At 71.3% G+C, this 57,302-nt stretch carries 46 protein-coding genes; 28 read left to right on the forward strand and 18 right to left on the reverse strand.

Features of this window, described 5'->3' with window-relative positions:
- Positions 1–82 precede the first annotated feature (82 nt).
- The 9 genes from ACZ7L7_RS35220 to ACZ7L7_RS35260 form a co-directional block, all read right to left on the reverse strand.
- Positions 83–1,051, reverse strand: coding sequence for an arabinan endo-1,5-alpha-L-arabinosidase (locus tag ACZ7L7_RS35220; protein ID WP_471592068.1), 969 nt, complete (start codon positions 1,049–1,051; stop codon positions 83–85).
- A gap of 712 nt (positions 1,052–1,763) precedes the next feature.
- A complete protein-coding gene (locus ACZ7L7_RS35225; RefSeq protein WP_285511280.1) occupies positions 1,764–2,414 on the reverse strand; it encodes a DUF4360 domain-containing protein in 651 nt (216 codons plus the stop codon).
- A 169-nt stretch (positions 2,415–2,583) separates the two neighbouring features.
- Positions 2,584–3,495 (reverse strand): sulfite exporter TauE/SafE family protein, encoded by a 912-nt coding sequence (locus ACZ7L7_RS35230; protein WP_472077897.1) that lies wholly within the window; start codon positions 3,493–3,495, stop codon positions 2,584–2,586.
- A gap of 83 nt (positions 3,496–3,578) precedes the next feature.
- Entirely contained in the window at positions 3,579–4,037 is a 459-nt protein-coding gene (locus tag ACZ7L7_RS35235; RefSeq protein WP_285511278.1) for an RrF2 family transcriptional regulator, read from the reverse strand.
- A 43-nt stretch (positions 4,038–4,080) separates the two neighbouring features.
- Positions 4,081–5,595, reverse strand: a complete 1,515-nt coding sequence (arfA, locus tag ACZ7L7_RS35240) for an arabinosylfuranosidase ArfA (protein ID WP_472077898.1) — start codon at positions 5,593–5,595, stop codon at positions 4,081–4,083.
- A gap of 61 nt (positions 5,596–5,656) precedes the next feature.
- Positions 5,657–6,628, reverse strand: a complete 972-nt coding sequence (locus tag ACZ7L7_RS35245; RefSeq protein ID WP_472077899.1) for an arabinan endo-1,5-alpha-L-arabinosidase — start codon at positions 6,626–6,628, stop codon at positions 5,657–5,659.
- Entirely contained in the window at positions 6,625–7,485 is an 861-nt protein-coding gene (locus ACZ7L7_RS35250) for a carbohydrate ABC transporter permease (protein ID WP_472077900.1), read from the reverse strand. The genes ACZ7L7_RS35245 and ACZ7L7_RS35250 overlap by 4 nt, the downstream gene beginning before the upstream one ends.
- Positions 7,482–8,420, reverse strand: a complete 939-nt coding sequence (locus tag ACZ7L7_RS35255; RefSeq protein WP_472077901.1) for a carbohydrate ABC transporter permease — start codon at positions 8,418–8,420, stop codon at positions 7,482–7,484. The genes ACZ7L7_RS35250 and ACZ7L7_RS35255 overlap by 4 nt, the downstream gene beginning before the upstream one ends.
- Positions 8,417–9,766 (reverse strand): extracellular solute-binding protein, encoded by a 1,350-nt coding sequence (locus ACZ7L7_RS35260; protein WP_471592064.1) that lies wholly within the window; start codon positions 9,764–9,766, stop codon positions 8,417–8,419. The genes ACZ7L7_RS35255 and ACZ7L7_RS35260 overlap by 4 nt, the downstream gene beginning before the upstream one ends.
- Before the next feature lie 249 nt (positions 9,767–10,015).
- Between ACZ7L7_RS35260 and ACZ7L7_RS35265 the strand changes: the two genes are divergently transcribed.
- The 3 genes from ACZ7L7_RS35265 to ACZ7L7_RS35275 all read left to right on the forward strand — a co-directional run bounded on the left by ACZ7L7_RS35265 (position 10,016) and on the right by ACZ7L7_RS35275 (position 13,398).
- Positions 10,016–10,627, forward strand: a complete 612-nt coding sequence (locus ACZ7L7_RS35265; protein WP_471592063.1) for a toxin-antitoxin system, toxin component family protein — start codon at positions 10,016–10,018, stop codon at positions 10,625–10,627.
- A gap of 77 nt (positions 10,628–10,704) precedes the next feature.
- Positions 10,705–11,916, forward strand: coding sequence for an MAB_1171c family putative transporter (locus ACZ7L7_RS35270; RefSeq protein WP_472077914.1), 1,212 nt, complete (start codon positions 10,705–10,707; stop codon positions 11,914–11,916).
- Between the two features lie 90 nt (positions 11,917–12,006).
- Positions 12,007–13,398: an FAD-dependent oxidoreductase gene (locus ACZ7L7_RS35275; protein WP_453602117.1), complete on the forward strand. Its 1,392-nt coding sequence runs from the start codon at positions 12,007–12,009 to the stop codon at positions 13,396–13,398.
- Between the two features lie 13 nt (positions 13,399–13,411).
- Here the strand turns inward: ACZ7L7_RS35275 and ACZ7L7_RS35280 are convergent, their stop codons facing one another.
- Positions 13,412–14,257 (reverse strand): SMP-30/gluconolactonase/LRE family protein, encoded by an 846-nt coding sequence (locus ACZ7L7_RS35280; RefSeq protein WP_471592062.1) that lies wholly within the window; start codon positions 14,255–14,257, stop codon positions 13,412–13,414.
- Positions 14,257–15,030, reverse strand: a complete 774-nt coding sequence (locus tag ACZ7L7_RS35285) for an IclR family transcriptional regulator (protein WP_285511269.1) — start codon at positions 15,028–15,030, stop codon at positions 14,257–14,259. Before ACZ7L7_RS35285 ends, ACZ7L7_RS35280 begins: the two co-directional genes overlap by 1 nt.
- A gap of 300 nt (positions 15,031–15,330) precedes the next feature.
- Between ACZ7L7_RS35285 and ACZ7L7_RS35290 the strand changes: the two genes are divergently transcribed.
- Positions 15,331–16,707, forward strand: coding sequence for an esterase/lipase family protein (locus ACZ7L7_RS35290; protein WP_471429232.1), 1,377 nt, complete (start codon positions 15,331–15,333; stop codon positions 16,705–16,707).
- 36 nt (positions 16,708–16,743) lie between these two features.
- On the opposite strand, the gene ACZ7L7_RS35295 is transcribed toward ACZ7L7_RS35290, so the two are convergent.
- Both ACZ7L7_RS35295 and ACZ7L7_RS35300 read right to left on the reverse strand, forming a co-directional pair.
- Complete coding sequence (locus tag ACZ7L7_RS35295; protein ID WP_471592061.1) at positions 16,744–18,006, reverse strand: PucR family transcriptional regulator; 1,263 nt, start codon at positions 18,004–18,006, stop codon at positions 16,744–16,746.
- A 3-nt stretch (positions 18,007–18,009) separates the two neighbouring features.
- A complete protein-coding gene (locus ACZ7L7_RS35300) occupies positions 18,010–18,162 on the reverse strand; it encodes a hypothetical protein (protein WP_176711603.1) in 153 nt (50 codons plus the stop codon).
- 263 nt (positions 18,163–18,425) lie between these two features.
- Between ACZ7L7_RS35300 and pgfA the strand changes: the two genes are divergently transcribed.
- The 11 genes from pgfA to ACZ7L7_RS35355 all read left to right on the forward strand — a co-directional run bounded on the left by pgfA (position 18,426) and on the right by ACZ7L7_RS35355 (position 31,376).
- A complete protein-coding gene (gene pgfA, locus ACZ7L7_RS35305; RefSeq protein WP_285511266.1) occupies positions 18,426–19,403 on the forward strand; it encodes a cell envelope lipid trafficking protein PgfA in 978 nt (325 codons plus the stop codon).
- Positions 19,404–19,627: 224 nt separating this feature from the next.
- Positions 19,628–20,782, forward strand: coding sequence for a glycosyltransferase family 4 protein (locus ACZ7L7_RS35310; RefSeq protein ID WP_471592060.1), 1,155 nt, complete (start codon positions 19,628–19,630; stop codon positions 20,780–20,782).
- On the forward strand, positions 20,779–21,513 hold the full coding sequence (locus tag ACZ7L7_RS35315) for a class I SAM-dependent methyltransferase (RefSeq protein WP_471592059.1): 735 nt from the start codon (positions 20,779–20,781) through the stop codon (positions 21,511–21,513). The genes ACZ7L7_RS35310 and ACZ7L7_RS35315 overlap by 4 nt, the downstream gene beginning before the upstream one ends.
- The gene (locus tag ACZ7L7_RS35320; protein ID WP_472077902.1) at positions 21,510–25,655 is read left to right on the forward strand and encodes an alpha-(1->3)-arabinofuranosyltransferase domain-containing protein; all 4,146 of its coding nucleotides are present in this window, start codon (positions 21,510–21,512) and stop codon (positions 25,653–25,655) included. Before ACZ7L7_RS35315 ends, ACZ7L7_RS35320 begins: the two co-directional genes overlap by 4 nt.
- Positions 25,627–27,054: a condensation protein gene (locus tag ACZ7L7_RS35325; protein WP_285511262.1), complete on the forward strand. Its 1,428-nt coding sequence runs from the start codon at positions 25,627–25,629 to the stop codon at positions 27,052–27,054. The genes ACZ7L7_RS35320 and ACZ7L7_RS35325 overlap by 29 nt, the downstream gene beginning before the upstream one ends.
- Positions 27,051–27,815 (forward strand): class I SAM-dependent methyltransferase, encoded by a 765-nt coding sequence (locus ACZ7L7_RS35330; RefSeq protein ID WP_453602135.1) that lies wholly within the window; start codon positions 27,051–27,053, stop codon positions 27,813–27,815. The genes ACZ7L7_RS35325 and ACZ7L7_RS35330 overlap by 4 nt, the downstream gene beginning before the upstream one ends.
- A gap of 28 nt (positions 27,816–27,843) precedes the next feature.
- Positions 27,844–28,758, forward strand: a complete 915-nt coding sequence (locus ACZ7L7_RS35335; RefSeq protein WP_285511308.1) for a hypothetical protein — start codon at positions 27,844–27,846, stop codon at positions 28,756–28,758.
- Positions 28,755–28,982, forward strand: a complete 228-nt coding sequence (locus ACZ7L7_RS35340) for a Trm112 family protein (protein ID WP_285511260.1) — start codon at positions 28,755–28,757, stop codon at positions 28,980–28,982. Before ACZ7L7_RS35335 ends, ACZ7L7_RS35340 begins: the two co-directional genes overlap by 4 nt.
- Positions 28,979–29,875 (forward strand): FkbM family methyltransferase, encoded by an 897-nt coding sequence (locus ACZ7L7_RS35345; protein ID WP_285511259.1) that lies wholly within the window; start codon positions 28,979–28,981, stop codon positions 29,873–29,875. Before ACZ7L7_RS35340 ends, ACZ7L7_RS35345 begins: the two co-directional genes overlap by 4 nt.
- Entirely contained in the window at positions 29,763–30,353 is a 591-nt protein-coding gene (locus tag ACZ7L7_RS35350; protein ID WP_285511258.1) for a hypothetical protein, read from the forward strand. Before ACZ7L7_RS35345 ends, ACZ7L7_RS35350 begins: the two co-directional genes overlap by 113 nt.
- 180 nt (positions 30,354–30,533) lie before the next feature.
- Positions 30,534–31,376 (forward strand): MEDS domain-containing protein, encoded by an 843-nt coding sequence (locus ACZ7L7_RS35355; protein ID WP_472077903.1) that lies wholly within the window; start codon positions 30,534–30,536, stop codon positions 31,374–31,376.
- 3 nt (positions 31,377–31,379) lie between these two features.
- Here the strand turns inward: ACZ7L7_RS35355 and ACZ7L7_RS35360 are convergent, their stop codons facing one another.
- Positions 31,380–32,429 carry a MerR family transcriptional regulator gene (locus ACZ7L7_RS35360; RefSeq protein WP_453602141.1) on the reverse strand — a complete coding sequence of 350 codons (1,050 nt, stop codon included), beginning with the start codon at positions 32,427–32,429 and terminating at the stop codon, positions 31,380–31,382.
- Positions 32,430–32,634: 205 nt separating this feature from the next.
- Between ACZ7L7_RS35360 and ACZ7L7_RS35365 the strand changes: the two genes are divergently transcribed.
- From ACZ7L7_RS35365 to ACZ7L7_RS35405, 9 genes are all read left to right on the forward strand, one after another.
- Positions 32,635–33,516, forward strand: a complete 882-nt coding sequence (locus ACZ7L7_RS35365; RefSeq protein WP_285511255.1) for an ATP-grasp domain-containing protein — start codon at positions 32,635–32,637, stop codon at positions 33,514–33,516.
- A gap of 59 nt (positions 33,517–33,575) precedes the next feature.
- On the forward strand, positions 33,576–35,843 hold the full coding sequence (locus ACZ7L7_RS35370; protein WP_472077904.1) for an ATP-binding protein: 2,268 nt from the start codon (positions 33,576–33,578) through the stop codon (positions 35,841–35,843).
- Positions 35,844–36,240: 397 nt separating this feature from the next.
- Entirely contained in the window at positions 36,241–37,692 is a 1,452-nt protein-coding gene (locus ACZ7L7_RS35375) for an acyl-CoA synthetase (RefSeq protein WP_472077905.1), read from the forward strand.
- Positions 37,685–39,016: a carboxyl transferase domain-containing protein gene (locus ACZ7L7_RS35380; protein WP_472077906.1), complete on the forward strand. Its 1,332-nt coding sequence runs from the start codon at positions 37,685–37,687 to the stop codon at positions 39,014–39,016. Before ACZ7L7_RS35375 ends, ACZ7L7_RS35380 begins: the two co-directional genes overlap by 8 nt.
- Positions 39,017–39,138: 122 nt before the next feature.
- Complete coding sequence (locus tag ACZ7L7_RS35385) at positions 39,139–39,750, forward strand: CU044_2847 family protein (protein ID WP_453602153.1); 612 nt, start codon at positions 39,139–39,141, stop codon at positions 39,748–39,750.
- Entirely contained in the window at positions 39,750–41,408 is a 1,659-nt protein-coding gene (locus tag ACZ7L7_RS35390; RefSeq protein ID WP_472077915.1) for a VMAP-C domain-containing protein, read from the forward strand. Before ACZ7L7_RS35385 ends, ACZ7L7_RS35390 begins: the two co-directional genes overlap by 1 nt.
- 17 nt (positions 41,409–41,425) lie before the next feature.
- Complete coding sequence (locus ACZ7L7_RS35395) at positions 41,426–42,484, forward strand: AAA family ATPase (RefSeq protein ID WP_472077907.1); 1,059 nt, start codon at positions 41,426–41,428, stop codon at positions 42,482–42,484.
- The gene (locus tag ACZ7L7_RS35400) at positions 42,474–47,177 is read left to right on the forward strand and encodes an SAV_2336 N-terminal domain-related protein (RefSeq protein WP_472077908.1); all 4,704 of its coding nucleotides are present in this window, start codon (positions 42,474–42,476) and stop codon (positions 47,175–47,177) included. The genes ACZ7L7_RS35395 and ACZ7L7_RS35400 overlap by 11 nt, the downstream gene beginning before the upstream one ends.
- A 143-nt stretch (positions 47,178–47,320) precedes the next feature.
- Positions 47,321–48,358 (forward strand): rod shape-determining protein, encoded by a 1,038-nt coding sequence (locus ACZ7L7_RS35405; RefSeq protein WP_093718229.1) that lies wholly within the window; start codon positions 47,321–47,323, stop codon positions 48,356–48,358.
- A gap of 57 nt (positions 48,359–48,415) precedes the next feature.
- Here ACZ7L7_RS35405 and ACZ7L7_RS35410 read toward each other — a convergent pair whose 3' ends face one another.
- Both ACZ7L7_RS35410 and ACZ7L7_RS35415 read right to left on the reverse strand, forming a co-directional pair.
- Positions 48,416–48,568 carry a hypothetical protein gene (locus ACZ7L7_RS35410; protein WP_285511249.1) on the reverse strand — a complete coding sequence of 51 codons (153 nt, stop codon included), beginning with the start codon at positions 48,566–48,568 and terminating at the stop codon, positions 48,416–48,418.
- Positions 48,565–48,792, reverse strand: a complete 228-nt coding sequence (locus ACZ7L7_RS35415; protein WP_285511248.1) for a hypothetical protein — start codon at positions 48,790–48,792, stop codon at positions 48,565–48,567. Before ACZ7L7_RS35415 ends, ACZ7L7_RS35410 begins: the two co-directional genes overlap by 4 nt.
- 1,205 nt (positions 48,793–49,997) lie before the next feature.
- Between ACZ7L7_RS35415 and ACZ7L7_RS35420 the strand changes: the two genes are divergently transcribed.
- From ACZ7L7_RS35420 to ACZ7L7_RS35435, 4 genes are all read left to right on the forward strand, one after another.
- Positions 49,998–50,195, forward strand: coding sequence for a hypothetical protein (locus tag ACZ7L7_RS35420; protein WP_472077909.1), 198 nt, complete (start codon positions 49,998–50,000; stop codon positions 50,193–50,195).
- 174 nt (positions 50,196–50,369) lie between these two features.
- The gene (locus ACZ7L7_RS35425; protein WP_191883966.1) at positions 50,370–51,137 is read left to right on the forward strand and encodes a GIY-YIG nuclease family protein; all 768 of its coding nucleotides are present in this window, start codon (positions 50,370–50,372) and stop codon (positions 51,135–51,137) included.
- A 113-nt stretch (positions 51,138–51,250) separates the two neighbouring features.
- Entirely contained in the window at positions 51,251–53,131 is a 1,881-nt protein-coding gene (locus tag ACZ7L7_RS35430) for a ParB N-terminal domain-containing protein (protein WP_472077910.1), read from the forward strand.
- A gap of 247 nt (positions 53,132–53,378) precedes the next feature.
- On the forward strand, positions 53,379–54,866 hold the full coding sequence (locus ACZ7L7_RS35435) for a hypothetical protein (RefSeq protein WP_472077911.1): 1,488 nt from the start codon (positions 53,379–53,381) through the stop codon (positions 54,864–54,866).
- Between the two features lie 167 nt (positions 54,867–55,033).
- On the opposite strand, the gene ACZ7L7_RS35440 is transcribed toward ACZ7L7_RS35435, so the two are convergent.
- Positions 55,034–56,680, reverse strand: a complete 1,647-nt coding sequence (locus ACZ7L7_RS35440) for a DUF4192 family protein (protein WP_472077912.1) — start codon at positions 56,678–56,680, stop codon at positions 55,034–55,036.
- Positions 56,677–57,204 carry a hypothetical protein gene (locus ACZ7L7_RS35445; RefSeq protein ID WP_472077913.1) on the reverse strand — a complete coding sequence of 176 codons (528 nt, stop codon included), beginning with the start codon at positions 57,202–57,204 and terminating at the stop codon, positions 56,677–56,679. Before ACZ7L7_RS35445 ends, ACZ7L7_RS35440 begins: the two co-directional genes overlap by 4 nt.
- Positions 57,205–57,302 lie beyond the last annotated feature (98 nt).

Here is a 57,302-nt window from a genome sequence, read left to right on the forward strand (position 1 = left end):
TCAACGTCATCTGGGCTCTGATTCGTGACCGGCGGTGCTACGAAGTGACACCGCCGGTGACTGCGGCAGCTTGACAACAGCATTAGGAAGCGACGGGCCATCCGCTGCTCCAGTCCAGGAGGTTGATACCGAGCTTGGGCGTGCCGTTGTCCTGGCCGTCGTAGTAGTGGTAGACGATCAGGTCGCCGTCGACGTCGTTCATGATCGACTGTCCGCCGGGGCCGATGTAGCGGCCGTGTGATTCGAGGACCGGTGTCCCGCCGTTGTTCATCATCGACACACCGTTCCGGTCGTAGTACGGCCCGGTGACGCTGGTGGCACGACCCACCTTCACCTTGTACGTCGAGCTGGTGCCGGCGCAGCAGGTGTCGTACGAGGCGAACAGGTAGTAGTAGCCGTTGCGCTTGACGATGAACGGCGCCTCCACCGCCTTGGTGCCGGTCGGGCGGGAGGCGAGGGAGTAGCGGGTGGTGTTGGAGGAGAGCTGCTTCCCAGTCGACGGGTTGATCTGGATCATTTTGATCCCGGTCCACCAACTGCCGAAGGAGAGCCACCACTTGCCGTCGCTGTCGACGAAGAGGTTGGGGTCGATGGCGTTGTAGTCGCTGGCCGAGTTGGACCTGTAGACGATGCCGTAGTCCGTCCAGCTGCCGGGTTGGCCGGTGGTGGAGCCGGCGAGGCCGATGGCGGAGGTGTTGGAGCCGAACTTGGAGACGGAGTAGTACATCAGGTACTTGCCACCGTGGTAGGAGATGTCCGGCGCCCAGGCCTCCGGCACGGATGAGTACGACGACCACCAGCCCGGCCGGGTGCCAAAGGCGTCGGCGCCCGCGCTGAACGCGATGCGGTTGCCGGAGCTCTTGCTGGAGATGCCCCCGCCGGTGGCGTAGAGCAGGTACTGGCCCGAGGAGGTGCGGATCATCGTCGGGTCGTGCACGACGGTGGACCCGGTGACCGTACCGGGGTTGGGGTAGGCCGACGCGCTGGACGGCACGAGCGCCAGCAGGAGGGCTGCGGGCAGCGCGAGGAGGGTGGTTCTGATGCGGCTCATGTGAACGCTCCTGTTCCATATCTCGAACAACGATCGTCACTTCGGACGGGAACGTAGAATCGAAGCGCTTCCGCGTCAATGACCCGCGCACCAACTCCCGGATCACGAGCGGGGGTTGGCTCGGAAGAAGGGGTTATGTCGAGGGGACGGTCTCCACCGGGTCGCCGGGCTGCCACTGGCCCGAACTCCACTCCGGGGTGGGGCTGGGACGGGGTGGGGCGGGGGGTGGCGTGGAGCCGCGGTTGGGGTTCTGCGGGATGGAGCCGCCGGAACCGCCGGAGCCGCCAGATCCGCCGCCGGCGGGCGGGGGTGTTGTCGCCGCCTGACGGACCGTCCGCGTCCGCGAAGGCGTCGGCTTGGCCGTCGGCTTCGGTGCCGCCGATGTCTTCTCGGCCGGACTGGGAGAGGCAGTGGCCGTGTCACTCGCCTCGGCCATCACCTCGGACGGGGATGCGGTCGGAGAGACGGCGCCCTTCCGAGGCCCCTCCGCGTCCGGGCCCCCGCCGCCCGAGCAGCCGGTCGCGACCACGACCACCAGAACCGTCGCCACGCACAGCGTCACCGCTCGCGCGCCCGGTGCCCACAAATTAGCCATCACCCGTCCCCCGTCGAAAAAATGCCCCCGGAGCATAACCGGGGAACAGACCTCGCCGGTCACGAGGGGTGCCCGTGACCGGCGAGGTTGAGGGGGAGAGACGAAAGGGTGGGGCGGTTACTTGCCGGGGCACTCCTTCCAGGCCAGGTGATACACGGTGCTGATGTCGCCGTCGGTCGAGTCCATGGTCATGAAGCTGACCTTGCGCGGGTCGGAGCTGCCGAGGTTGACCCGGAGTTCGGTGTTGATGTTGAAGTTGCGCTGGACTCCGCAGGGCGCCCAGACGAGTTGGGCCCAGTCCGTCTCGTCCGTGGCCTGCCAGTTGTCGTTGAGCGGCCCGTTGAAGGGATGGTTGCGGTACGCCGTCTGCGGCGAGCCCTGGAAGTAGTACGAGGCTCTCTGCGTGGCGGTCGCGCCGTGCTGGAGCGAGGCGAAGCCTCGGTAGTCGGCGCTCGCGATGGCGTACGTGAAGCCCGACGGAACGTGCACCACCAGGTTGAGCTGGCAGTTCTTGCGGAAGGCCGTCGGGTCGGAGCTGCCGCCGACCTGGGCGAGGTAGTCGCTGTAGGTCACCGTGAAGGCGGTGTTGTCCTCCGAGACGGCGATGGCGGTGGTGCCGGCGGGACAGCCGGAGCCGTTCACCGTGGCGACCTTGATGATGATCTTGTCCGGCGGCGGGTCGTCGAACGGGTCCGCCGCCTCGGCGGGCAGTGCGGCGGCGACGAGCGCGGTGAGCGCGGCAGCGCTCAGCAGAAGTCCACGCGCCATGGCTTCTCCTTGAATTGGGGGGTGGCTGTCGCCCTCGGCCCTCACTTCCCACTTGGTTGACCTTTGAAGAAACCGTGAGGTTTCTGTGAAGGCCGGAGGCGTACGCATCGTAGGGAGCCTGGCTTGGCATGGACAGGTCGAACTCCAGCCATTCACCGCAGGCGGCCGTTCACAGCACGGCGCCGACCCGGACCCCCTCGTCGGCCTCCGCCGCGGCCCGCTCGGCCCGCTCCGCCCGATGCGCCCGGATCGAGTACGCCACCGCCGCCGCCCACATCGCGCACAGGACGACGTAGACGGGCGTGGTGGGCACGGATGCCCCGCCCGCGCGCAGCAGCGTGCGGACATTGGTGAGGACGATGACACCGCCGACCGCCGAGCCGAGTACGCGCGGCGGGAGCAGCCGGACCAGCCACGCGGCGACCGGTGCCGCGACCAGCCCGCCGAGCAGGAAGGCGAGCACCCACACCGCGTCCACCCCCTGCGAGCCCAGCGACACCAGGAACCCCAGGCTGGCGGCCACCGCCACCAGGAACTCACTGGTGTCGATGGAGCCGATCACCTTGCGCGGCTCCATCCGCCCGCTCGCCAGCAGGGCCGGCGTGCCCACCGGGCCCCAGCCGCCTCCGCCCGTCGCGTCCAGGAACCCGGCGACCAGGCCGAGGGGTGAGAGGAATCGCTTGCGCAGGGGCTTGCCGAGTTGGCCCTTGGGCAGTCCGCGGAATGTGAAGCGGGACATGACATATACCCCTAGCCCCAGCAGGATCGCGGACATCAGCGGCTCGGCGAGATCGGTGGACAGGTGGGACAGGGCCGTCGCGCCCAGGAAGGCGCCCACCGCCCCCGGCACCCCGATCCGGGCGACGACCTTCCAGTCCACGTTCCCGAACCGCGAGTGCGCGGCGCCGGACATCAGCGTGGTGCCGATCTCGGCGAGGTGGACGGTGGCCGAGGCGGCGGCCGGATTGGTGCCCATGGCCAGCAGCAGCGTGGTCGAGGTGACGCCGTAGGCCATGCCGAGGCTGCCGTCCACGAGCTGGGCGCCCAGGCCCGCGAGGGCGAGCAGTATCAGCGTGCGCATGGGCCGGGACGCTAGGGGACCGAACTGAGCGTGAGCTGAGAGAGGTTCTCAGGGGTTTCCCAGCTTGAAGGGGCTGGGAGGGATTACGGGTTTTCCCAGGCCGCCGGTTCCGCCGCCAGCGACTGCACGGTCTCCGGCAGCTTGTCCGCCGCGATGTCCGCGAGGGTGACGCCCTCCAGGATCCGCCGCACGTTCGCGCGCAGCGCGACCCAGAGGGGCAGCAGGGGCTCGGCGGAACCCGCGTAGGACAGGCCCGTCGGGCGGACCCCGCGCACGGAGACGATGGGGCCGTCGACGGCCCGGATCACGTCGGCGACCGTGATCTCGGAGGCGTCCCGGGCCAGCCGGTATCCGCCGTTGCCGCCGCGCCGGCTGTCGACCAGTCCGGCGCGGCGGAGGTCCCCGAGGATGCTCTCCAGGAACTTGTGCGGAATGTCCTGCACCGTGGCGATGGCCTCCGCCTTCACCGGGCCGTCCTCCTGGCGTACCGCGAGTTCCAGTGCAGCCCGTACCGCGTAGTCCGCCCGTGCCGAGATCCTCATGCGTCCATTGTCGCCGCTGTGAGGCCGCGGCGGGCGGCGGGTGTCACCCGAGCCGGATCATGTTCCAGGACAGCGGCTCCAGTACGGCGGTCAGCCGGCCGTCCGCCAGCCGCGCCCCCTCCCCCGGGTGCGGGGCGACCCGCTCGGGCTCGTCGAGGGTGTTGCGGGCGTCGGGGTCGGCGTCGGCGAGCACGCTGTGCTCGACGATCCGCGTCAGGTCCAGGCCGTTCAGCGCGACGTCGAGCGGGAGTGGCCGCGTGCGGTCGCGGTTCACCGCGAACACCGTGACCGTGCCGTCCTCGGCGCGTACGGCGGTGGCGTGCAGCAGGTCCGTCTCGCCGTACTTGCGCGTCTCGTACGTGGGCGAGTCCACCCGTACGTCGAGGACCCGGCCGCGCCCGTACCGCGCGGCCTGGGCGAACGGGAAGAACGTGGTCTGCCGCCAGGCCGGGCCGCCGGGCTCGGTCATGATCGGCGCGATCACGTTGACGAGCTGGGCGAGACAGGCCACGGTGACGCGGTCGGCGTGGCGCAGCAGGGCGATCAGCAGGGAGCCGAAGACGACGGCGTCGGTGACGGAGTAGTTGTCCTCCAGCAGGCGCGGTGCCTCGGGCCAGTCGTCCTGCTCGAAGGTGGTCGCCTGCTCCTGCCAGCGGGTCATGTACCAGACGTTCCACTCGTCGAAGGAGAGGTTGATCCGCTTCTTCGACTTCAGCCGGGCGCCGATGTGGTCGCAGGTGGCGACCACGTTCTCGATGAAGGACTCCATGTCGACGGCGGAGGCGAGGAAGGAGTCGATGTCGCCGTCGACGGGCTCGTAGTAGGCGTGCAGGGAGATGTAGTCGACGAGGTCGTACGTCTCCTTCAGGACCGTCGCCTCCCACTCGGCGAAGGTCTCCATCGACTGGCCGGAACTGCCGCACGCCACGAGTTCGACGGAAGGGTCCTGCTGGCGCATGGCACGTGCCGTCTCGGCGGCGATCCGGCCGTACTCCTCGGCCGTCTTGTGGCCGGTCTGCCACGGGCCATCCATCTCGTTGCCCAGGCACCACAGGCGGATGTTGTAGGGGTCCTTGTCGCCGTGGGCGCGGCGGCGGTCGGAGAGTTCGGTGCCGGAGGGGTGGTTGGCGTACTCCTGGAGTTCCAGTGCCTCGGCGACGCCGCGTGTGCCCAGGTTCACCGCCATCATCGGTTCTGCCTGGGGGCCGATCTTCCTCAGGAAGGCGATGTACTCGGAGAGGCCGAAGCGGTTGGTCTCGGTGGAGTGCCAGGCGAGGTCCAGGCGGCGGGGGCGGTCCTCCGCGGGGCCGACGGAGTCCTCCCACTTGTAGCCGGAGACGAAGTTGCCGCCGGGGTAGCGGATGGCGGTGACGCCGAGTTCGCGGACGAGGTCGAGGACGTCCTGGCGGATGCCGTCGGCGTCCGCCGTGGGGTGGCCGGGTTCGAAGATGCCGGTGTAGACGCAGCGGCCGAGGTGTTCCACGAAGCTGCCGAACAGGCGGGGGTTGACTTCGCCGATGGTGAAGGCGGGGTCGAGGGTGAAACGGGCGGTGCGCATGGTCGCCTTTCGAAGGGGGTGGGTCGGGTGTGTGGGGGTCGGGCGCGCGGTGCCCCGCGCCCTAACGGACTTCGGGCCAGCCGTCCTTGGACCAGTGCAGCTTGTTGATCCGCAGCTTCGGCGTGCCCCCGTCCTCCGCGTCGTAGTAGTGGTACGCCAGCCAGTCCTCGCCCTTGTCCTGGAAGACGGACTGGCCGCCGGTGCCGATGAAGCGGCCGTGGCCCTCCAGGAGGAGGTCGCCGCCGCCCTCCAGCATCGGCTTGCCGGTGCTGTCGAGGTACGGGCCCTTGATGTCCTTGGCGCGGCCCACCTTGATCTTGTAGGTGGAGTTCACTCCGGCGCAGCAGGCGTCGTAGGAGGCGAAGAGGTAGTAGTGGCGGCCGTGGCGGACGAGGTACGGGCCCTCCACGGCGTACGGGAGGTCGGGGCGGGTGGCCAGGTGGTGGACCGGGGTCTCGGTGAGCGCCTTGCCGGTGCTCGGGTCGAGCTCGACCATGCGGATGCCTGTCCAGTACGAGCCGAAGGACATCCACAGCCTGCCGTCCGCCCTGATCAGGGCGGGGTCGATGGCGTTCCAGTGGTCCGTGGTCTCCGAGCTGAAGACCTTGCCGTGATCCGTCCAGGTGCCGGGCAGGCCCGAGCGGGAGGTGGCCACGCCGATCGCGGAGTGGTTGCTGCCCCAGCTGGAGACCGCGTAGTAGAGCCAGTAGCGGCCCGCCCGGTAGGAGATGTCCGGGGCCCAGGGGTCGCCGGTGTCGTTGTACTCGTACCACCAGCCCGGCGGCTCGGCGAAGGCGTTGCCCGCGTCCGTCCAGTGCCTGCCGTCCTTCGAGAGGCGTGCTCCGATCACCCCACCGGTCGAATAGGCCACGTACTGGCCGGACTTGAGGCGGATGACGGTGGGGTCGTGGATGATCTGCTGGCCGGTGATGGGGCGTGGGTCGGGGTAAGTCGGCGCCGCCTGCGCGGTGTTGGGCAGGAGGACCAGCAGGGCCGCGGTCGCCGTGGCGGTGAGGGTGGTGCGCAGGGTCACTGTCCCGCCAATCCCGTGTGGGCGACGCCCGCCACGATCTGCCGCTGGAAGAAGACGAAGACGACGATGAGGGGCAGGCCCGCCATCAGGCCGCCGGCCATGAGCTGGGCCCACTGGATGCCGTAGGAGTTCATGACGGTTGCGATGCCGTTCGGCATGGTCATCAGGTCGGGGTTGTTGGTCACCATGTACGGCCACAGGAAGTTGTTCCAGCTGGCGATGAAGGTGAAGATGCCGACCGCGGCGAGCGAGGGCCGGGCGAGCGGGACCACGATGGTGAAGAAGACCCGCCAGCGGCCCGCGCCGTCGATGAACGCGGCCTCCTCCAGTTCGCGCGGGATGCCCTGGAAGAACTTGTAGAGGATGTAGACCATCGCGGCGGGCGCGCACTGCGGCAGGATCATGCCCCAGTAGGTGTCGACCATCCCGAGTTGCTGCACCGTGGTGAACAGCGGCACGCCGAGCACGGCCGGGGAGATCATCAGGCCCGCCATGACGACCCCGAGCAGGACGTGCTTGCCGCGGAACTCGGTGCGGGCGAAGCCGTATCCGGCGAGCGCGCTGACGACCAGCACGATCGTGGTGACGCAGACGGAGACCACCAGGGAGTTCACGAACCAGTTGGTGATGTTGCCGGTGTCGAACAGGGCCTTCCACGCCTGGCCCGTCCAGGCTTCCGGCAGCCAGTGCGGCGGAATCTCGGCGGCCTCCGCCTCGGACTTGAACGAGGTGAACAGCGCGGCGCCGATGGGCGCCACGAAGAGGGCGGAGACCGCGGTGCCGATCAGGGTGAGGACGATCTGGCTCGGGGTCCAGCGGGACCTCGGGCGGGTCGGGGTGGAGCTGATGCCGCTCATCGGGTGCCCTCCTCACGGGTGCGCAGCAGCCACATCCGCGCCAGCGCGACGACGGCGATGAGCACGAAGAAGATGATGGACATCGCGGAGGCGTAGCCCACGCGGTAGCTGGTGAAGCCCTGTTCGAGGGTGTATTGGACGAACGAGCGGGTGCTGAGTTCCGGTCCGGGGCCGAAGTCCATCATCACCACGGCCTGGTCGAAGAGTTGCAGCGAGGCGAGGATCTGCAGCGCGATCACCAGCCCGGTGATGTTGCGCAGCAGCGGCAGGGTGATGTGGACCATGCGGTGCCAGGCGTTGGCGCCGTCCAGCTTGGCCGCCTCGTACAGGTGGGCGGGGATGCCCTGGAGGGCGGCGAGGTAGAGCAGGAAGCTGAAGCCGACGGTCCACCACAGGGTCTGGATGACGATGGCGAGCATGGCGTACGACTTGTCCGTCAGCCACGGGGTGTCGATGCCGAGGGTGTGGTTGAACAGGCCGATGCCCTGGGTGAACAGCCACTGCCACATGTTGGCGGCGACCGTGGAGGGCAGCAGGAAGGGCGCGAAGAAGCACAGCCGCCACAGCCATTTGCCGTGCTCGATGTGGTGGGCGAGCATCGCCAGCAGGAAGGCGAGGATGGTGATGCAGGGGACGACCAGGAGCGTGAAGTAGGCGCTGTGGCCGAGCGCGTCCCGCATCATCTCGTCCTGGAACGCCTCGCGGTAGTTGTCGAGGCCGATGAAGCTCGCGCCGTCGCCGGAGATGTTGGCGTCGGTGAAGCTGAGGTAGACGCCGCGCAGCAGGGGCCAGATCACGAACAGCGCGAACAGCGCGAGGAACGGGGCGACGAACCAGCCGCCGTGCTGGAAGCCCTGTTTGCGGCGGACGGTCGCGATGGCCGTGGCGGTCCTGGCGCGGGCCGGTACGGCGACGGTCTGGGCGCTGGTGGTCATACGGCCGCACCTCCCTGCGCGGCGGTCCTGCCGTCCATCGGGTTCTTCGAGGCGAGGAGTGCGCCGAGCCGGGACTTCATGCGCCGGGCGACGGCGTCCGGCTTGGCGGAGCCCATCGTGGAGGAGACGACGACAGGCCCGAGGTCCTGGGCGAGCACACCGGTGGAGCCCGCGAACCACACCTTGGGCTCGGTGGCCTGGTGGTCCATGGCGGAGACGTACTCGCTCTGCGGCTGAAGCTTCCGGTAGTCGGGGCTGGACAGGGTCGGGGTGTACGCGGGGATGTGACCTCCCGCGGCCCAGGCCTGGGCGTTGCGGACGATGTACGCGGCGAGCCGGTGGGCGCCGTCGTTGGCGGCGCCGCCGCGGCCTGCCTGGTGGGGCAGGACGAAGGCGTGCGACTCGGCGTGGGTGGCAGGCTGCCCGAAGACGGGCGGCAGCGGGGTGGCGCCGTAGTCGAGCTGCGCGCCGGAGAAGACCGGCACCGACCAGTTGCCCTCCCAGGTGAAGGGGGCGCCGTTGACGAACTGTTCGCCGGTCGGGGCGCCGGGGATGGTGTAGCCGTCGGTGACGTGCTGCCGCAGGAACTGAAGGACCTGGGTGGCCTTGTCGGTGTCGAAGGTGACCTCGGTGTTGCTGTCGTCGAACCAGGTGCCGCCGAGCTGGGTGTAGAAGGCGACGAAGAACCACCACTGGAAGTTCTGGTCGTTGGTCCACAGGCCGATGGTCTGAAGACCCTTCTTGGCGGCCTTCCTGGCCTCCTTCAGTACGTCGAACCAGTCGGCGGTGGAGGTGACGGGCCCGAGCCTTCCGTCGGCGCCGATCAGGCCCGTCGGCTTGAGCACGTCCCTGCGGTAGAAGCAGAGCTGGACGTGGATGTCGAGCGGCAGGGCGTACAGCTCGCCGTCGATGACGCCGCGCCGCCACAGCGCGGGGTTGAAGTCGGCCTCCTTCACGCCGTACTCGGCGAGCAGGTCGACGTTCCAGGGGTCGAGGAGGCGGCCGGGTGAGAAGCCGGTGACCCGGCCCATGTGCATCACGCCGAGGTCGGGGGCGCGGTTGCCCGCGGCGGCCATGGCGAGCTTGGTGTAGAAGGGGTTGCCCCACTGGAGGGTGGAGTCCTTCACGTCCGTGCCGGGGTTCTCCGCGCGGAAGGCGTCGAGCATGGCGATCATGTTGTAGCCGTCGCCGCCGCTGAAGAGGTTCCAGTAGCGCACCCGGGTGTCCGCTCCGGAGGCGAGTGCGTCGGCCCCTGTCCCGAGGGCCGCGAACCCGAAACTGCCGGCGACCGTCAACCCGCCGATGGTGGCGAGAAGTTGCCTGCGATTCAGGCCAGGTTGTCCCATACCCTGCCCTTACTGTTCGATATTCCGAATGTCGCTCGTAACTTCGAACGGGACCGTAGGATGGAAGCGCTTTCCCGTCAATGGGTCGCGCGGGATTTCACCGACGCTTTTCCGGCCTGCGAGACCCGCCCGGAGTCGTCCCCGGTTGAACGACGGCCGACGGAGCGCATGACGCGGGCAGCACGGTCCGCGTAGTCTCGAACGGCCTGCCGTACGGCACCCGGACGGCGGTGACACCAAGGGGGTTGGATGGATATCGCGGGCGCGCGCAGCAGGGCGGCCCGGATCGCGGCGGCGCTGCGACGGCGCCCGCGCGGCGTCCCCACGATGCGCTCACTGACGGCCGAACTCGACTCCGCGCTGCGGGCGAGCGGCCGGCGCCCGGCCGATGTGCGCGAGCTGTGCGCCGAGTTGTGCGTCCAGATGAGTGTCCGCCGTGGCGGACGTCCCGTGGAGCTGCGCTTCGAGCGGTTCCCCGACGAGATCGAAGTGACCGGGCTGTGCGTGGAGTTCCAGGACTTCGACCTGGTCATCGTGGAGGAGCGGGCCGAGGCCATGCAGCAACTGGTCATCCTGGGCCATGAGTTGTGGCATCTGCACGCCGGGCACCGGCACCCCCACCTGGCCGGAGCGGCGGCCGTGGACGCCCTCGCCGAACGCCCCGACTGGCAGGACATCGCCCTCGGTGTCGCCGCCCGCAACGGCTCCCGGGAGCGCGACGAGGCCGACGCCGACGACTTCGGGCACCGCCTCGCCGCGACCTTCCGGCACTACCTGACCGACCCCGCGGAACCGCCCGCCCCGCTCGACCCCCTCCAGCGGTCCCTCGGCTACCGCGGGCGAGGAGGACAGCGGCGATGACGTATGGGACAGACCTCTCCGCGCTCACGTACGCGATGGGCCCCTCCGCGAATGCCCCCGCCACGCTCACGTACGCGATGGACCCCTCCGCGCTGCTCAGCGAGTTCTACATCTCCTTCTGGATCCCCACCGCGGTGCTCGCCGCCGCGCTCGCGATCAAGCTGCCCACCATCATCCGGCTCTGGCGCGACCCCCTGCTGCGCGCCGTCGGCGGACTGCTGCTGCTCGCCTGCGCGGTGTTCGTCTTCGTCACGCCCTCGACCATCGCCCGGGTCAACCGCCTCACCGGCGTGCCCAACATCTCGGCGCCCTGGTGCTATTCACTGCTCACCGCGTTCTGCGGCTCCTGTCTGCTGCTGATCATCGCCTGGCGCAACGGCCTGTCCGACCGCAGCGCCGCCACCCGGCGCGCGATGCGCTGGCTGATCTCCTGCTACTCCGGGGTGATCGTCGCCCTGTGGCTGCTGTTCCTCCTCGCCGACGCGCCTGTGGAACGCGTGCGGGACCTGGACACCTACTACGCCACCACCCCGTTCATGCGCGAGGAGATCGTCCTCTACCTCCTCGCGCACACCGTCGCGGCGCTGATCACGTCCCGGCTGATCTGGAACTGGGTGCGCACCGACGGCCTCGACGCCTGGCTGCGCTGGGGGCTGAAGCTGCTGGGCGCGGGCTATGTGGTGAACCTCGGCTTCGACTGCGCCAAGATCACCGCCGTGGTGGCCCGTTGGACCGGCCACAACCTGGACTGGCTCTCCACCGACCTGGCGCCGCCGGTCGCCGCGGTCTCCGCCATCCTGATCGCGGTCGGCTTCATCCTCCCGCATGCCGGACAGTTCCTGCACGACCGGCTGCGGGTCCGGCTCGCCCACCGCGAACTGCGGCCCCTGTACCTGCTGATGCGCACCGTCAGCGGCAACCGGCTCCCCTTCGTGCTGCGCGCCACGCCCGAACTGCGCCTGATCCGGCGGGAGACGTTCATCCGCGACGTCCTGCTGCCGCTCGCCCGCCACATCGACGAGAACACCCGGCGCGACGCCTACGACCGGGCGGTCGCCCTCGGCTTCAACCCCGACCGGGCGCGGGCGCTGGCCGCAGCGGTGGCCATCCAGGACGCCGTGGAGGCCAAGCGGCGGGCCCCGGACAGCGAGGGCACGGGCGAGGCGGACACCACCGAACTGCTCCGTGAGATCGGCGCGGTGTCCCGCGCGCTGCGCCGCCCGGAACTGCTGGCCGCGGTGCGCGGCGGGGTGCCGGAGCCGCGGTCGGTGGCATCGACGTCACCGTAGTTCCGTGCTGTAGTTCGTGCAGGGGATGCGTGATTCACGCCGATTGGCGCGAACAGGCCGTCCATGGTGACCTTCAGGAGCAAGCCGTACATGACTGATCGCAGTGCCACCGCCGTCGTGCTCGGCGGGTCCGTCGCCGGGATGCTCGCCGCCCGCGCCCTGGCCTTGCTCGGTGTCCGGGTCACGCTCGTCGAGCGCGACGTGCTGCCCGCGGGCCCCGAGCCGCGCAAGTGCCTGCCGCAGGCCCGCCATGTGCACCAGCTGTGGTCCGGCGGCGCGCAGGCCATGGAGGAACTGCTGCCGGGGGTCACCGCCCGGCTGCGGGAGGCGGGCGCGCACCGGCTGCCGATCACCACGGACATGGTGGGCCTCTCCCCGCGCGGCTGGTACCGGCGCTGGCCGGAGTCCCACTTCATGCTGCTGTGCAGCCGGGACCTGCTGGACGCGACGGTACGGGAGCTGGTCCTCGCCGACGAGCGGATCGAACTGGCCGAGCGCACCGAGGTGCTCGGCCTCGAAGGCACCGGCACCCAGGTCACCGGCGTCCGGTTGCGCGGCCCCGACGGCACCCGGCGCACCCTGGAGGCCGGCCTCGTCGTGGACGCCACCGGCCGCGCCTCGCGCACCCCGCAGTGGCTGACCGAACTCGGCCTGCCGGAGCCGAAGACGCGCGAGGTCGACTCGGGCGTGGCGTACGCCAGCCGGGTCTACCGGGCGCCCGAGGCGGCCCGGGACGGCTTCCCGGTGGTCAACATCCAGCCCGAGCCGCGCACCGGCGGCCCCGGCGTGGGCGGGGTGCTCCTGCCGATCGAGGACGGCCGCTGGCTGGTCACCCTGTTCGGCACCCGCGGCGCCGAACCGTCCGCCGACACGGCCGACTTCGACGCGTACGCCCGCGGGCTGCGCCACCCGGTCCTGGCCGATCTGATCGACCGTGCCGAGCCGCTGACCGACGTGGCCTTCACCCGTACGACGGCCAACCGGCGCCATTTCTACGAGCAGTTGCCGGCCTGGCCGGAGAACTTCGTGGTGCTCGGCGACGCGCTCGCCGCGTTCAACCCGATCTACGGCCACGGCATGTCGGTGGCCGCGCGGGCCGCGGTGGCCCTGCGCGACACGGTCGAGGCGCACGGCTGGGGCACGGCCGGTCTGTCCCGGCGCCTGCAGAAGGCGGTGGCCCGTCCGGCGCGGGCGGCCTGGGACCTGGCGGTCGGCGTGGACGTCTTCTATCCGGGGGCGACCGAGAACGGGCCCACCCGGGCGGAACGGCTGGTGGCCGCGTACGTCGACCGGCTGACGTACACCGCGACGGGCAACGGCCGGGTGGCGCGGGCGCTGACCGATGTGATGTCCCTGGAGAAGGGCGCGCAGGTCCTGCTGACGCCGAGCGTGCTGCTCGCGGCGGCGGTCGGTCCGCTCAAACCGGCGCTGAGCGGACCGCCGTTGACCGGAGACGAGATGAAACGGGCGGGGCTTCAGTAGCCCTCTCCCGCTCTCACCCCGCGAAGGCGGGCTGGGCGAGCCCCTTGCCCGCGCCGGGGACCACCAGGAGCGACCCGGCCACCGGGTGCGGGGCGTCCAGGCCGACCCGGGCCGTGGTGATGTACAGGTCGGTCAGGTCGGCGCCGCCGAAGGCGCAGGCCGTGATCCGCGGGGTGGGCAGCACGATCTCCCGGTCGAGCCCGCCGTCCGGGGTGTACCGGCGTACGGCACCGCCGTCCCACAGCGCCACCCACACACAACCGTCGGCGTCGACGGTGAGCCCGTCCGGGAACCCGGCCCCGTCCTCGATCTCGGCGAGCGGCCGCCGGTTGGTGATCCACCCGTCCGCGTAGTCGAAGACGTCGACGCGACGGGTCGGCGAGTCGATGTAGTACATGAGAGTGCCGTCCGGGCTCCACCCGGTGCCGTTGCTCACCGCCACGTCGTCGAGGACGACCTCCACGGACCCGTCGCCGCCGATCCGGGACAGCGTGCCGCCGCCGGGGGCCTCGTCGTAGCGCATGGTCCCCGCCCACAGGGCACCGTCGGGCGCCACGGCGGCGTCATTGGCCCGCCGCCCCGGCACGACCTCCCGGTGCAGCCAGCGGAAGGAGCCGTCGGCATCGAGCAGCCCCACCCCGTCCCGCAGGTTGAGCACGAGCCCACCGCCGGCGCGCGGCTTCACGGCACCGACGTGCTGCTCGGTGGTACGGACCGTGCGCCGCCCCGAGGCCGGGTCATAGGTGTGGATCCGGCTCCCGAGGATGTCGATCCACAGCAACCGCCCGCCGACCGCGTCCCAGGTCGGCCCCTCCCCGAGGGTCGCCTCGGCCCGTACCGCCACTTCGTACGTCGCCATCAGACCGCGCTCCGGTGACCGAGCCGCTCGGAGAGTTCGGCGGCGCCCTTGGCGGCGAGCTGCTCCAGCTCGGCCTGGCGCTCCTCGCTCCAGCGGATCATGGGGACGGAGATGGAGAGCGCGGCGACGACCCGGCCGGTGCGGTCGCGCACCGGGGCGGCCACGCAGGAGACGTCCGGGTTGGACTCCCGGCTCTCCACGGCGATCTGGCGCTCCCGGATCTCGGACAGGGCCTCGCGCAGGACGGCCGGGTCGGTGATGCTGTTGGGGGTCATGGCGACCAGCTCGGTCCCGTCCGGGATCCGGGAGGCCAGCTCCTGCTCCGGCAGGGAGGCCAGCAGCATCTTGCCGACGGAGGTGCAGTGCGCGGGCAGCCGGCGTCCGGCCGCGGAGACCATGCGGACGGCGTGCGTGGAGTCGACCTTGGCGATGTAGATGACGTCGGTGCCCTCCAGGATCGCCACGTGCACGGTCTCGTCGCAGGTCTCGGCGACCGACCGGGCCACCTGCTGGCCCTCGGCGGCGAGGTCGAGCTGCTCGGCGTACCGGCTGCCGAGCTGGTAGGGCCGCACCCCCAGCCGGTAGCGGCCCGGCTGTCCCTGCACCGGCACGATGTAGTTCCGGGCGGCCAGCGTGGTGACCAGTTCGTGGACGGTGGTGCGCGGGAGCTGCAGCTTGCGCACGATGTCGGGGGCGGAGAGTGTGCCGTCCCCGTCGAGGAAGAGCTCAAGGATGTCGAGAGCCCGGGTCACGGCAGGTACGAGGCGTCCCACGTCCGGCCCCCTCCCTTTGGGTCTGTAAGGCTGCGGGTCTGTGTCTGTCGGGCGATGGGTCCGCTGGGCTGCGGCTCCGTCGGCCCGTGTATCCGTCGGGCTGTGTACCCGTCGGCCTGTGTATCCGTCGGGCTGTGTTCGAAATTTCAACAGCCGATCGGGATGACGAACACAGGCTACTCAAGTTCCGTTTGCCCCGGCAATGGGCCCGCGCGTCTGAAACACTGTCGCCGAGGCGGCCCACGGCGGACGAACCGGCCACTCCGATCACGCACATCCGCACCTGGAGGCACCCCCGGGATGACCAATGACCTCGTAGTCGTCCTCCCCGGTATCACCGGCAGCACCCTCCGCACCAAGGACGGGACCCTGGTCTGGGCCCCCACCGCCGGGGCCGTCCTCGACGCCATCAAGTCGTTCGGTCGGAGTGTGAACGCCCTGCGCCTCCCGGAGGGGATCGGTGACGAGCACCCGGGTGACGGGGTCGAACCCGTCGCGCTCATGGACGACCTCCACCTGATCCCCGGCATCTGGACCCCGGTCAAGGGCTACAACAAGCTCCTCGACCGGCTCCGTACCCTCGGCCACACCGAGGAGAAGGGCAACCTCCTCCCCGTCCCCTACGACTGGCGCCTCTCCAACCGCTACAACGCCGACCGCCTGCGCACCATCGTCCAGCCCGCACTGGAGCGCTGGCAGGCCGCCCATCCCCGCAACGCCGACGCCCAACTCACCTTCGTCTGCCACTCCATGGGTGGTCTCATCGCCCGCTGGTACATCGAGAAGTGCGGCGGCACCGACCACACCCGCAAGCTCGTCACCCTCGGCACCCCCTACCGCGGCGCGGCCAAGGCGCTGGACCAGCTCGTCAACGGGGCCCATCAGCGGCTCGGCCCGCTCTCCTTCGATCTCACCGTCTTCGCCCGTACCCTCCCCTCCCTCCACCAGCTCCTCCCCGAGTACGCCTGCATCGAGGCCGGCGCCCAGCCCGGCGGGCTCGTCAAGACCACTGAAGTGGAGGGCGGTGTACCGGAGTTGGACAGCGAGATGACGCGCGACGCCATGCTCTTCCATACCGATCTGCAGGCCGCCGAGGAAGTCCGCTCCCGCTCCCTCACCACCACCCACGCCATCGTCGGCACCAAGCAGAACACCCCCACCACCGCCCGCCTCCAGCACCGCACCCTCACCCTGCGAACCGACTACAGCGGCCAGGACCTCTACGGCGACGGCACCGTTCCGCTCGTCGGCGCCTGCCGTGCGGACGTGCCCATGAACAGCAACACGCTCCGCCGCGTCCCCGACCAGCACGGCAACCTCCAGCGCAACAAGGCCGCACTCGACGAACTCGAGAGCGTCCTGACCACGCCCGACCTCGTCGTGCGGGCGCCGGCGCTCGCGACGCATCTGCGGCTCGACGTGCCCGAAGTCATCGGCGCGGGCGAGCCGTTGACCGTACGGCTCGCCGCCGCCTCCGGGATCCGGCGCGCCGTGCGGCTCACGGTCACCGATGAGGGAGGTCACCTCGAAGAGGCCCGGGTCGTCGTCGCCGGACCGGAGCCGACGGAGGTGGTGTTCGAGGGGCTGAAGGCCGGGGCGTACGGCATCGCGGCCGACGGCACCGGGCCGGGGTCGCCCGTCGCCGGGGTCGGTGCGGACATCCTTGTGTGGGACTGAACCGCGTCCCGAAAAAGGCCGAGCCCGGCGCGCCCGTCAGCGCTGCTGCTCCCGCCGCGAATCCTCCAAGTGCCCCTTCAACCGCTGTGCCCTCAGCACCAGTTCGAGTTCGAAGCGGCGGTCCGGGTCGTCTATCTCGTCGCCCCACAGTTCGCGGATCTGGCGCAGGCGGTAGCGGACCGTCTGGGGGTGGACGCCCAGGCGGGCCGCCACCTCGGGGGCGCCGCCCCTCGTCTCCAGCCAGGCCAGCAGGGTCTCGGCGAGACGGCGGCCGTGGGTGGGGCCGCAGTGGGCCAGGGGGGCCAGGCAGCGCAGGGCCAGGTCGTCGATCAGTTCCTCGGGTTGGAGGAGGACCAGGGCTTCCGTGTGTTCCGTGCAGTACAGGACCTCGCCCGAGGGGAGCAGGCCGCGCTGCATCAGGGTCACCGCCGCCTCCGCCCAGCGCAGTGACTTCGCCGCGTCGGCGAGCTCGACCGGGGGGCCGATCGCGCCGGACCAGCCGGTCAGGGCGCGGTGCAGCAGGTCGGAGCGGCCCGCGGCCTCCGGTTCGGGGACGACCATGCGGGGCTGTTCGTATTCGAGGTCCAGGAGGACGCCCTGGCCCACGGCGGGGGCGACCGCTTCCCGGGCCGGGCGCAGGAGGACTCCGACCGCGACCTTCTTCGGGAGCGGCCAGCCGATGCGGGCCGCGCGTTCGGTGAGGGCCTCGGAGGGGTCGCCGCGTTGGTGTTCGGCGAGCAGGAGTTCCATCAGGCGGCGCTGGAGACGCAGGCGTTCGCCGGCCTGGCGGGCGGCGGCCTCGGCGTAGCCGCGTACGGACTGGTCGACCAGGCCGTCGAGGTACTCGTAGCCCGCGTCCACCAGCTCGTACATCGCCGGGGGCGGGATCTCCACGCGCTGGCCGATGTCGGCGAAGCGGCGCCAGGCCAGCCGTACGCCCATCCGGTAGATCGCCTGGAGGGAGTCCAGGCTGCGGCCGTTGAGGCCCTCGCCGCGGCCGAACTCCTGGAACACTCCGGGCGGCACGGTGGGGCGGCCCTCCGCGGTCTCCAGGTGCTGCACGAACACCTCGATGGCGCGGCGGATGCCGATCAGGGCCATGGGTTCGCCGGACTCGTCCAGCACTAAGGGCAAGTGCGGGTACTCGCGGCGGATCTCGGTCATGATCTGCTCGGCGAGCTCCGGTGCCTCGGCCATCGCTATCTCGGCGAACCGGCGCACCTGGAAGCGGGGCACGTCGTGCCAGGCCGAACGGGTCGAGAGGGCCGAGCCTGCGTCGGTGCGGGCGGCGGGCGGCACGGGTCAACTCCCCTGGCCGGCTTGCTCGTAGGTGATCAAGGGGTTGTTCGGCTGGTCTGGGGTGGCCTCCAGCAGGGCGACCACGCCCAGTGCGGCGCCGACCGCGAGGGCGGCGGCCAGCACGACGGTCAGCGTGGCGGCGAGCAGTCTGGACATCGCGGGGTCAGCCTCTCTGTACACCTCGGTACAACCGCTGTTTCGGTCGCCCCACCCGGGCTTTCCGTCCCTGTCTGTCCGGCCCCCAGTGTCAACATGACATTGACACCACGTCAAGAGGCGCCTACGGTTCCCGGCCCATACGGGTGCCGTGCGCCGAGCCGTGCCGCACCACCCTCTGGCACGCCTCTCGCACGCGCACCTTTCCCCTCGGCGCGGTCACCCCCCACGTCGCGTCGTCCCGAGCCCCTGGAGTGCCCGGAATGCGCCGTACTGCCTCACCGTTTTCGCTGATCATGCTGGGTCTCGGCACGTTTCTGCTGGTACTGGCACCGATGCTCGCCTGGTACGTGGAGCCGCGGGCCGCCGTGAACCCGATCGACATCGACACCACCGCCGTCTACAAGGGCACCGGCTCCGTCTTCGACCTGGACAAGGTCGCCACCGTGCCGGACAAGACCATCACCGTCACCCAGCGGGTACGCGGAAACGTCGCGGAGAGCGAGAAGAGCGGGAACGCCGTCTGGGACGTGATCACGACGGTGGACACCGACGAGTCGCTGCCCGCGGCCGACCCGCACGACGCGCTGGACTACCAGCCGCACCGCTGGGTGCTGGACCGGAGGACCACCCGGCCCGTGCACTGCTGCGAGGAGAAGCCGTACATCGAGGGCGAGGCGTACCTGAAGTTCCCCTTCGATGTGCAGAAGCGGGATTACCGCTGGTGGGACAACACCCTCGGAGGTGTCGTCACCATGCGTTACCAGGGGACGAAGAAGATCCAGGGGTACACCGGCTACCGGTTCACCGCGTCGGTGCCGGCCACGAAGACCGGGACGCGGCTGGTCCCCGGGCGGCTGGTGAACCTGCCGGACCGGCCGCAGGTGCTGGCCGAGGAGTGGTACGCCAACCACGGCATCGAGCTGGTGGTCGACCAGGCCACGGGCCGGGTGCTGTACGCACAGACGGGCCCGCGCCGCACGCTGCGGGCGCCGGGCGGCACCGAGGACGAGGCGGTGCTGCTGGACAGCGAGAAGATCGCGTTCACCACGGAGACCCAGAAGGAGGCGGTGGAGCGGGCCGAGGAGGACAGCGGACGGCTGGAGCTGGTGGGGACCACGCTGCCGATCGGGGCGGGTGTGACCGGCTTCGTCCTGGCTCTGGCCGGGATCGTTTTGGTGGTACGAGGGAGGCGGCATCCCGATTTGTCCGAATCGCCCCAGTCTCCGCTCACGAAGTGACATTACGTCAGCTCTAACAAAGCCCGAAATTGTCACGTCGGTGAGTAGCCGTGGCGAACGGCGGGGCGAAAACTGTCCACCCCACCCGAGCACAACCCGTCCACAGTCCGCACCCAGAAAGCCCCTGGTTCCCCCACGGACAGACTCCACACGCCACAGCCGTAACAGTCGGCTCGCTGTTCCCCCACGCTGAGTTCCGCACCCCGAGACATGTTGGAGCACCGATGCCCCAGCACGTGCCGTCACTGCGCGCCCCGGTCCCCACGGTGCCGCAGCACCCTCACCCTCCGGCGCTCCCCCCACAACCGCGCCGAATCGTTTTCCTCGCCCATCGCGATCTGGGCAACCGGGCCGCCGGAGGCTCCGAACTGCTCGTCGACCGGCTGGCCGACGGACTGACCCGGCTCGGCCACCAGGTCACCCTGCTGTGCGGCGGGCCCGCGGCCTACCGCGACTACCGGGTCGTCTCCGCGGGCGGCGCCTACGGCCACTACCTGCGCGCCCGGTCCGCCTTCGCCCGCCAGGTCGGTGAGACCGATCTGCTGGTCGAGGTCTGCAACGGAATGCCGTACCTGGCGCCCCTGTGGCACCGCGGCCCCACGCTGTGCCTGGTCAACCACGTCCACACCGACCTGTGGCGGATGCGGTTCGGCGGACCGCTCGCGCCCGCCGCCCGGCTCGGCCGAAGACTGGAGCACTGGGCGCTGACCGGAGCCCGACAGCGCGGTCTGCTGGTCGCCGTCTCCCCGTCCACCGCGCACGCGCTGCGCGCGCTCGGCGTCGAGCGGGAGCGGATCAGGGTCGTCCACAACGGTGTGGAGGAACCGGGTCCGCGGGCGGACCGCTCCGCCGAGCCGCTGTTCGTGGCGGTCGGACGGCTCGTCGAGTACAAGCGGATCGATCTGCTGCTGCGACTGTGGGAGCGGGTACGGCCGGTCACCGGCGGCCGGCTGGTCATCGTCGGCGACGGCCCCGAACGCCGGCGGCTGGAACAACTCGCCGGTCCCGGCGTGGAGTTCACCGGCCATGTCACCGAGGCCGAGAAGCACCGGCTGCTGTGCGCGGCCTGGCTGCTGCTGCACCCCTCCGCCGTGGAGGGCTGGGGCCTGGTGGTGACGGAGGCGGCGGCCCGGGAGACCCCGGCCATCGCCTTCGACGTACCGGGCCTGAGGGACTCCGTGATCGACGGGGAGACCGGGGTGCTCGCCTCGGGCGAGTCCTCCTTCGCCGCCGCCTGGTGCACGCTGGCCCTGTCCACCCACCGCCGGGAGCTGATGGGCAAGGCGGCCCGGGACCACGCGGCCGGCTTCCGCTGGGACCGAACGGTCCGGCAGTTCCGGGCAGTTGCCGCCGAGGCGGTACGGAGCTGGACGCCATGAGCCCGGTGAAGGACCCCTCCCTCAGACGCTCCGTGACCCTCTTCCGTGCCTTCATGCGCGAGCAGGAGGACCCGGAGACCTGCTACTCGCTGCTCGCCCGGGACGCGGTCGACCAGGTCGAGCGCTACGGCGGCCCGGTGCGCGGACGCACGGTCGTCGACGTCGGCGGGGGCAAGGGGTACTTCACCGAGGAGTTCCGGCGGCGCGGCGCGCAGGCGTACCTGTTCGAACCGGACCTCGGGGAGCTGGGCCGGAAGCCGCCCGACGGCAGTGTGGTCGCCGACGGGTATCTGCTCCCCCTGTACGACGGTGTCGCCGACGTGACCTTCTCCTCCAATGTGCTGGAGCACGTGGCCGACCCGCAGACCTTCCTCAGCGAGCTGGTCCGGGTGACCCGGCCCGGCGGGCTGATCTATGTGTCGTTCACCAACTGGCTGTCGCCGTGGGGCGGGCACGAATGGGCCCCGTGGCACTACCTGGGCGCCGAGCGGGCCCGCGCCCGCTACCGGCGCCGGACCGGTAAACCGGCCAAGCACACCCTCGGCGAGAACCTCTTCGCCGTGCACATCGGGCCCACACTGCGGCAGGTCCGCGCCCGGGACGACGTCAGGATCGTCTCGGCGCGCTCCCGCTACTGGCCCTTCCTCGCGGAGGCGGTCGTCAAGGCGCCCGGCATCCGCGAGATAGCCACCTGGAATCTCCTCCTCATACTCCGGCGGTGTCCCCCATGACGAGCACGGTCCAGGCTCCTCCCCCAGCAGCCGTCCCAACCACCGCGACCATGGCGGGCCCGCCCGAGGGCCCCCGGTCGCGGCGCTGGTTGCTGGGGTTCTGGGCCGTGGTGTTCGTGCTGCTGCTCGCCGTGCAACCGGGACGGCAGACCTTCGACACCAAGCTCGGGGTGACCGTCGACCCGGGACGGTTCTTCTCCGACCTCGGCCAGCTCTGGCAGGACCAGGGCTCCTTCGGCGGTATCTCCGACCAGTACGCCGGCTACCTCTGGCCCATGCTGCCGTTCTACTGGCTGGCCGATCTGGTCCAGCTGCCGGTGTGGCTGGCCGAGCGGCTGTGGCTGTCGCTGATCGTCTCCGTCGCCTTCTGGGGCGCCCTGCGCCTGGCCGAGCGGCTGCGCGTGGGCAGCGACGCCACCCGGCTACTGGCCGGAGTGATGTACGCGCTGTGGCCGGTGTTCACCACCGTCGTCGGCTCCACCTCCGCCGCCGCACTGCCCGGCGCGGTCCTGCCCTGGGTACTGCTGCCGCTGGTCTACGAGCGCTACAGCGCCCGCGTCGCCGCCCTGCGCTCGGCGCTGATCATCCCGTTCATGGGCGGCGTCAACGCGGCCTCCACGCTCGCCTCGCTGCTCCCGGTCGGCCTGTACCTGCTCTCCCGCCCGCCGGGCCCCCGGCGCCGCAAGCTGATCACCTGGTGGGTGCCCGGCGTGATCCTGGCGACCGCCTGGTGGTGGCTGCCGCTGCTGCTGCTCGGCTTCTACGGCGAGAACTTCCTCCCCTACGTGGAGAGTTCGCAGACCACCACCGAGACCATGGCGGCCACGGAGGCGCTGCGCGGCGCCGGGAACTGGGTGGCCTATCTGCACTTCGGTGACGCCTGGCTGCCCGCCGGATGGGCCGTCGCCTCCTCGGCCGTCGTCGTCATCTGCTCGGCGCTCGCGGCGGGCCTCGGACTCGCGGGTCTGGCCCGCCGCGACATGCCCGAGCGGCGCTGGCTGGTGCTGACCGTGCTGACCATGGCGCTGATCCTGCTCTCCGGGTACGACGGCGCGTTCGGCGCGCCCTTCCACGGGGTGGTGCAGGACTGGCTGGACGGCGCGCTCGCCCCGTTCCGCAACATCTACAAGTTCCAGACCGGCCTCGCCCTCGCCCTGGTCCTGGGCCTGGCCCACCTGGTCGCGGTGGCCGCCCGCTCGCACGGCGCCCGCCAGGTGCCGGGCCGCGGATTCCTGACGCTGATCACGGCCGTGCTGGTGCTGCCGGGCCTGATGTGGCCGTACCTCAACGGCTCGATCCTGAACCCGGGTTCGTTCAAGGAGATCCCCGCCTACTGGAAGGCCACCGCCGACTGGATGGAGGAGTACTCCCCGGACGCCCGGGTCCTGGTCGTCCCGGCGACCGCGCACGGCATCCACACCTGGGGCTCCACCATCGACCAGCCCCTCGACGTCACCGCCGACTCCCGCTGGGCGCAGCGCGACTACGTGCCCTTCGGCACCCCCGGCAACCGGCGCGCCATGGACGCCGTCCAGCAGGCCCTCACCAGCGGCGCCGAAGTCCCGGGCCTGGCCGACTACTTGAGCCGGGCCGGCATCTACTACGTCGTCGTCCGCAACGACCTCGACCCCGACCAGATCGGCCAGGTCCCGACCACCATGGTCAAGCGGACGCTCGAACAGTCCGGCTACGAGCGGGTGAAGGGCTACGGGCCCATCATGACCGGCGGCACGATCACCCCCGGCACCCCGCTCCAGGTGGAGGGCCTGTACCCGAGGCAGCGGGCGGTGGAGATCTACCAGCCGCCGCGGGACGTGCCGCGGCCCGGGCAGGCCGGGGTGAGCGCGGTCGCCGACACCGCCGTGGTCTCCGGCGGCCCCGAGGCGCTGCTGCCGGTCGCCGGTGAGCTGCGCGGCCGGGCGAGCGTGCTGACCGGCGACAACCACCCGGGGCTCGGCTCCCCGCCGGTCCAGGTGGTCGGCGACGGACTGCGGCGCGCGGACACCCGGTTCGGCCTGGTCAACGCCAACACCTCGTACACGTACACACGCGACGAGCGCAACGCGCCGGACGCCACGCAGGACGCGGGCGAGAAACCGCACCAGATCCTGCCGACGACGGGCCAGGACCATCAGACGGTGGCCGAACTGCGCGGCGCCCGCTCGGTGTCGGCGTCCTCCTACGGCAACTGGCTGTTCCACCTGCCGCAGTACGACCCGGTGAACGCCTTCGACGGCAACCTGGACACCGCCTGGACGGAGGGCTCGCTGGGCTCTTCCAACGGCGAGTGGCTGCGGATCGAGTTCACCGGGAAGTACGACATGCCCGGCTCCTTCAAGGTGACCCCGCTGCCCCAGGAGGGCGTGCGGTCGGCGCCGACGCGGGTGAAGGTGGAGACCGAGCGGGGCAGCAGGACCAGTTGGCTGGAGCCCAACGGCCGTACGCAAAGTATCAAGGCACCGACCGGTGAGACCGGCTGGATGAAGCTGACGATCGTGGAGTCGGTGGAGCGGCGCGCCGGGCTGACCGGGGCGGGCTTCGCCGAGATCGCCCTGCCGGACGTGCAGGTGACCCGGCTGCTGCGGCTGCCCACGGACGCCCAGAAGTCCTCCGCCGACACCGAGCTGATCTCCCTGTCCCGCCCGGCCGACCCGACGGGCCTGTCCTCGACGGGCACCGAGGCGGGGCTGCACCGCCGCTTCACCACGGCGACGGCGGGCACGTTCGAGATCGAGGCGAGCGCGGTGGCGGTGCCGGGTGAGGCGCTGGACCGGATGCTGTACGAGGTGGCGCCGGAGCAGGAGAACCGGATCGTGGCCACCGCGGACTCCACGGCCCGGCTGGGCGCGGGTCTGTCGGCCCGCAACCTCACCGACGGTGACCTGACCACGGCGTGGATCGCGGGCGACCGGCCCACCATCCACCTGAGCTGGGAGGGCAAGCAGCCGATCGACGAGATCGTGCTCCCGGCGGCCGGCGGCCTGTCCAGCCGTCCCTCCGAGGTGCACATCAGCTCCCCGGACGGCGCGGCCGTCGCCGGCGTCGACGAGAACGGCAACGTCCACTTCCCGCCGATCACCACGGACCGCCTCGACATCACCATCACCGAGACGGCGCCGCTGACCCTGTACAACCCGTTCGCCGACGAGGACATGCAGCTCCCGGTGGGCCTCACGGAGGCGTACATCCCGGCGCTGGACAGCTACCGCACCCCGAAGCCGGAGAACGACCGGACCTTCTCCCTGCCCTGCGGCAAGGGCCCGGCGCTGGCGGTGGACGGCAAGCTGTACGAGACGAGCGTCCAGGGATCGGTACGGGACCTGATGGAACGCCGCCCGGTGGACCTCACCCCGTGCCCGGAGAGCGGCCTCGAACTCTCCCCCGGCAAGCACAGCGTGGAGGCCGGTGACGCGGGCCCGCTGGTGGTGACGGCGGTGAAGCTGACCCGAGGCTCGATCGCCGAGTCCCCGTCCTCCGGCCGCGAGTTGGGCGTACGGGACTGGCTGGGCGACCGCCGCGAGCTGACCGTCGGCTCGGGTGCCGCGTCCTACCTGACGACGTACGAGAACTTCAACGACGGCTGGCGCGCCGAACTCAACGGCGAGAAGCTGACCCCGGTCCGCCTCGACGGCTGGCAGCAGGGCTGGCGGATCCCGGCCGGGGAGGGCGGCACGATCAAGCTCTCCTACGAGCCCTCGGTGACGTACGACGCCGGGCTGATCGGCAGCGGCGTGGCCCTCGCGGCGCTGGCGGGCCTGGCCCTGTGGCGGCGCCGCGAACCCAACCCGGACGAGCCGCAGCCGGTGCCGCCGGCGCCGGGGCTGTGGCTGGGCACGGTGGCGCTGACGCTGGTCGCCGCGGTGATCGCGGGCTGGTTCGCCCTGCTGGTCCCGGCGTTCGCGCTGCTGGCCAGGCGTCGGCACGAACTCCTGGTACCGGTGGCGTTGTTGGCACTTGCGGCGGCCGGGATCGTGGCGGCGGTCGGCGCGGGAGAGCCGGTACGCGAGGCGACGGGCGCCTTCGGGCACACGGCCCAACTGCTGGCGCTGATCGGCCTGTTCGCGGCACTGGTGAGCGTGGGGGAACCGGCGACGTCGGAGGGCGGTGACGGCGATGACCACCCTGCACCGGCCCAGGACTGACCCCGTGCCGCCCCGCGTTCCCTTCCCGGTGGTGGACGAGATAGCCCGCCACTGCCTCCAGGAGGAGGAACCGGAGACGGTCCACATCGAGGTCCACCTCCCGGGCCCGGTGGACCCGCCCCGCCTCCGCGAGGCCTTCACCGAGGCCCTGCGCCACCACCCCCGCATCCTGATGCGCGAGGCCCCGGGACCGTGGTACCGCCGCCGCTACGAATGGGAACTGACCGAGTCCCCCGACGTGGAGGTGGTCACCTTCCCCCCTCCGGGCCCGGACGCCCTGCGCGACGCCCGCACCCGAGCCCTGTCCACGGCCCCTCCCCTGTCAGCGTCACCCCCGATCCGCCTGGAGGTGGTGGTGGGCGCGGGCCCCGCGGAAGGCAGCGAGGCCACCGCCGACCCAGCTGCGGGCAGTCGTGCCGCTGGGGCGGCCCCCGCAACCAAGGAAGCGGCACCCCGCGAGCGCGGGCAAGCGAACCCACCCCCCGACGGCACCCCGCACGGCCACGGCAACACCGTCCTGTTCCTCACCATCAACCACACGGCCCTGGACGGCCCCGCCTGCCTCCGAGTCCTCGCCACCGCGGCGGAGCTGTACGGCGGCCGCAACAACGACCCCACCGCACCCCCCGTCCGCCCCCAAGACCCCCCGCAACCCACCCCCGACACCCCCTCCAACTGGTCCCGCCCCGCCCGCGTAGCCCCCGGCACCCCCGACCCAAGCCCCGGCAACGGCATGCTCGTCACCGAGCTCCCCCTCCCCCACCGCCCCAAGGGCTCCCCCTACACGGTCAACGACCAGCTCATGATCGCCACCGCGCTCACCCTCACGCACTGGAACCGCGAACACGGCGAACCACCCCGCCCCCTCCGCATCACGATGCCGGTCGACGACCGTCCCAGAGACCGCACCATGCCCATCGGCAACGGCACCAGACTGGTCGAAGTCCCCTTCATCCCGGAGGAGTTGCGCACGGACGACCTCCCGTCCCTCCTCCGCCGCACGGCCGAGAGAACCCGCGCCCTGAAGTCCCTCCCCCGCCCCCAACTGGGAAGGGGCGCCGCCCTGCTCACCGCCCCCGTCACCCCCGTGGCCTGGCGAGCCGCACTCACCCGCGGCCTGCGCAGAGCAGCGGCACCCTGGACCTCGACCACGCTCCTCAGCAACATCGGCCGTATCCCGTACCCCCTGGACTTCGGCGAGGAGGCCGGCCGCGCGCACGCGGTGTGGTTCTCGGCCCCGGCCAGGATGCCCCGCGGCCTGACGGTGACCACGGCCTCCACAGCGGGCCGTCTGCACCTGGCCCTGCGCTGGTCCCGGGCGCTGCTCAGCCACGGCGACGGCGCCCACCTGCGGGACCTGTTCGAGCACTATCTGCACACCACGGAGGCCCGGGAGTGACCACCAGCGCACCGCCGAAGAAGCCGAGGAAGCCGAAGGAACTGCGGGACTTCTACGAGAACCCGGCCGTCCCGGTGGCCTCCGGCACCCCGCGCAGCCTCCGCCAGGCCCGCATGCTGGCGGCAGCCCTCGGCACCGAGAAGACCCCGAGCACCATCCTGGACATCGGCTGCGGCGACGGCAGCGCGGCCGCGGTCGCCGCTCCCCTCCTCAAGGGCCATCGCATCATCGGCGTGGACTGGTCCCAGGACGCCCTGCGCCGGGCCCGCACCAGGCTCGCCCTCACCCCCGTGCGCGGTGAACTCACCGGCGGCGGGCTGCCGTTCAAGGACGAGTCGGCCGACGCGGTCCTGTTCAGCGAGGTCGTCGAGCACCTCGTCGACCCGGACGCCGCCCTCGACGAGATCCGCCGCGTGCTGCGCCCCGGCGGCCACCTGATGCTGTCCACCCCGAACCTGGCCGCCTGGTACAACCGGGCCCTGCTGCTGGCCGGGGTCCAGCCGGTGTTCTCCGAAGTGAGCCTGCGCGCGATCCACGGCCGCCCCGGCAAGGAGGTCGTGGGACACCTGCGCCTGTACACCGCCCGCGCCCTGAAGGAGTTCGTCGCCGCCTCCGGTTTCGAGGTCGTACGCCTCGCGGGCGCCCCCTTCCACGGCGTACCGCGTCCGCTGCGGCCCCTGGACCGGCTGGCCTGCTCCAGACCCTCGCTCGCCTCGATCCTGCTGCTGCACGCCCAGAAGTCGCCCGCGCGCAAGACCTAGGAAGAGGACGCAGACCATGTGGTGGGGAGTGGCCGCGGCCCTGTTGGCGAACGTCCTGTACAGCACCGGATTCGTCCTGGAGAAGAGGGCGCTCGCCGCCCTGCCGGAGGTGTCGGTCCGGCGGCCCGCCCGGCTGCTGCGGCTGGTCCTCGGCAGCCCCCTGTGGATCGGCGGCTCGCTCACCCTGGCGGCCGGATTCGGCGCCCAGCTCGCCGTCTACCGCACCCTGCCGATCGCCGCCGCCCAGGGCCTGTTCGTCTCCGGACTGGTCCTGCTGGTGCTGCTGTCGGCCCGGCTGCTGGGCGAGGAGACCAGCGGCCGGGAACGGTACGCCCTCGTCGCGATCCTCGCCGCGCTGCTGATGGTGGTGCTGTCCCTGCGCGAGGGGCCCGGCGAGACCGTCGGCGCGGACGCCCCGTACCCGCTGATCCTGCTGGTGTGCGTGCCGTCGCTGGCGGCCGGGGTGTGGCTGTACACCTCCGCCGAGCGGCGCGCCCGGCACCGGCACCGGCTGCCCACCACGGGCGTGGAGTACGGCGTGGCCGTGGGCCTGCTGTACGGCGTCAGCTCGCTGGCCATCAAGGGCGTCTCCAGCAGGCTCTCCGCCGACGCCTGGGGCGGGGCCCTGCTCGGGCTGCTGCGCTCGCCGTACCCGTATCTGCTGCTGTTCACCGGCGCGTTCGGCCTGGTGATGTCGCAGGCGGCGCTCCAGCGCTGCCGGGCCTCGCTGATCGTGCCGGTGTGCACGACCGTGACCTGTCTGTACACGGCGGTGCTCGGCACGCTCTCGTTCGGCGAGGCGCTGCCGGAGGACCCGGTGCGGCTCGCGCTGCGCGTCGCGGGCATCGCGCTCGCCGTCGCCGTACTGCTGTCCATGCCCCGGCACGACCAGCCGGCGCGCACCCCACGACCTCTCGGTGCCAAGGAGTTGACCCCACCGTGAACCCCGACGACCCGCTGCTGCGCATCCTGGCCTGCCCGCTCGACAAGGGCCGGCTGCACCTGCTCCCGCCGGACGACCCGGCCGATCCGGACGAGGCGCTGTACAACCCGCGCCTGCGCCGCCGCTATCCGGTCGTCGACGGCATCCCGCAGTTGCTGCCGTCCTCCGGTGAGCAGGTCGACGAGGACGAGCACGAGGCGCTCCTCAAACGGATGGTGCCATGACCAGGACTTTCGCGGCCCGGGTGGCGCCGCACCTCCCGCTCCGGCTGGTCGCCGCGACCGCCCGCGCGGTGTACCCGCGGTTCGAGCCGGAGCTGGCCCGCCTCGGCGAGCTGTGCCCGCCCAAGTGCGGCACGGCGGTGGACGTCGGCGGCTGGTACGGCCCCTGGACGCACCGGCTGTCGCGGCGGGCGCGCCGGGTGGTGACCGTGGAGCCGGTGCCCCGGCTGGCCCGGCTGCTCGCCGCGGGCGCCCCGCCCAATGTGCGGGTGGTGCAGGCCGCCGCCTCCGACCGGCCCGGACTGGCCCGGCTCTGGCTGCCGTCCGACGACGGCGGCGACCGGGGCGTGTCCTCGCTGGTGCGGCGGGACATCCACGGGCGCGCCCTGAACGTGGGCTGTGTGACGCTCGACGAACTCGGTCTGCGCGACGTCGGCTTCATCAAGATCGACGTGGACGGCAGCGAACTGGCCGTCCTGCGCGGCGCGACCGGCGTCATCGCCCGCGACCGCCCCGCCCTCTTCGTCGAGCTGGAGACCCGCATCCAGCCGATCGCGCCGGTGGTCACCTACCTCTCCCTGCTGGGGTACACCGGCTGGGTGCTGCCCGGCGCGGCCTGGGTGCCGCTGGACCGCTTCCCGCTCCGGGACCACCAGCGCAGGGCCCAGCACGTCGTCAGCCGGGGCCTGCTGCGGCGGGTCCTGCCGGGCGGCGGTCCCCGGTACGTCAATTCGGTCCTGTTCCTGCCGGACGGCCGCCGACCCGGTGGCGAGGTACGCGACGATGGGACCCATGCCAGCCGCACCAACCCCCTTCGGCCCGCTCCAGTTCCAGCTCGTCCTGCTGCGCCGGATGGCCGACCACAACCCGGACCTGGTCGAGACCGCCCGTCATGAACTCGGCGTCTCGGTCGCCGAGATGCGCGAGGCCAACAAGAAGTGGCAGGCGATGGTCCGTTCCCCGCGCGCCCGCGCCGCCGCCTCCCGCTACCGCTCGGTCCTCGGCGCCCCCGAGTCGGTGCTGACCCGCAAGGTCGGCGACCTGGAGTGCGAGGCGCTGCTGTGGCCGGTGCCGCTGTGGCCGACCCTGCGCTTCGAGGTGCTGCTCGCCCCGACCGGCGCGGTCTGGAACGAGTGGCTGGTCCGCGCCCCCGGCGCCGCCGCGCCTCCCCTGCGCACCCTGGCCGACCTCACCCCCTGGTCCTGCACGGTCGACGAGGCGGCCCGCGCCTTCGCCCCGGTCCGCCCCCTGGAGGGCTCGGCCCCCACCCGCTGGGGCCTGGCCTTCACCGCCCCGGACACCGAGGGCAACCGGCACGCGTGCGCGGCGGAGTTCACGTGGGGGCTGCTGCAGCGGGTGGCGGTGGAGCCGTAGAACCGGCCCCACCGGGCGGGAACCGATCAATCACCGCCGCGACAAACCACTCGATCAATCAGAGCAGCCACACGAGCCGAGACGATCACTCGTCGCCCCCCTCCTCTCTCAACCCGCACTCCATCCGAACATCCACGATCATCCAGGTGGCCTTGCGGCATCTGTGCCTAATGTCGCGCCATGGAGCTTCCCGATCGGTCCGAGCGGACCCTGGCCGTCGAGCGGCTGCAACTGGGCGATCACGCCTGTCTGGAGACGGGCGACGGCGAGACCACCTGGGCGGTGTTCACCGCCTACACCCGCACCAGCCTCGCCCGCCGGGAGAAGGTCCTGCTGGTCATGGACCCGGACGACCTCCAGGACGACGAGGTCGTCGCCCTGCTCGACCGGTCCGGGACCGCCGCCTCGCAGGCCCGGGCGAGCGGGCAGCTGGCGCTCCGGCGCAGCCCGCAGGTCTACCTGCCGGACGGCAGCTTCGACAAGGAGCGCACCGTCGAGGTGTACCGGGCCGAGGTCGAGCGCGCCCGCCAGGAGGGCTGGGCCGGGCTGCGGATCAGCGCGGACATGGGGTGGGCGGCACGGGCGGGCGTCGCCGAGGAACTGCTGCTGGACTACGAGGCGTCGGTGGCACCGCTCTTCGCCGACCCCCTGTTCACCGCGATCTGCTGGTACGACCGCCAGCGCTTCGGCCGCGGCCTGCTGGACGGCGTGTCCCGGGTCCACCCCCTGCGGATCGCGGACCCCGCCGACGCGCGCGCCGACTACGTGGAGACCCTGCGCGAGGCGATCGCCCACCAGGACACCTCCCACCCCACCCGGATCTCCCTCGACCTGCGCGGCCTGTGCTTCATGGAGGCCCACTGCGCCTGGCAGCTCATCAGCCTCGCCGCCTCCCTGCCGTCCGGCAGCCAGGTCAGCGTGCGCTGCGGCGAACTGCTCGCGCTGGTCCTGCGCCAGCTCGGAGCGGACAGCGCGCCGCAGCTGGTGCTGGACGTGGCGGCGGAAGGGGAGACGGTCGCCTGAGGCTCAGGCCGCCGCCTCCACCACGTCCGCGACGACACAGCTGACGTTGTCGGGGCCGCCCGCCGCGTTCGCCGCGTCGATCAGCGCGCGTACGGCGGTGTCCGGGTCCGGGGCGGTGCCCAGCTCCTCGCGGATACGGGCGTCGGTGACCACCGTGGACAGCCCGTCGGAACAGAGCAGGTAGCGGTCGCCGGCGGCCGCGTCCTGGAGCCGCAGGTCCGGCACCGGGGCCCCGGCCGAGGAGAGGGACTTCAGCAGCAGGGAGCGCTGCGGGTGGCTGACCGCCTCCTCCGGGGTGAGCCGTCCCTCGTCGATCAGGGACTGCACCACCGTGTGGTCGTGGGTGATGCGGAACAGGGCGCCGTCGCGCAGCAGATAGGCGCGCGAGTCGCCGATGTGCACCAGCGCCAGCCGCGAGCCCGTCCACAGCAGGGCGGTCAGGGTGGTCCCGGCCTCCTCGGTGATCCCGCGCGCGGCCTCCCGAGCCGCCTCCTCCAACAGGTTCAGCACGTTCCCGGCGGGCAGCTCCGAGGCCTCCAGACGGCGCAGCGCCGCCACCGCCGCGCTGCTCGCGGGGCCGCCGTCGGGGCCGTAGCCGTCGGCGACCGCGAGCAGGCGGCTGCCCGCGTACGCCGTGTCCTGGTTGGCGGGGCGGACCAGGCCGCGGTCCGAGTGGGCCGAGTGACGCAGTCGAAGCATGGTGGTGTCCTCTCTCGACGTCGTGGTGAGCCGGTCGATCAGGAACGCGGCCAGGTCCCGTCGTACGGCCGTCTCGGCCTCCACCTCCGCCCAGTACGCCCGGATCTCCCGGGCCGCCGCCCGCGGGGGCAGTGCGCCGACCTCGCGGATGCGGGCCAGCGGCATGCCGATGCGACGCAGCCAGGCGACCAGGCGGGCCTGTTCGAGCTGACCGGGCGCGTAGTAGCGGTAGCCGGTCTCCGGGTCGACCCGGGCGGGGCGCAGCAGGCCGAGTTCGTCGTACAGGCGCAGGGCCTTGGGCGACAGGCGGCAGGCCCGCGCGAAGGCGCCGATGGTGAGCATGTCCTCCGCCATGGGGTCCCCCGGTCGTGTCGGTTGGGCCGGTCGGGCCGGTCGGGCCGGTTGCGTCGATCCTGCCGGTCCTGTCGGTCCTTCCGGTCCTGTCGGTTCCTGGCCCTGATGCTGGGGCTTCACCGAGGGTGAAGGTCAATTCGGTTGCCGCGGTTCCCGGACCCGTGGTTAGCCTGCGGGCGGCCCGTCCCCGACCCTGGAGCCCGCCGTGCCCCGCATAGCACTGGTCACCTACGACCCCCGGCCCGAGCCGAACCACGACCGCGATCTGCCGGTGCTGCGGGACGCCCTCGCCGCCGCCGGGGCCGGGGCGGACATCGTGTTCTGGGACGACGAGAGCGTCGACTGGGCCGCCTACGATCTCGCCCTGATCCGGTCGACCTGGGACTACAGCCTGCGCAACGCCGAGTTCGTGGCGTGGGCGGAGCGGTGCGGCAAGGCGACCCGGCTGGCGAACCCGGCGCCGGTGGTGCGCTGGAACACCGACAAGCGCTACCTCGGGGACCTCGCCGCGGCCGGGGTGCCGGTCGTACCCACGCGCTACCTCGCCCCGGGCGCCGCCGCGGACCTGCCCGAGGACCACGAGTACGTCATCAAGCCCACCTCCGGCGCCGGTGCCCGTTACGCCGCCCGCCACACCCCCGAGGGGCGCGCGGAGGCCGTACGGCATCTGGCGCGGCTGCACGAGGAGGGGTTCACGGCGATGGTGCAGCCCTATGTGCGCGCCATCGACGCCCGGGGCGAGCGGGCGCTGCAGTTCTTCGGCGGGCGGCTGCTGCACGCCAGCCGCAAGCGGGCGGTCCTGGCGCCCGGTACCGCCTTCGACGCGGCGAAGGTCGCCCACCCCGGCCTGGAGCCGTGGACGCCCGAGCCCGCGGAACTGGCCGTCGCCGAGCGGGCGCTGGCCGCCGTACCGGACGCCGAGGGGCTGCTGTACGCGCGGGTGGACCTGGTCGACGGGGACGACGGACAGCCGCTGCTGATGGAGCTGGAGCTGGTCGAGCCGAATCTGTTCCTGTTCCTGCACCCGGGGTCGCTCGACCGGGTCGTGGAGGCCGTACTGGCCCAGGCGCGGCGCGGTCACCCGTAGGGGGCGGGAAATACGGGAACCTGACGTTCCGTCGGGATCATGTGCTTACCCTGGGGCTCGTGGGCGGATCCCATGAGCGGCGCACCTGCGGCTTTCCGGCGGAGCTGACCAGCTTCGTGGGGCGACGGGACGAATCGGCGGACGTCAGACGGCTGTTGAGCGAGGGCCGACTGGTCACGCTGACCGGTCCGGGCGGGGTCGGCAAGACCCGGCTGGCCTCGCACGTGGCCAAGCAGATCGCGCGGACGTTCACACACGGGGTGTGGCTGGTGCAGCTGGCCGCGCTGAGCGACGAGGCGTTCGTGCCGCACGCCGTGGCCGACGCGCTCGGTGTGCGCAACGAGACCGGACGGCCCGCGCTGGACGTCCTGGTGGAGCACTTACGAGGCCGGGTCCTGCTGCTCGTCCTCGACAACTGCGAGCATGTACTGCGCAGTTGCGCGCTGCTGGCCGAGACCCTGCTGGCCGCGACCGAGGGCGTGCGGGTCCTGGCGACCAGCAGGCACCGGCTCGGTCTGGCCGGCGAGCAGCTCTACGTCGTACCGCCGCTGCCCGCGCCCGGCCCGGAGGAGCTGGACGCCTCGGCCGTCGAGCACTTCCCCGCGCTGCGGCTGTTCGCGGACCGGGCGGCGGCCGTGGTGCCCGGGTTCACCGTCGGCGAGGGCAACCAGCACGCCGTGGCGCGGCTGTGCCGTCGGCTCGACGGGCTGCCGCTCGCCATCGAACTGGCCGCGGTACGGGTGCGGGCGCTCGGCGTGGACCAGCTCGTGGCCCGCCTCGACGACCGCTACCACCTGCTCACCGGGGGCAGCCCGGCCTCCGCGCCCCGCCACCGCACGCTGCGCTCGGCGGTCGACTGGAGCCATGAACTGTGCACACCGCAGGAGCAGTTGGTGTGGGCGTGGCTGTCGGTGTTCGTCGGCGCCTTCGACCTGGCGGCGGCCGAGGCGGTGTGCGGCGGGGAGGGGCTCGGCGCGACGGACGTCCTGGACGCGGTGGCGGGGCTGGTCGACAAGTCGGTGCTGGTACGGGAGGAGCGCGGCGGGCAGGTCCGCTACCGGCTGCTGGTCTCGCTGCGGGACTACGGCCTGGAGAAGCTCGCGGAGATCGGCGAGGTGACCGTCACCCGGCGGCGGCACCGGGACTACTTCGCGCGGCTGGCCACGGCGTACGAGGCGGGCTGGTTCGGGCCCGACCAGGTCTTTGTCACCGAGCGGCTGCGGCTGGACCAGGACGACTTCCGGGCCGCGCTGGACTTCTGCCTGACCACGCCGGGCGAGGCGCAGGCCGGGCTGCGGCTGGCGGCGTCCCTGTGGTTCCACTGGGTGGCGGGCGGCAGCTGGGGCGAGGGCCGGCACTGGCTGGACCGCGCGCTCAGGTCCGGGGCCCGGCCGGACGCGGCGCTGACCCGGGCCATGTGGGCGGGCGCGCTGATGTCGCTGGTGCACACCCGCTCCGCCGCCGTCCTGACCGGCGTCGACCCGCCGCACCATGTCCCGGCCGCCGACGCCGAACTCCCGGTGCCCGCGCCCCCGCCGATCCCCACCGGCGCCTACGGCACCGACCGCGCCGCGACCACGGACGTCGGCTTCGTCGTGCTGACCCGGATCGAGCTGGCCTGCACCCTGGTCAGCCGGGGCCGGGCGGGCGAGGCGATCGGGCTGTGCGCCGAGGCGGTCGCCGTGTGCGAGGCGCACGGCGAACAGTGGGCCCGCACCTGGGCGCTGCGCACCCTGGGGCTCGCGCACTGGTCGCTGGGCGCGTACGACAGGGCCGCCGAACAGGCACGGGCCTGTCTGCGGCTCCCGTACACCGCGCGGCAGCGCGCCAGTCTCGCCCGCACCCTGGACCTCCTCGCCGCCGCGGAGGCCCTCGCCGGGCGGGCCGAGCAGGCGGCGGTGCTGCGCGGCGCCGTGGACCGTGTCTGGCAGGACATCGGCGGCGACCCCACGCGGGCGCGCGGCGCGGGCGGTACCTCCGCGGCCGAACGCCACGCCCGCCGCGCCCTGGGCGGACCGGCCTACGACCGCGCCTACCGCCGCGGCGCCGCCCTCTCCCGCAACGACGCCATCGCCTACGCCCTGGGCCGCCCCCGCCGCCCCACGACCGGCACCTCCACCTCCCCCGACACGCGGCCCCTGACCCGCCGGGAGGCGGAGGTGGCGGCCCTGGTGGCCCGGGGTCTGACCAACCGGCAGATCGCCGAGGAACTGGTCATCGCCCAGCGGACGGCCGAGGGGCATGTGGAACGCATCCTGGTCAAGCTCGGCTTCAGCAAACGCAGCCAACTGGCCACGTGGTTCACGGCTCGGTCGGGGGGTGGGTGAGCCGGGGGCGTGGGGGCGGGCCGACGGCACGGAGGCGGCCCGACCGCGGGCAGACGGCCCGACCGCACGGAGGCACGGAGGCGGCCCGACCGCGGGCAGACGGCCCGGTGGCGCGGCCCGTCCAGCACCCCCAAGTGGCGGAAATGGGTCACGCGGCGACACGGAACAGCCGAACGCCACGCCCCGCACCGCGCCCGAACCCGCCACTTGGTCCCCCCTTCCGGCGGCGGCCCGCCGTGACCCGGCCTGCACCGGCGGGGTGAGAAGCGGCACAGCGGCGCATCCGCGGGCGGAATCTCCCGCCTGACGACCGTGGTCCGGGGCATCGTGGTGCCCTGACGGTGTCGGAGACCGACCGACTGTCGGAGACCGACCGACTGTTAAGGAGATACGACGCGTGTCCTCTCTCTTTCCGGCCCTGGCCGACGGTCCGCACGAGCGTGTCGCGCTGCGGTTCGGTGAGCGGTCGCTGACGTACGGGCGGCTGGCCGCCGCCACCGGCACTCTCGCGGACCGGATCGCCGGGCAGCGCAGGGTCGCCGTGTGGGCGACGCCGGCGCTGGAGACCGCCGTCGCCGTGGTGGCGATCCTGGAGGCGGGGATCGCCGCCGTGCCGCTCAACCCGAAGTCCGGGGAGAAGGAACTGGCGCACATCCTGTCCGACAGCGCACCCGGACTCGTACTCGCCGCCCCCGGCGACGAACTCCCCGACGCACTCAAGGAGTTCGACCGGGTCGATGTCGAACTGAACGCAGAAGCGGCCGCGCCCCGGCCCGTCGCCGAGGCGTCCGGTGAGGACCCCGCCCTCGTCGTCTACACCTCCGGCACCACCGGCCCGCCCAAGGGCGCCGTCCTCCCCCGCCGGGCCCTCGCGCACACCCTGGACGCGCTGGCCGACGCCTGGCAGTGGACGGAGGACGACGTGCTGGTGCACGGACTGCCGCTGTTCCATGTGCACGGGCTCGTGCTCGGCATCCTCGGCCCGCTCCGCCGGGGCGGTTCCGTCCGGCACCTCGGCAGGTTCAGCCCCGAGGGCGTGGCCCGCGAGCTGAGCGACGGCGCGACCATGCTCTTCGGTGTGCCGACGATGTACCACCGCATCGCCCAGGCCCTCCCCGACGACCCTGAACTCGCGCGGGCGCTGGGCGGGGCACGCCTGCTGGTGTCCGGCTCGGCCGCGCTGCCGGTGCACGACCACGAACGGATCGCGGCGGCCACCGGGCGCCGGGTGATCGAGCGGTACGGCATGACCGAGACGCTGATGAACACCAGCATCCGCGCCGGCAGCGAGGCCCGCCCGGGCACGGTCGGCGTGCCGCTGCCGGGCACGGAACTGCGGCTGGTGGAGGAGGACGGCACCCCGATCACGGCGTTGGACGGGGAGACGGTGGGCGAGATCCAGGTGCGCGGGCCGAACCTGTTCACCGAGTACCTCAACCGGCCCGACGCCACCGAGGCCGCGTTCACCGAGGACGGCTGGTTCCGCACCGGTGACATGGCGGTGCGCGACCCCGACGGCTACGTCCGCATCGTGGGCCGCAAGGCCACCGACCTGATCAAGAGCGGCGGTTACAAGATCGGCGCCGGTGAGATCGAGAACGCGCTGCTGGAGCACCCCGGGGTGCGGGAGGCGGCAGTGACCGGGGAGCCGGACGACGACCTCGGCGAGCGGATCGTGGCCTGGGTGGTTCCGGCGGACCCCGAGAAGCCGCCCACGGCCGAGGAGTTGGCCGATCACGTGGCCCGGCGCCTGGCCCCGCACAAGCGGCCCCGGACCGTGCACTACCTGGACGTCCTCCCCCGCAACGACATGGGCAAGATCATGAAGCGGGCGCTGGGCCGTGACTGACCGCCTGCACGCGCGGGAGTTCCTGCAGCTCGTCACCGACGACTTCACCGAACTCCCGCCTCCGGGACGGGAGTTGGTACCCGACGGCCCGATCGGCTGGCGCGGCTACGACGGCTCCCGGCTGCGCGCCGCCGAGCGCACCGGCGAGGAGGAGTCCGTGGTGTGCGGCACCGGCCGCGTCGAGGGCACCCGCGCGGTCCTGATCGTGTTCGAGTTCGGCTACCTCGGCGGCTCGCTCGGCGAACGCACCGGCGACCGGCTGGAGGCGGCCTACGCGCACGCCCGCCGCTACCGCCTCCCCGTCGTACCGCTGATCGCCACCGGCGGCAGCCGGATGCAGGAGGGCATGCTCGCGCTCACCCAACTCCAGCGTGTGGCCCGCCAGTCGGTGCTCACCCGGCAGGCGGGCCTGGCGCAGATCGCCGTGCTGCGGGACCCGACGACCGGCGGCGGCTGGGCCACCCTGGGCGCGGGCGCCGACGTCGTCCTGGCGCTGCCCGGCGCCCAGGTGGGCTTCGCGGGCTCCCGGGTCCGCCCGGCGGACGCCGACCCGGCCGCGTACACGGCGGAGGCCCAGGTCGCGATCGGCGCGGCGGACGCGCTCGTCCCGCCGCAGGAACTGCGGGCGACGCTCGGCCGCTGGCTGCGGCTGCTGACCGCCGACTCCGACGCCCCGGCCCCGGTGCCGACCGCGCTCGGCGCGGCCGACCTCCCGGCCACCGGCTGGGACGCGGTACGGCGCGCCCGCGCACCGGAACGCCCGCGCGCCGACGCCTACTTGGACGCCTACTTCACCCACCGCGAGGACATCGTCGGCGACCGCGCGGGCGGCCTCGACCCGGACGGCATGCGCTGCGGCTTCGGCACCCGCGAGGGCCGTACGGTCGCCTACGCGGCGCAGACCGGGGCGGCCACCCGCCCCGCCGGGTACCGTACGGCCGCACGGCTGATCCGGCTCGCGGACCGGCTCGGCATTCCGGTGCTGACCCTGGTGGACACCCCGGGTGCCGCCAACGACGCGGACGCCGAGCGGGAGGGCGCGGGCGCGGCCATCGCGGACCTGTTCGCGGCGGTGGCCGCCGCACGCACCCCGATCACCACGCTGGTCATCGGCGAGGGCGGCTCGGGCGGGGCGCTGGCGCTGGCCGCGCCGGGCAACACCTGGGCCGCGCCGGACAGTTACTTCTCGGTGATCGCTCCGGAGCTGGCCGCGGCGATCCTCAAGCGCCCGGCCACCGAGGTGGAGGCGACCGCGGACCAACTCCGCATCCGTCCGCAGGACTTGGCCGAACTGGGAGTGATCCGCGGCATCGCTCCGGCCTGACCGCCCGAACCGGCGGGCCCGCCGCGATCCGGCCCGTGCGGTTCGGGCGACAGGACGAGTACCGTCCGTAACAATGGATTTAGCCGGAGTCACAAGGACCGCACGGGGGAGCACACCACGCCATGGACGGGCTGATGGAGTTCAAGACCGACGACGGTGCCGTCGTGGTCGTCGAGGGCATCGAGGACGAGTCGGGCGCCCGGCTGGTCTCGCGCGAGGACGGCCCGGCCCGGGCGGCCCGCACCTTCGAGGGCGCCCTGGGCGGGGTGCGCGCGGCGGCCGAGTCCGCGCTCAGAGTGTTCCGGGACGGCTCCCTGCGGCCCGACGCGGTGGAGCTGGAGTTCGGTGTGAAGCTCACCGCGGAGTCCGGCGCGATCATCGCCAAGGGAGCCGCGGAAGGGCACCTGGTGGTCCGGCTGAGCTGGACACCGGGACAGAGCGGTCCGGCTTCGCTGGCCGAGCCGGGGCAGATCGCCTCGGCTCCGGAGGCCGCGCAGGGGCGGACCGGGCCGGCTGCGGAGGCCGCACCGCGACAGACCACCCCGGCTCCGGAGACCGCACCGGGACAGACGGGCCCGGTTCCGGCAGCCTTGCCAGGACAGACGGGCCCGGCCCCAGAGACCGCACCGCGACAGACGGGCCCGGCCCCGGAGACCGCACCGCGACAGACGGGCCCGGTTCCGGCAGCCTTGCCAGGACAGACCACCCCGGCTCCGGAGGCCCCCGCGCAGTGATCGGCGGCACCGCCTGGCACGCCCGCGTCGAGTGCGGCACCGAGGTGGGCGCGGGCTTCCTGGTCTCCGGCCGCCACGTACTGACCTGCGCCCATGTGGTGCGGCGGCGGGAGCAGGACCGGGTCGTCGTCAGTTTCCCCGGGTGCCGCGAGCTGACCGGGATACCGGCGAGCGTCGCCGTGCACGGCGGCTGGCAGGGCGGGCCCACCGACCCGGGCGACCTCGCCGTACTCGAACTCGACCGCGAAGTGCCGCTGGCACCGGCCGAGTTCGCCGAGCCCGGCGAGGAGCGGGAGCACGGCGAGCTGATCGCGTACGGCTTCCCCAAGGGGTACGACGAGGGCATGCTCGCCTCCTACCGGGCGCTACCGGGGCCGCTGATCTCCGACGAGTGGGCCCAGTTGGAGGCGCTGACCGGACACGGGCAGCCGCTGGCACCGGGGTTCAGCGGGGCGGCTGCGGCCCTGGCGGACGGCAGGGTGGTCGGGATGGTGTCGACGGTCGCGGGCGGCCGGGACGTCCGGGTGGGCCGCATGCTGCCGACCGAGGTCCTGGTCCGCTACTGGCCCGAGCTGTGCGAGCGGATCCCCGCCTCCGACCACCGCCCCGAGGCGGTGCGGCGGCTGTACGCGCTGGTGCGGCGGGCGGTCGCCGAGGGCCTGGGCTGCGCCCCGGACCGGCTGTACGTGGACGCCGTGGGCACGTTCGGGCCGCCGCTGCCGGACGGCGGCTTCGCCTCGCTTGGCGCGGCGGCCGGGTACGTGATGTGGGAGGTGCCGGGCACGGACGCGGTGACCCGGTTCGCGCAGCGGCTCCAGGACCTCCTCGACGCCCCGCCCGCGCCCCGGGCCGCGGCGCCCGCCTGGTCGCCGATCCTCGTCGAGATCGACCACAGCGGCGCCGGGGCCGACCAGGTCACCGTGGAGGTCTCCGCGTACCGGGACGGCCACCGGCGCCGCGTGGACTCCCGCCGGCTGCCGCGCGCCGCCGTACGGGAGTTCGTGCAGCGGCGCGTGGACGACGCCTTCGGCCAACTGGCACCGGACGCGGAGGAGCTGGTGACGTTCGTCCTGCCGCGCGAGTGGCTGAACGAGCCGGTGGCTCACTGGGAGTGCGGCCCCGAGGACTCCACCCCGCTCGGCTGCGCCCACCCCCTGGTCGTGGTGGACCGCTCCCGGTACCGCAGCGGGCGCCTGCGGCACCAGCTGGCCAAGAAGTGGCAGAAGCTGGAGGCCCGTGCGGAGGCCCGGCTGCACCGCGTGGACTGCGGCGGCCGGGAACGCCCGGCGGGCCTGCGCAAACGCCTGCACGACGAGGACGCCGACCTCGCCGGGTTCTCCTACCCGCCCGGTGCGGCCCGCCCGCACTTCGAGGCCGGCCTCAACACCCCGGTCCCGGTGCTGCTGTGGCCGCGCACGGGCTGCACGGACCCCGGTCACGACGGCCCCTGCGCGGGCACCGCGTTCCTCGACGAACTGACCGCCGACGTCACCGGCGTGCCGCCCGCCGAACTGCCGCGCCAGGTCATGGAGTTGCGGATGACCGCGGAGGCGGACGACGACCCGGACCGGCACTGGGCCAAGGACGTCCAGCTCCTGTGGGACGACCCGCGCTGCTTCCCCCAGCCCGCCGCCGGCCTGCACTCCCCCGTCCACTGACCAGGAGAGAATCCGCCATGCCCCTGTGGCCCGTCTACACCGGCACCAACGAGCCGCACGACGGCATCGCCGAGCTGCCCCCACCGCCGCCCTGGCGGGCCTTCGACGGCGGCCCCGCGCTCCCGGCACCGGACACCTCCGCCGACACCGCCGCCGTCTCCCCGGACCGCACCCACCGCGCCGCGACCTACCGGGCCACCGAGGAGACCGTCCAGCTCGTCAACGCCGCCCTCTACCTGCGCCGCCCCCTGCTGGTCACCGGCCCGCCCGGCACCGGCAAGTCCTCCCTCGTCTACGCCGTCGCCCGCGAGCTGAAGCTCGGCCCGGTCCTGCGCTGGAACATCACCAGCCGCTCCACCCTCCACGACGGCCTCTACCAGTACGACCCGCTCTCCCGCCTCTACGCGGCCCGGCACGCCACCGCCCCCACCGACACCGGAGCCGGAACCGACACCGGCACCGGCACCGGCACCGGCACCGGAACCGGAACCGGAACCGGCATCGAGGACCACCTCCGCCTCGGCCCCCTCGGCACCTCCCTGCTCCCCTACGAACGCCCCCGCGCCCTGCTCATCGACGAGATCGACAAGAGCGACCTGGACCTGCCCAACGACCTGCTGAACGTGCTGGAGGAGGGCCAGTACGAGATCCCCGAACTGATCCGGGGCGGCCCGGTCGCCCAGGTGCTGGTGGACGGCGGCGACGCGCGCGTCCCGGTGGAACGCGGCCGGGTACGGTGCCGGGCCTTCCCCTTCGTCGTACTCACCAGCAACGGCGAGCGCGAGTTCCCGCCCGCCTTCCTGCGCCGCTGCGTCACCCTGCGGCTGCGCCAGCCCGACGACGACCGGCTCGCCGACATCGTCCGCGCCCACTTCGGCGAGGAGCCCGACGCCTACGCGCAGACCCTGATCAGCCGCTTCCTGTCCCGCGTCGGCGGCGGCGACCTGGCCACCGACCAGCTCCTGAACGCCATCTACCTGGCTCGCTCCAGCGACCTCGACGCCGACTCCCTCGACGAACTCGCCGAACGGCTCATGCCCTACCTCTCGGAGGCCCAGCACACCGATGCCTTCTGAGCGCCGCGCCTCGCCCCTCGTCCGCCTGGCCGACGTCCTGGCCGAGGCGGGCGGCGGCGTACGCCCGACCGCGCTCGAACTGGCGGAACTGCTGTGGCTGGCAAGGCAGATGGAGGAACCGGCTCCTCCCGTACCGGCGGCGGAGGAACCGGTACGGCGGACTCCGGTGGAGGAAGCAGCACAGCCCGAACTCCCCCCGGAACCGTCGCAGCCCGTGGAGTCCGCACCGCCGGTGGCCCCCACGGAACCCCCACGCGCCCCGCTCCACCTCCCCACCACCCCCGCGAAGCCGACGGCCCCCGAACCCCACGCCGCCCTCCTCGCCCCGGCCCCGCCGATGCTCCACCACCCCCTCGCCCTGCAACGCTCCCTGCGCCCCCTCAAACGCCGCACCGCCGCCCCCGACCGCCTCGAACTGGACGAGCGGGCCACCGCCGACCGCATCGCCCGCCTGGGCGCGGAGCCGGAGTGGTGGCTGCCGGTACTGCGCCCCGCCCAGGAACGCTGGCTGAGCCTGAACCTCCTCTACGACACCGGCCCCACGATGCCGGTCTGGCGCCCCCTGATCCGCGAACTGCACACGGCGCTCGCCCAGTCGGGCATCTTCCGCACGATCACCGCGCGCCCGGCCGCCCCCGACGGCACCGTCCACCGCTCCGCCGCCCACGCCCCCGCCGACGGCCGCACGGTCACCCTCCTGATCAGCGACTGCATGGGCCCGCAGTGGCGCCCCGGCCCGGCGGGGACCCTGTGGTACACCACCCTGCGCCGCTGGGCGCACCGGATGCCGCTGGCCGTGGTGCAGCCCCTGCCGGAACACCTCTGGCGGGACACCGCCCTGCCCGCCGCCCCCGGCCTGCTGAGCGCCCCGCACCCGGCGGCCCCCAACTCCGCCCTGTCCTTCGAGGCGTACGACGAGACCACGACCGGCAGCGGTGCGCCACTGCCGGTCCTGGAACCGGACCCGCGCTGGCTGGCGAACTGGGCTTCCCTGGTGGCGGCACCCGGCGGACAGGGCTTCCCGGGCTCGGTGGGCCGGCTGGGCGGCCCCGTGGACACGACGGACCGCACGGACTTCGGCACGCTGACGGCGGAGGAGTTGGTGCTGCGCTTCCGGGCCTCGGCCACCACCCAGGCCGTACGGCTGGCCGGGCATCTGGCGCTCGGGCGGGCGGACCTGCCGGTGATGCGGCTGGTACAGGCGGCACTGGAGCCGCGCCCGCGCCCGCAGCACCTGGCCGAGGTGATCCTCAGCGGCATGCTGGCGAAGGTGCCGGGACCGCCGGGAAGCTACGACTTCCGGCCCGGCGTACGGGAGTTGCTGCTGCGCAGCCTCCCGCGCACGGCCCGACGCGGCACGAGCGACCTCCTCTCCCGGCTGGGCGCCCTGATCGACGACCGGGCCGGGGTGTCGGCGGGAGAGATCCGGGCGACGACGCCGATGACGAACGGGACGCTCACCGAGACCCGCAGTGATCCCATCGCGACGGTGGCGGAGGAGACACGGGACCGGCTGGTGGGGCGGCCGGACCGCGGACAGGTGCTGGGTGGGCGGTACCGGTTGGTCGAGGGGGTCGGCGAGGGCGGGTACCTGTGGCGGGGGGAGGTCGTCGAGACCGGGACGCCGGTGGTGGTGTCGGTGTTCCCGGCGCACAGTGATCCGGAGCGGGTGGAGGACTTCCTGCGGGATGCGGAGGCGCTGAAGTCGCGGCGGCCGGAGAACGTGGTGACGGTCTATGACTTCGGGGTTGAGGACGGTCAGCAGTACGTCGTCATGGAGCATGTGGACGGGGTCGCGCTGAACTCCCTTGACTGGACGGGCGCTCTGCGGCTTCCACCGCCGCTCTTGGTGTCCACGGTAAGCCAACTGGCCCGCGCGATCTCCGGGATGCACGAGGCGGGCGTTCCGCACGGACGCCTCGACACCGGCCGGATCATGCTCCTGCCGGACGGCACCGTACGGCTGACCCTCTGCAACCTGGGCTACCGGGGGCAGGCACCGTATGCCATCGACCTGCGTACCGTTGGCGATCTGGTGTTCCGGCTGGTGTCGAGCACCTACCTGATCTCCAGGCACAGCCTCTCACCCGACAAGTTGGACGGACTGCCGGGCTCCCTGCGCCCCTCGTTTGCCCGAGCACTGCGCCTGCTGATGTCAAGCGTCCACGAGGAGCAGCATGCTGGCATGCGGGAGCTCCAGCACGACGTGTTCGTCCGCCACGCGTGGAAGGCGCACGATCCCCTCTACTACTCCCTGCTGGGCCGGGTCTCCGCCCGCCGGGGATCGGGGCAACCCGTTGCCACCGGCTCGCCCCAGGAACAGGCGATGCTGGCCATGCTGCTCCTGCACCACGGCCGCACGTTCACCCACACCCAGCTCACCGAGGGCATCTGGGGACCCCAAGCCCCCGAGGGCAACCCCGAGTTGCTGCTACGCTCCTACGCCTCCCGCCTGCGCAACGCCCTCGGCCCCGGCGTCCTGGCCACCACGTCCAACGGCTACGCCCTCCACACCAGCGCCGACTTCGTGGACGTCATCACCTGCCAGAAGCTGGTGGAGCAGGCGGAGCGGCAGCGCGCGGAGGGCGAACTCGCCTCCGCGCGCACCACGGTGGACGAGGCGCTGAACCTCTGGCGCGGCGAGGTACTGGACGGCGTCCCCGGCCCCGCCGCCGCGGCCGCCCGCTCCCGCTTCCAGCAACTGCGCCTCACCCTCGCCGCGACCCGCGCCGAACTCGACCTGGAACTCGGCGAGTTCGAACGCGCAGCCACCGACCTCGACGCCCTCCTCCGCACCCACCCCCACCGCGAGGACCTGCGCCGCCTGTACCTGCTCGCCCTCCAGCGCCAGGGCCGCACGGACAAGGCCCTGGAGGCGTTCGAGGAGTACGAGGTTTCTGGGGGCGACAACCCCGAACTGCTGGCCATGGGGCACGAGTTGCGCGAGGCGCTCGGGGTGCGGGGGCCGGATCGGGAGCCTGAGGATCCCCCGCTGCTGGGCAAGGACGAGCCGGACCGGCTCCTCGTCGAGGGGCATTCGGACGACGAGGCACCCAAGACCGAGCAACGCGACTGCGCACGCTTCGAGTTCACGGAGGGCAGGCCGGCCAGTGAGGCGATGGAGTCGCTGCGCCGCATGGTCGGTTCCCTGGTGGCGGTCAGTGGCCTTACCCCGGACCAGTACCAGCTGGTGCAGTCCGACTGGGGTGTGACCGCACGTATGGAGCCGTATGTGGTCGGGGCTCGCCTCCTGCGGGCGACGCTGGACCGCCTCGCCGAGCACCTGCCCACTCTTGGGGGCCTGCGGCTCGGCGTCACCTTCTGGCAGGCCCGTCTGAGGGACAACGCCGAGATCGCCGATGACCGGCCGGACTTCGGAATGGTCAGAGCCGCCCTGCACGCGACTCAAGGGCAGGCGATTGTCGCGCTGTCGGACTTCTGGCACTACACGGAGGTCGTCGGCGGCGAGGCCGCGGACCCACGTGACTTCCATCGGCTCAGCGAGGACGGCGGGTGGTACCGCCTGTTCGAGCGGGTCGCCGGTGTGCGCCTTCCGGCGGAGGGAAGGGCGGTGCGCGGCCCGTTCCGGCTCCCGCACACCGGGGAGTTCCCGGAGCCGGTCGACGACAGCCAGGTCATCGTGCTGGCCCTCGACGACGGTGGACTCGCCTTCACGGACTCACCGTCCGTCCGTCAAGCGCCCGCCGCCGTCCGCGCCAGGTGGCGCTATTTCGAGGTCGACCTGCGAGAGCGGCGACTGCAGGACCTCGGGCCGTCGAGGGTCTCCGTGTCCTGGCGGGTGGAGGACCCGCTCCGAGCCGCCGAGAGCCCCGCACTCGACCTGCCCAAGATGCTCAACGAGGCGCTGGCCGCGGCCTATCGCGACGGCGATCTGCGAACGGCTCTGGCGCGCTGGCGCGTACCGGGGTACGAGGTGCTGTGGACGCTGCCCCGGGCGCTGCGGAGACCCGCCGTGATCCAGTCAGGTACGCAGAGCGGCACGCCGCAGGAGCTCATTCGTCACGCGCAGGTGGTTCTGCTCGCATTCGACGAGGTCCTGACGCAGCTGTACTCGCCGGAAGAGGAACGGGAAGTGTTCCAGGACGTCGCAGGGATGCTGGTGGAGGAACGCGACCCCGCGGATGCGCTGTCGGGGGTGCCGTTGCCGTCGATCGGGCCCGCGGACCACGTCGACACGCTCAGTCTTCTGCGGGCGTTCGCCGGACACAAACTGGCCGCCGAGGTGCGCGAGGTGGTGGACCTGCACGACATCCGGGCGGCCCGCCGTGCCCGGCCCACTCTTCATTCCGGCGAGTTGCTGCGGGTGCTGGCGGCCCACCGGGCCCGGCCGACCGTGGTAGCCGACCGCTCGGCGAGCGCGGTGGCCTCGTATCTGCGGCGAAGCAACCTTTCGCGCCACGTGCAGGGACGCGTGTTCGGCCGCCCGGCCAACCTCTCCAGGATGACGCCCCACCCGTACGTCCTGCTGGAGGCGCTCGACCGTCTGCGCGCCCAGGCGCCGGAGTGTGTCCTGATCGCCTCCACCACCACCGAGCAGGCCGCCGCACGAGCCATCGGCATGCCGTTCATCGGCTACGCCCCCACCGGCTCACGCCACCTTCGCACGGGGGACGACAACGCACGCCTCGTCTCCAGCCTCATCCCCCTCATCGAAGCCGCCCTCTCCCGCTGACGCGCCCGCCGGAGAAGGCAAACCCCCCATTCAGCCGCTCCCCACCCGGCCCACCCCAACACGCGCCCCCCTCCCCACCCGCGCACGATGCGAGAGAGGCCCGCCGCTCGGCGGTCCAGGTCCGTGCTCTCGGGAGGCCCGCCATGACCGCCAGTCTGGAGCAGCTGCGCCGCTGCCACTTCGCCGTCGATCTCGGCGCGGCGAGGACGCGGGTGTACGTGAAGGGCGCCGGGCTCGTCGTCGACCAGCCCTCGGCCGCCGCCGTGAACACCCGTACCGGCGCGCTGATCGCGGTGGGCGAGTTCGCGGAGAAGATGACCGGCCGTACACCCCACTACATCCGCGTCGTGCGTCCCGTCTCCGGCGGCACCGTCGTGGACATCGAGATGGCGCAGCGCATGCTGCGGCACCTGCTCGGCGACAAGGTGCGCCGCGCCCTGCGCCGCAAGCCCCGGCTGCGCGCGGCGGCGTGCACCCCGCACGACGCCGATCCGCTGGCGCAGCGGGCGGCGATCGAGACCCTGGTCGGGCTGGGCGCGCGCCGGGTGGAGCTGGTGGACACGCTGATCGCGGCGGCCGTGGGCTGCGGGCTGCCGGTGGAGCGGCCGGAAGCCACCATGATCATGGTGTGCGGGGCGGCGGCGACCCAGGTGGCCGTGCTGTCGCTGGGTTCGATCGTGACGGCCGAGCGGATCGGGGTGGGCGGCGAGGCGGTGGACCACGCGATCGTCCAGCACCTGCGCCACCAGCACGAGCTGGTGCTCCCGAGCCAGTCGGTACGGCCCCTGCAGCTCGCCCTGTCCGGCAACGGGCTCACCCCGCACGGCCCGGCGTCGACGGAGATCCACGGCAGGGACGTGGCGACGGGCCTGGCGCGCTCGGTACAGGTGGACACGGCCGCCGTCCGCAACGCCATTCAGACCCCGCTGACCGCCGTGCTCGACGGCATCGGGAAGGTGCTGCGGGACTGCCCGCCGGACCTGGTCGCCGACCTGGCGGACCGGGGGATCATGATGGTCGGCGGCAGCGCGCTGCTGCCCGGGTTCGACCAGATGCTGCGGCAGGCCACGGGCATGCCGGTGCACATCGCCGAACGCCCGGACGTGTGCGCGGTCCAGGGACTCGGCACGATGCTGGAGGGCCGGATCGAGCCCCTCACCCTGGACCCGCTGGCGACCTGAGCCCAGAGCCACGGCCCACAGCCACAGCCCACAGCCCGCACGACAGTTCAGTACGAGTCAGTACGGGGTCGTACCGCCCCACACGCCCGTCGCGGTGAAGCGCTCCGGCTCCGCCGACGGGCCGGTCAGGTCCCAGCCCCGCGCCGCGGTCCAGGCGTCGCCGTAGTACGTGTCCCGGTAGGGCTCCCCCGCGTCCCCGACAACCGTCACGACCGCTCCGCGCTGCCCTTCGCGCCGCATCCGGTCGAGTACCCGGAACGCCCCCACAGACAGCTTCCCGAGGACGGACCGGCCATCAGCCCGGTGACCGTGCGCAGATACCGCATGGCCGCCACGCTCGCCGCGTCCGGCACCGGAATGACGAGGTCGGCGACGGTCGGGGCGAACGCGGGCTCCATGCGCGGCCGTCCGATGCCCCCGATGCGCGTGGGCATGCCGGTGCTGTATCCGGGGAAGTCCGCGGCCCAGCCGGGGAAGTAAGCCGAGTCCTCTCGATCGACGACGGCCAGCCGGGTCCCCGCCCCGCGCACCCTCACATGCCTGCCGACGCCTGCCACGATCCGGACGGGCTACCCCTCCCCCGCCTTCTCCAGGTCGTCAGGTTCCGCGCTCCGAGCCTCCACGCGCCTCTCCGGTCGACGGCGTCCCCGACCCGCTCCAGATGGTCCAGCCAGTGGCCGCCGGACTCCTCGGCGAGGGAGCGGGTCTTGTCATGGACGGCGAGCCGGGGGTCGTAGGGGGCGACAGCGGCCGCCCTGCTCCTCGAGCCTGCGCCGCTTGGCCGCCGAGGTCCTGCCCGGTACGACAGCCGTGTACGGCCATCCCACACGCGCGCGAAGTGGGCCTGGGCCACGGCCATATTGCCGCTGGTCGCCTCGTACAAATGGGTGTTGGGCCCGATCCGGCCGGCCCGTAACGAGGCCAGGACCAGGTCGCGGGCCGGTCCGTGCTTGGGGCTGCCGGTGGGCCGCCGCGACTCGTCCTTCCGATACGGCGCCGAGCCGGGTGGTCCGGCGAGCGGGAAGGCCCGCAGCGGGGTGGGCGGTTCGGCGGCCCGGTCGGCCTCCAGGCGCTCGTCACTCCGTTCCAGGGTGAACTCCAGGAGCGGCCAGCAGGACGTAGCGGCTTCGGATGAACGGCGCCCGCACGCGGGACGCCACGCGCGGCTGCCGGCCGGGCGCCCTCGGGAGGGCAGCTCCTCAGCTCAGAACGTTTCTTCGAGCGGCGCGTGGTGGGGCGGGTGGGACTCGAACCCACGGCCGGCGGATTATGAGTCCTTTGAGGATCGTCCGCGATCTTCCTGATCCTGCCGTGCGTTACCCGTTTTCGCAGGTCAGAGCCGTTGTCTCGTACGCCTGAGCCCCTTGTCCTTCCTGATCCTTCCGTGCCCTTCCGGTCCCTCGCGGGTCCCTGGGCACCGTACGGGTCCCTGGGAGGTCCCTTTGCCGAGCCCCTGAACGAGCGGTGAGAGAGCTGCGGTCCCGTCTGGTTCGCGAAGGTGCTGGTCGCCGCTGCGAGAGGCGCCCCGATCGATCTTGAGCGCAGCGGAGTGCCTTACCGATGTAAAGGCGCTGCCTCCACCCGGGGAGGCCTGTGCTTCTCCGCAGGTCAGCGCGATACAGCAGCGTAATCCAAGAACATGCTGATGGCCGGCGTGCTGCCGGTCACCGCGAAGCACGGCAAGCGGCGGCGCGAGGAGCCGATTGCTCAGCTCTACGAGCAGGGGCGCGTCCATCATGTCGGCGAATGGCCTGTGCTGGAGCAGCAGATGGTGACGTGGGTTGCTGGCATGGACAGCCCAGACCGCATGGACGCCGCCGTGCACGCGTTGACATAGCTCCCCGAGTCTCAGCTGAGCGGGGCGTCCCACACTCCGTAACACGACCAGCGCCTCTCAAGGCGCCGGTAATCAGTTGCTCACAAGCAGATACAGCGGCCAAGAACTGGCTGCTACAGTGCCAACAACCAGCAACTGGCCCGTGGAGCGGCTAAGTTGGCACAGGAGGCCTGATTGTACGCGTCGTTCAAGTTGGACTTGTTGAGCGTGCGGCAATACCTCTCGCTGTCACGGACTGCCCGCCGAGGAATGATTCCGGCACAACCTGGCATCTACATCTGGACAGCTGACCTCCGAGATCTGGCGCTGAGTGCCTTCGAGCGCGACGCCAACGATGTGTTCGAGGACCTTCAAACCCGAATCGCTCCGCAAGACGGGCCGCCCCTCGAAGCTGGCATGGTGGGTAAGTACAGACACATTGCAATTCAAGATCGCCCGCCGGCGCTAACTGGTGCTTCGTCATCTCGGTTGAGCGAGATGATAATGGAGAAGAACATCCATCTTGAGTGGGCCTTGCTCTGTGCGACTGTTTTCCAGCGGCCCCTCTATGTCGGCAAGGCAGTCAACCTGTCAACACGGATCCGGCAACACTTGCGGTCGGGCTCTAAACTCAGCCGTGGGCTTGAGCAGCTCAATCTCACACCCGGCGACTGCACCGTAGTCCTACTACCCGTCCAGCCCCCAGACGATGTATTCGAACTCGCCGCATCCCTGCGGCAGCGCACAGACTCTCCGGACGCAGATGAAGAAGACCTCGACGCCGACATTGAAGATTTTCTAGATGATGGAAGCGACGAGGATGACTTTGACGAATTCGATGCAGAAGAGGAACTGCCGCCCGATGCTCCTGTCGAGCTGAGGCAAGCTGATCAGTTGGTACGCCTTGCTGAATCGCTGACTATCCGCCTCGCCCACCCGCTGCTGAATGAAAAGATGGACTGAGAATGAGCCTCTCAGCGATGAGTCGCCGACGGCAAGCCTACACGGGCCAGTACGCCTTCGTGCGGGGAGAATACGCCATCGGAGATGAGCGAGTGCCGTACTACGCCATCTCCATGACCGTAACTGAAGCCACTCGATACCTACAGCTGGCGCGTGATCTGGCAATCACCGATCGTCAGCCGGTCAACTTCGAAGAACTATTCCAACGGGCGGTTGACGACGAACGTGCTGCGGGTCCGATCAGGACTTACCTGCTTCAGCCTGGTTCCCTTAAATTCTTCAACTCGTTCACAGTAGTTCTCCTCCCAGTCGATCCAGGCAACCGCAATGCGGTGATGGAGACGTATGAGGATGATCCATCAGGCCCTGATGACGCTCCATACGAGGGAATGGAGCGCAATACGATCGGTCCAGTGCTGATTGATTCACTACCGAACCAAGAAGTTGGATACCTCCGCTGGAATACCGAGCGAGCGCATGCCGTAATCCTCGATGGACAACATCGATTCCTTGCACTACGGAAGATTCTCGACTCGGCACAGCGCGGACTACTCAGCCCGAACGAGACCAGAATCCCAGTTCTTGTTCTGGTACTGGATCCCAGAGCAGGATTCACTCCTCCCACCGAGCAATCCAGCAATGTGCTACTCGCTTGCCGCAGCATCTTCGTCGCGCTGAACAAGCACGCGGTTTCCGTATCGAAAGCTCGGACTTACCTTCTCGATGATCAAGATCTGGTGTCCGTTACCGTACGGCGCTTAATTGCCTCAGAGCTTGGTGGAGACGCCGACAGTGAAGCATCGTTGAAGCGAATCCCCCTCGCCCTGGTCGACTGGCATTCAGATCAAGCCAAATTTGACCAGAGTCTCTACTTGACGACAGTGCTTTCCCTTTATGAGACCGTCAAGACGATCTATCCACCTCGCTGCGACGACACCGATTACGAGAAACTGGAAGAGTTCGTCAGAGACGTAACTGCACGGGTCGACCCTCCTGCGGGTCTACGCTGGGACGAGATCGAACTCAAGAAGAAGATCCGTGCAGCGCGGCTAGAGGAACGTCCGTTTGCGTTCGCACCTGAAGAAGTTGCCGCGATCAGTGAAGCATTCGCCGATGGAATCGGCCAAAATCTAGTGCGCCCCCTGCTTCAGTTGAAGCCCTATGCAGAACTCCGCGAACGCTACGCGGCGGCTGGGTTTATTGGCGGTGACCACGAACTGTGGCTGGGCTCTGACAACGACACGAAGAAGGCCATCGAAACCAGAACTGGCGAGAATCCCAACACTAAGGCAAACGAAATCTCGGAGAGCGTTAAGGCCGACAATCTAGCGTTCCTCGTGGTATTTCAACGAGGCCTCCTCTTGTCAGCCTTCGGGGCCGACCAGGCTCGCGAGGATCTAAAAGAGATCTGGTCGGTGGATTCAGAACGCTTCTCAGTGCTCAACGAGTGGATCAATCGCACGAACCAGCGAATCGTTCCGAAATTGAAGGATCCAGACTTCTGGATTGGCACAGGTATCGGCCCAGATCGAAACATCAACTTCACTAAAGTTGGAACCAAAGGCATCAAGGGCCTAGCCCTTCTGGCTACCCTTTGCCCCCTGGAAGAGCTGAAAAAGGAAGCATCAGCCTGGGCCAGCGGACTTCCTCGCACCGAGGAGGATGCGCCAGCATGGGAACTCGTCAGAGCTACGAGCATCCCTTACCTTGAGTCTGACCGGGCCTACACCGATGCTGGAACTCCCGAACTACGAATGGCTGCCTACCAATGGCTGGCAGAGCAGTTCAGCAGAATCTCTCCAGGACGAGTAGCTGGCGGAGTGATGGCGGCAATCATACGAGAAGCCTGCATGGACCTCCGCAAGGCGGTTGAGGCTCACATTAAGAAGGAAGTCCGCGCTACAGGCGGAGAGAGCCCAGACAGAGAAACGCTGCGACAAGCAGCGATTCTGCTGGGGGCTCGTCGACTCGCCGCGCTCGCAAGCATGGGCTGACGAAAAAGGCCCCGCCCCCTTCGCCCGGGGTAGAGCCGCGCGACTTTGTGCAGGTCAGTCGCTTGGACCCAGGTTACTGCTGCGCCGTGGCCTCATGGGAAGCTCGATCTCTTCGGTGAATTCGGCCACTCACGGGGGTCACCTTGCTGTCCAGTGCGTTCCCATGCACGGCTGTCACCGGTACCACTGTGAGGGCATCACCACCGCCCCTATTGTGGTCTGCCTTGATCCCTTGTGAACTTGTCGCATGTACCGCTGGAAAGCGTTGAACGATCGACAACTCACGCTCCTCAGGAAGATTGCTGCCGGCGAGGATCCCGGCGCCCAGGATCCAAGCATGCGACGGTCAACCTACGCGCTGCGCGATCGGGGTCTCGTGACGGTCAGCCGCCGGGGTGGCAGCTGGCGGGCGGACGTCACTGAGGCGGGTCGGTTCTATCTGGAGCACGGTCATCATCCGGAGCATCCGGCGCGTGGGCGCACTGCTGCTGGCGAGTCGAAGGCCCCGGTGGCCGTGGCGAAGGGCAGGGTCCGCGGCTCCACGACAACGGCGACAGCTCATGGGAGTAAGCCGACGACGACACACAAGAAGCAGCCAACGCCGTACAGCGAAAGGCCCATCCCCGTCGTACGCCGTGCAAAAGCGACCAAGCTCATGGAGCAATTGGTCGCCGAGCGCCATGTGGTCATATCAGAGCCTGACGAGAATGAGATCACCGAGTGGCGACGTGTCATCGACTTCGCTAAGCGGCACAAACTCGCGCCGGCGGGCAAACGCATCGAGAAGCAGCGACTGTGGAACGCGGGCCGTGATCTGCAAATCTCGTTGGTAGACGGCCCACATGCCAACTCTGGGCGGAGGTCCCCAGAGGAGAACCCGCGGGTTTCAGTCCCCGCACAGTTGCGCTCACCGCACCGCGTCGTGGCGGCCTTGCGAGACAGCGAGCGCCGGCTTCTTATGCCGCCCTCTCTGCGTCGCCGTGCTTTGCTTCTGCTGCAAGGGCTCGCAGCAGAGGCGGAACGCCGGGGATACAGGGTACGCGAGCAGCGGGTCCCTGAGCGTGACCACCGTTCAGCGCACTATTACAACGGCCGGTACTTCCCCGCGAGTTGTCGGGAAGGGGTGCTGGAGATCGTTATCGACGGCTTCACCAGCTGCGTCACTATCAAGCAGGAGTTTCCCCAGTCTGCCGATCCAGACCGCTCTCAGCAGCTCGCTCTGGACATCGGGTACAGCCGGTCCAAGAGGCAGCACCACTGGGGCGACCGCAAGCGGTCGAAACTCGAGGACGTCCTCGGGATCGTGCTCCGGGAACTGGAGACTCGCGCGGTCGAGGAGCAGCAGAGGAAGCTGGATGAGGAACGCGCGAAGGAAGAGCGCCGCATCAGCTGGGAAGCGGCCATGGCTACCGCCAGAGAGAAGGCTGCGCAGGCTCGCTTCGCAACGATTCTCCGTGAGCAGGCAAGGCAGTGGCAGGATGCACACGCGCTCCGCCAGTACTGCGACGCTCTGGAGCGCAGGATCAATGTAGCGGCGGACGAGGACGTCGACGTCGAATCGGCTCGTGTCTGGTTGCGGTGGGCGCGCGACTACGCGGAGACCCTCGACCCGCTGACACAACTACCGACCATGCCGTACGGGCTGACGTTCGAGCCGGAAGATCTCAAGCCGCACCTCAACGGGTGGAGTCCCTACGGTCCGGAGGCGCACGCATCGGCTTGGAGCACTTTCTGAGGGGAGGCGTGCCTCGCCTTTGTATAGAGCGAGCATCGCTAGCCGCACTCCTGACCGATGCGACAGGGCCGCGCCGTCTGCACCCGAGAGCGCGCCCCTGTCGGCGGTGAGCAGCCATGGGGTCTCCAGGCGGGTGGCCCCGGCAGTTGCCGGGGCCACGGTGTCGGTCAAAGGGTGTCAATGTCCGGGCGGCTTGCGGCGAACTCCGCCGCCGCGTCGCGGTACGTCGCCAGAAGCCGGGCCGGGTCGCACTGCATGCGGATGCCGTCTAGCAGCAGCTTGGCCATCGTGTAGCCGGGGTAGATGTCGAGGGCTTCGGTGAAGGCATGGCTCGCGGTGACGGTGTCGCCCTGTCGCCAGGCGACCCATCCGAGGAGGGTGAGGAGGGGCGGTGCCTTTCCGGTGTGCGGCGGCACGCAGCGCCGGACGAGGTAGCCCCACAGTTGCCGCTCGTAGGGAAGGTCGCTCTCCTCGCCGGTGGACAGTGCGGCGTCCCTGGTGTGCGGGTCTTGCAGGCCGAGAATGATGCGGGCGGCGATCTCATCCTTGAGCTGGGGACGGCCGTTGCGGAAGTCGGCCAAGGCTCCGTTGATGATGTCGATAGTGCTGTGGCGGGCGAGGAGACGCTCGTCTTCGGTCAGGACCTGGTCGTAGTGGTGGCTGGTGGCTGCGTCGAGGGCTTCGCGGAAGCACACCGCGGTGGTGTCGGTGACGGGGCGGTACTCGCTGGCGACCTCGACGGCGTGCCGGAGGTGTGCCGCGCGGTGGGCATGGCCCTCGCGGGCGGAGGCGAGCCAGTCTCGGGGGTCTTCGCCGTCGATGGCGCCGAGGTGTATGCCGGTGGCCAGCTCGTAGTCGGGGTCGGTGGTGATGGCGTCGCGCAAGGCGAGCCGCGCTGCGATGAGGTCGCCTTGCCGCCAGGCGACGAACGCGAACAGCGTCAGTATGGGCACGCCCTCCGGTTTGCACGGTTCGGCGCAGTGCCGGGCGAGGTAGGCCCAGAGGCGTCGGGCGTGGGGAAGGTCGCCGTCCTCCGCGTGCGCCATGCCGGCCTCCACGGCGGCGTCGTCCTGCAGGCCGACGATGAGCTGCGTGGTTAGCGCGCGGCTGAGGACGGTCGCGCCGTCACGGAACCGGCTCATGGCGGCGTCGATCTGCTCCAACGTCAACGCGAGCGTCGCGTCTCGTCCAGCGTTAGTCGCGGACCGCGAGTTGAAGTGGTCTGCGGCGGTGTGCAGGTCCTTGAGGAAGGCGGGGTCCGCCGTGGCCCGGAACTCCTTGATGATGTCGCGGGTGCGGGGGCCCGGGGTGCAACCAAGGCGGGTCATCTGCGCGACGACGCTGTTGGGGTCGTCGGGCGACGGGAGCAGCTCGCCCTCGCAGCACCCGTCGATGTCGCACTCGTAGGCCCACCACCGGTTCGCGACGAGCCCGATCGTCTGGAGGACGGTGGCGCGGTGCTCCACGAACTCGTTCGTGAGCCAGGTGCCGACGGGGGCGAGGAGCGCGGCGGTCTCCTCGGGGCTCTGGTCGGGGCGCGGTTCGCGGCAGAGGTAGATGATGACGCCCTCAGCGAGGTCATGGCCGCGGTCGTGGGCGTAGGCCACGAACTGGCGGGCGGCGTGCTCGGCGGTGGCCTGCCACTCGGCGCTGTCGTCGGGGAGGGGGCACGTCATGGTCGGCCCGTCGTGGAAGTTCGGGCCGGGGGCGTGGAGGGCGATGCTGTCGTCCGGGTAGTGCCCGAGGAGGTACGGCAGGATCTGGGCGAGGTTGGGCAGGCTGGTGACCTGCACGGTGTTGTCGGGCGTGCTCACTTCTGGGGTCCTTCCTTCTGCGATGCGGTGTCGGGCTGCCCGATACGGGCGGGCGGCGCGGGGGCGGGCATGCCGCGTGGCTTGTTCGTGAGGGCGGGGAGCAGCCGTTCGCGGACGAGCGCGGCGAGGTCGGCTGCCAGGGCTTTGCTGGTGCGGGTGGTCAGGACGGCGTGCCAGGTGCGGCCGGGCTGGAGCCGGGCGTCGTTGGCGGCTTGTGCTTCGGCTTGCTCGATGTCGGTGCCGTCGGGGATCGGCGGCAGGTCGGGACCTGCGGTGATCCAGGTCTGGATGGCGAGGCCGCGGTCCTGGACGCGGAGGCCGATGCGGTGGCCGTCGGGGTGCCGGTAGGCGGCGGTGCGGTCGGGGGTGTCGGTGTCCTCCTTGCTCCACGGCGGGTTGAGGGTGGGGGCGATCTGGTCGAGGGGCGGCAGGTCGATCTCGTCGCGGGGTCCGGCGAAGGCCGGGCGTCGGCGGCGCGGCGCCGGGGTGGTGCCGGGTCGGTCGAAGGGATCTGGTTCGGTCACGCGGCCCTACCTTCTTGAGTGCATCCCGTGAGTTCGCGACTCTGGGACTGCGCGGGTGGGGCAGGGATGGTTTTCATGCTGGCTGCCTCCGATGGCTC

The organism is Streptomyces sp. NPDC110618 (assembly GCF_055657065.1).

Excerpts from the sequence above, each read along its gene's own strand:
- ACZ7L7_RS35220 (WP_471592068.1), bottom strand. The coding sequence starts at position 1,051 with ATGAGCCGCATCAGAACCACCCTCCTCGCGCTGCCCGCAGCCCTCCTG.
- ACZ7L7_RS35225 (WP_285511280.1), bottom strand. The coding sequence starts at position 2,414 with ATGGCGCGTGGACTTCTGCTGAGCGCTGCCGCGCTCACCGCGCTCGTC.
- ACZ7L7_RS35230 (WP_472077897.1), bottom strand. The coding sequence starts at position 3,495 with ATGCGCACGCTGATACTGCTCGCCCTCGCGGGCCTGGGCGCCCAGCTC.
- ACZ7L7_RS35235 (WP_285511278.1), bottom strand. The coding sequence starts at position 4,037 with ATGAGGATCTCGGCACGGGCGGACTACGCGGTACGGGCTGCACTGGAA.
- arfA (WP_472077898.1), bottom strand. The coding sequence starts at position 5,595 with ATGCGCACCGCCCGTTTCACCCTCGACCCCGCCTTCACCATCGGCGAA.
- ACZ7L7_RS35250 (WP_472077900.1), bottom strand. The coding sequence starts at position 7,485 with ATGAGCGGCATCAGCTCCACCCCGACCCGCCCGAGGTCCCGCTGGACC.
- ACZ7L7_RS35255 (WP_472077901.1), bottom strand. The coding sequence starts at position 8,420 with ATGACCACCAGCGCCCAGACCGTCGCCGTACCGGCCCGCGCCAGGACC.
- ACZ7L7_RS35260 (WP_471592064.1), bottom strand. The coding sequence starts at position 9,766 with ATGGGACAACCTGGCCTGAATCGCAGGCAACTTCTCGCCACCATCGGC.
- ACZ7L7_RS35265 (WP_471592063.1), top strand. The coding sequence starts at position 10,016 with ATGGATATCGCGGGCGCGCGCAGCAGGGCGGCCCGGATCGCGGCGGCG.
- ACZ7L7_RS35270 (WP_472077914.1), top strand. The coding sequence starts at position 10,705 with ATGGACCCCTCCGCGCTGCTCAGCGAGTTCTACATCTCCTTCTGGATC.
- ACZ7L7_RS35275 (WP_453602117.1), top strand. The coding sequence starts at position 12,007 with ATGACTGATCGCAGTGCCACCGCCGTCGTGCTCGGCGGGTCCGTCGCC.
- ACZ7L7_RS35280 (WP_471592062.1), bottom strand. The coding sequence starts at position 14,257 with ATGGCGACGTACGAAGTGGCGGTACGGGCCGAGGCGACCCTCGGGGAG.
- ACZ7L7_RS35290 (WP_471429232.1), top strand. The coding sequence starts at position 15,331 with ATGACCAATGACCTCGTAGTCGTCCTCCCCGGTATCACCGGCAGCACC.
- ACZ7L7_RS35300 (WP_176711603.1), bottom strand. The coding sequence starts at position 18,162 with ATGTCCAGACTGCTCGCCGCCACGCTGACCGTCGTGCTGGCCGCCGCC.
- pgfA (WP_285511266.1), top strand. The coding sequence starts at position 18,426 with ATGCGCCGTACTGCCTCACCGTTTTCGCTGATCATGCTGGGTCTCGGC.
- ACZ7L7_RS35310 (WP_471592060.1), top strand. The coding sequence starts at position 19,628 with ATGCCCCAGCACGTGCCGTCACTGCGCGCCCCGGTCCCCACGGTGCCG.
- ACZ7L7_RS35315 (WP_471592059.1), top strand. The coding sequence starts at position 20,779 with ATGAGCCCGGTGAAGGACCCCTCCCTCAGACGCTCCGTGACCCTCTTC.
- ACZ7L7_RS35320 (WP_472077902.1), top strand. The coding sequence starts at position 21,510 with ATGACGAGCACGGTCCAGGCTCCTCCCCCAGCAGCCGTCCCAACCACC.
- ACZ7L7_RS35325 (WP_285511262.1), top strand. The coding sequence starts at position 25,627 with ATGACCACCCTGCACCGGCCCAGGACTGACCCCGTGCCGCCCCGCGTT.
- ACZ7L7_RS35345 (WP_285511259.1), top strand. The coding sequence starts at position 28,979 with ATGACCAGGACTTTCGCGGCCCGGGTGGCGCCGCACCTCCCGCTCCGG.
- ACZ7L7_RS35350 (WP_285511258.1), top strand. The coding sequence starts at position 29,763 with ATGGGACCCATGCCAGCCGCACCAACCCCCTTCGGCCCGCTCCAGTTC.
- ACZ7L7_RS35355 (WP_472077903.1), top strand. The coding sequence starts at position 30,534 with ATGGAGCTTCCCGATCGGTCCGAGCGGACCCTGGCCGTCGAGCGGCTG.
- ACZ7L7_RS35360 (WP_453602141.1), bottom strand. The coding sequence starts at position 32,429 with ATGGCGGAGGACATGCTCACCATCGGCGCCTTCGCGCGGGCCTGCCGC.
- ACZ7L7_RS35385 (WP_453602153.1), top strand. The coding sequence starts at position 39,139 with ATGGACGGGCTGATGGAGTTCAAGACCGACGACGGTGCCGTCGTGGTC.
- ACZ7L7_RS35395 (WP_472077907.1), top strand. The coding sequence starts at position 41,426 with ATGCCCCTGTGGCCCGTCTACACCGGCACCAACGAGCCGCACGACGGC.
- ACZ7L7_RS35400 (WP_472077908.1), top strand. The coding sequence starts at position 42,474 with ATGCCTTCTGAGCGCCGCGCCTCGCCCCTCGTCCGCCTGGCCGACGTC.
- ACZ7L7_RS35405 (WP_093718229.1), top strand. The coding sequence starts at position 47,321 with ATGACCGCCAGTCTGGAGCAGCTGCGCCGCTGCCACTTCGCCGTCGAT.
- ACZ7L7_RS35415 (WP_285511248.1), bottom strand. The coding sequence starts at position 48,792 with ATGCCCACGCGCATCGGGGGCATCGGACGGCCGCGCATGGAGCCCGCG.
- ACZ7L7_RS35420 (WP_472077909.1), top strand. The coding sequence starts at position 49,998 with ATGCTGATGGCCGGCGTGCTGCCGGTCACCGCGAAGCACGGCAAGCGG.
- ACZ7L7_RS35430 (WP_472077910.1), top strand. The coding sequence starts at position 51,251 with ATGACCGTAACTGAAGCCACTCGATACCTACAGCTGGCGCGTGATCTG.
- ACZ7L7_RS35435 (WP_472077911.1), top strand. The coding sequence starts at position 53,379 with ATGTACCGCTGGAAAGCGTTGAACGATCGACAACTCACGCTCCTCAGG.